This is a genomic window from Streptomyces sp. JLYT201 (genome assembly GCF_059448825.1).
Genome location: NZ_CM182551.1, coordinates 399,007 through 455,010 on the forward strand (window position 1 = coordinate 399,007; position 56,004 = coordinate 455,010).

The 56,004-nt window shown below is 72.9% G+C and carries 48 protein-coding genes and 1 pseudogene; 21 read left to right on the top strand and 28 right to left on the bottom strand.

The features are described from left to right. Positions 1 to 41 precede the first annotated feature (41 nt). The gene (locus AC5WAM_RS01555; RefSeq protein ID WP_495521242.1) at positions 42 to 1,070 is read left to right on the top strand and encodes a hypothetical protein; all 1,029 of its coding nucleotides are present in this window, start codon (positions 42 to 44) and stop codon (positions 1,068 to 1,070) included. A 130-nt stretch (positions 1,071 to 1,200) separates the two neighbouring features. Beyond that, positions 1,201 to 1,773: a dihydrofolate reductase family protein gene (locus AC5WAM_RS01560; RefSeq protein ID WP_495521243.1), complete on the top strand. Its 573-nt coding sequence runs from the start codon at positions 1,201 to 1,203 to the stop codon at positions 1,771 to 1,773. Positions 1,774 to 1,808: 35 nt separating this feature from the next. Here the strand turns inward: AC5WAM_RS01560 and AC5WAM_RS01565 are convergent, their stop codons facing one another. Further along, positions 1,809 to 2,663, bottom strand: coding sequence for a dienelactone hydrolase family protein (locus tag AC5WAM_RS01565; RefSeq protein ID WP_495521244.1), 855 nt, complete (start codon positions 2,661 to 2,663; stop codon positions 1,809 to 1,811). A gap of 98 nt (positions 2,664 to 2,761) precedes the next feature. On the opposite strand from AC5WAM_RS01565, the gene AC5WAM_RS01570 reads away from it, so the two are divergent. After that, a complete protein-coding gene (locus AC5WAM_RS01570) occupies positions 2,762 to 3,766 on the top strand; it encodes a GlxA family transcriptional regulator (protein WP_495521245.1) in 1,005 nt (334 codons plus the stop codon). A 37-nt stretch (positions 3,767 to 3,803) separates the two neighbouring features. Here AC5WAM_RS01570 and AC5WAM_RS01575 read toward each other — a convergent pair whose 3' ends face one another. The 5 genes from AC5WAM_RS01575 to AC5WAM_RS01595 form a co-directional block, all read right to left on the bottom strand. Then, the gene (locus AC5WAM_RS01575) at positions 3,804 to 4,793 is read right to left on the bottom strand and encodes a BtrH N-terminal domain-containing protein (protein WP_495521246.1); all 990 of its coding nucleotides are present in this window, start codon (positions 4,791 to 4,793) and stop codon (positions 3,804 to 3,806) included. Then, a complete protein-coding gene (locus AC5WAM_RS01580) occupies positions 4,790 to 5,593 on the bottom strand; it encodes a MerR family transcriptional regulator (protein WP_366795107.1) in 804 nt (267 codons plus the stop codon). The genes AC5WAM_RS01575 and AC5WAM_RS01580 overlap by 4 nt, the downstream gene beginning before the upstream one ends. Positions 5,594 to 5,719: 126 nt before the next feature. Further along, a complete protein-coding gene (locus tag AC5WAM_RS01585; RefSeq protein ID WP_366795108.1) occupies positions 5,720 to 6,625 on the bottom strand; it encodes a geranyl diphosphate 2-C-methyltransferase in 906 nt (301 codons plus the stop codon). Positions 6,626 to 6,639: 14 nt separating this feature from the next. Next, entirely contained in the window at positions 6,640 to 7,821 is a 1,182-nt protein-coding gene (locus tag AC5WAM_RS01590; protein WP_495521247.1) for a family 2 encapsulin nanocompartment cargo protein terpene cyclase, read from the bottom strand. Positions 7,822 to 7,862: 41 nt separating this feature from the next. After that, entirely contained in the window at positions 7,863 to 9,272 is a 1,410-nt protein-coding gene (locus tag AC5WAM_RS01595) for a family 2B encapsulin nanocompartment shell protein (RefSeq protein ID WP_495521248.1), read from the bottom strand. A 485-nt stretch (positions 9,273 to 9,757) separates the two neighbouring features. Between AC5WAM_RS01595 and AC5WAM_RS01600 the strand changes: the two genes are divergently transcribed. The 4 genes from AC5WAM_RS01600 to AC5WAM_RS01615 all read left to right on the top strand — a co-directional run bounded on the left by AC5WAM_RS01600 (position 9,758) and on the right by AC5WAM_RS01615 (position 13,414). Beyond that, positions 9,758 to 9,895 carry a hypothetical protein gene (locus AC5WAM_RS01600; RefSeq protein WP_366795111.1) on the top strand — a complete coding sequence of 46 codons (138 nt, stop codon included), beginning with the start codon at positions 9,758 to 9,760 and terminating at the stop codon, positions 9,893 to 9,895. A gap of 203 nt (positions 9,896 to 10,098) precedes the next feature. Further along, positions 10,099 to 10,701 (top strand): sigma-70 family RNA polymerase sigma factor, encoded by a 603-nt coding sequence (locus AC5WAM_RS01605; RefSeq protein ID WP_366795112.1) that lies wholly within the window; start codon positions 10,099 to 10,101, stop codon positions 10,699 to 10,701. Continuing rightward, positions 10,698 to 11,816, top strand: a complete 1,119-nt coding sequence (locus tag AC5WAM_RS01610; protein WP_495521249.1) for a maleylpyruvate isomerase family mycothiol-dependent enzyme — start codon at positions 10,698 to 10,700, stop codon at positions 11,814 to 11,816. The genes AC5WAM_RS01605 and AC5WAM_RS01610 overlap by 4 nt, the downstream gene beginning before the upstream one ends. 32 nt (positions 11,817 to 11,848) lie before the next feature. Next, the gene (locus AC5WAM_RS01615; protein ID WP_495521250.1) at positions 11,849 to 13,414 is read left to right on the top strand and encodes a long-chain-fatty-acid--CoA ligase; all 1,566 of its coding nucleotides are present in this window, start codon (positions 11,849 to 11,851) and stop codon (positions 13,412 to 13,414) included. 21 nt (positions 13,415 to 13,435) lie between these two features. Here AC5WAM_RS01615 and AC5WAM_RS01620 read toward each other — a convergent pair whose 3' ends face one another. The 4 genes from AC5WAM_RS01620 to AC5WAM_RS01635 all read right to left on the bottom strand — a co-directional run bounded on the left by AC5WAM_RS01620 (position 13,436) and on the right by AC5WAM_RS01635 (position 16,921). Next, entirely contained in the window at positions 13,436 to 14,044 is a 609-nt protein-coding gene (locus AC5WAM_RS01620) for a hypothetical protein (protein ID WP_495521251.1), read from the bottom strand. After that, on the bottom strand, positions 14,028 to 15,413 hold the full coding sequence (locus AC5WAM_RS01625; protein ID WP_495521252.1) for a HAMP domain-containing sensor histidine kinase: 1,386 nt from the start codon (positions 15,411 to 15,413) through the stop codon (positions 14,028 to 14,030). Before AC5WAM_RS01625 ends, AC5WAM_RS01620 begins: the two co-directional genes overlap by 17 nt. Further along, entirely contained in the window at positions 15,413 to 16,114 is a 702-nt protein-coding gene (locus tag AC5WAM_RS01630; RefSeq protein WP_366795117.1) for a response regulator transcription factor, read from the bottom strand. The genes AC5WAM_RS01625 and AC5WAM_RS01630 overlap by 1 nt, the downstream gene beginning before the upstream one ends. Positions 16,115 to 16,231: 117 nt before the next feature. Then, positions 16,232 to 16,921, bottom strand: coding sequence for a M15 family metallopeptidase (locus AC5WAM_RS01635; RefSeq protein ID WP_366795118.1), 690 nt, complete (start codon positions 16,919 to 16,921; stop codon positions 16,232 to 16,234). A gap of 377 nt (positions 16,922 to 17,298) precedes the next feature. Here AC5WAM_RS01635 and AC5WAM_RS01640 point away from each other — a divergent pair, with 377 nt between their 5' ends. Both AC5WAM_RS01640 and AC5WAM_RS01645 read left to right on the top strand, forming a co-directional pair. Then, on the top strand, positions 17,299 to 17,922 hold the full coding sequence (locus AC5WAM_RS01640; RefSeq protein ID WP_366795119.1) for a hypothetical protein: 624 nt from the start codon (positions 17,299 to 17,301) through the stop codon (positions 17,920 to 17,922). Between the two features lie 151 nt (positions 17,923 to 18,073). Then, a complete protein-coding gene (locus AC5WAM_RS01645) occupies positions 18,074 to 18,484 on the top strand; it encodes a RidA family protein (protein ID WP_366795120.1) in 411 nt (136 codons plus the stop codon). 45 nt (positions 18,485 to 18,529) lie between these two features. Here AC5WAM_RS01645 and AC5WAM_RS01650 read toward each other — a convergent pair whose 3' ends face one another. After that, complete coding sequence (locus AC5WAM_RS01650; RefSeq protein ID WP_366795121.1) at positions 18,530 to 19,225, bottom strand: class I SAM-dependent methyltransferase; 696 nt, start codon at positions 19,223 to 19,225, stop codon at positions 18,530 to 18,532. Between the two features lie 157 nt (positions 19,226 to 19,382). On the opposite strand from AC5WAM_RS01650, the gene AC5WAM_RS01655 reads away from it, so the two are divergent. Then, positions 19,383 to 20,075 carry a hypothetical protein gene (locus AC5WAM_RS01655; protein ID WP_495521253.1) on the top strand — a complete coding sequence of 231 codons (693 nt, stop codon included), beginning with the start codon at positions 19,383 to 19,385 and terminating at the stop codon, positions 20,073 to 20,075. 15 nt (positions 20,076 to 20,090) lie between these two features. Here the strand turns inward: AC5WAM_RS01655 and AC5WAM_RS01660 are convergent, their stop codons facing one another. Continuing rightward, entirely contained in the window at positions 20,091 to 21,197 is a 1,107-nt protein-coding gene (locus AC5WAM_RS01660) for a serine hydrolase domain-containing protein (RefSeq protein ID WP_495521254.1), read from the bottom strand. Positions 21,198 to 21,416: 219 nt separating this feature from the next. Between AC5WAM_RS01660 and AC5WAM_RS01665 the strand changes: the two genes are divergently transcribed. Both AC5WAM_RS01665 and AC5WAM_RS01670 read left to right on the top strand, forming a co-directional pair. Next, positions 21,417 to 22,403: a RimK family alpha-L-glutamate ligase gene (locus AC5WAM_RS01665; RefSeq protein ID WP_495521255.1), complete on the top strand. Its 987-nt coding sequence runs from the start codon at positions 21,417 to 21,419 to the stop codon at positions 22,401 to 22,403. A gap of 7 nt (positions 22,404 to 22,410) precedes the next feature. Continuing rightward, complete coding sequence (locus AC5WAM_RS01670; protein WP_495521256.1) at positions 22,411 to 23,646, top strand: GNAT family N-acetyltransferase; 1,236 nt, start codon at positions 22,411 to 22,413, stop codon at positions 23,644 to 23,646. On the opposite strand, the gene AC5WAM_RS01675 is transcribed toward AC5WAM_RS01670, so the two are convergent. Beyond that, on the bottom strand, positions 23,631 to 24,764 hold the full coding sequence (locus AC5WAM_RS01675; protein ID WP_495521257.1) for a protein TolB: 1,134 nt from the start codon (positions 24,762 to 24,764) through the stop codon (positions 23,631 to 23,633). The genes AC5WAM_RS01670 and AC5WAM_RS01675 overlap by 16 nt on opposite strands. Before the next feature lie 161 nt (positions 24,765 to 24,925). Next, positions 24,926 to 25,663, bottom strand: a complete 738-nt coding sequence (locus AC5WAM_RS01680; protein ID WP_495521258.1) for a helix-turn-helix domain-containing protein — start codon at positions 25,661 to 25,663, stop codon at positions 24,926 to 24,928. A 147-nt stretch (positions 25,664 to 25,810) separates the two neighbouring features. On the opposite strand from AC5WAM_RS01680, the gene AC5WAM_RS01685 reads away from it, so the two are divergent. Next, positions 25,811 to 26,368 (top strand): MarR family winged helix-turn-helix transcriptional regulator, encoded by a 558-nt coding sequence (locus AC5WAM_RS01685; protein WP_495521259.1) that lies wholly within the window; start codon positions 25,811 to 25,813, stop codon positions 26,366 to 26,368. A 51-nt stretch (positions 26,369 to 26,419) separates the two neighbouring features. On the opposite strand, the gene AC5WAM_RS01690 is transcribed toward AC5WAM_RS01685, so the two are convergent. The 5 genes from AC5WAM_RS01690 to AC5WAM_RS01710 all read right to left on the bottom strand — a co-directional run bounded on the left by AC5WAM_RS01690 (position 26,420) and on the right by AC5WAM_RS01710 (position 34,065). Further along, on the bottom strand, positions 26,420 to 27,346 hold the full coding sequence (locus tag AC5WAM_RS01690; protein WP_495521260.1) for a tellurite resistance/C4-dicarboxylate transporter family protein: 927 nt from the start codon (positions 27,344 to 27,346) through the stop codon (positions 26,420 to 26,422). A 62-nt stretch (positions 27,347 to 27,408) separates the two neighbouring features. Beyond that, entirely contained in the window at positions 27,409 to 28,140 is a 732-nt protein-coding gene (gene narI, locus AC5WAM_RS01695; protein ID WP_495521261.1) for a respiratory nitrate reductase subunit gamma, read from the bottom strand. Further along, positions 28,137 to 28,766: a nitrate reductase molybdenum cofactor assembly chaperone gene (narJ, locus tag AC5WAM_RS01700; protein WP_366794491.1), complete on the bottom strand. Its 630-nt coding sequence runs from the start codon at positions 28,764 to 28,766 to the stop codon at positions 28,137 to 28,139. The genes narI and narJ overlap by 4 nt, the downstream gene beginning before the upstream one ends. Continuing rightward, positions 28,763 to 30,397 (bottom strand): nitrate reductase subunit beta, encoded by a 1,635-nt coding sequence (gene narH, locus AC5WAM_RS01705; protein WP_495521262.1) that lies wholly within the window; start codon positions 30,395 to 30,397, stop codon positions 28,763 to 28,765. The genes narJ and narH overlap by 4 nt, the downstream gene beginning before the upstream one ends. Continuing rightward, on the bottom strand, positions 30,397 to 34,065 hold the full coding sequence (locus AC5WAM_RS01710) for a nitrate reductase subunit alpha (protein ID WP_495523781.1): 3,669 nt from the start codon (positions 34,063 to 34,065) through the stop codon (positions 30,397 to 30,399). Before AC5WAM_RS01710 ends, narH begins: the two co-directional genes overlap by 1 nt. Before the next feature lie 329 nt (positions 34,066 to 34,394). Here AC5WAM_RS01710 and AC5WAM_RS01715 point away from each other — a divergent pair, with 329 nt between their 5' ends. Beyond that, a complete protein-coding gene (locus tag AC5WAM_RS01715) occupies positions 34,395 to 35,312 on the top strand; it encodes a glutaminase (protein WP_366794493.1) in 918 nt (305 codons plus the stop codon). Positions 35,313 to 35,333: 21 nt separating this feature from the next. On the opposite strand, the gene AC5WAM_RS01720 is transcribed toward AC5WAM_RS01715, so the two are convergent. Both AC5WAM_RS01720 and AC5WAM_RS01725 read right to left on the bottom strand, forming a co-directional pair. Further along, a complete protein-coding gene (locus tag AC5WAM_RS01720; RefSeq protein ID WP_495521263.1) occupies positions 35,334 to 35,744 on the bottom strand; it encodes a hypothetical protein in 411 nt (136 codons plus the stop codon). A gap of 38 nt (positions 35,745 to 35,782) precedes the next feature. Continuing rightward, the gene (locus tag AC5WAM_RS01725) at positions 35,783 to 36,748 is read right to left on the bottom strand and encodes an LLM class F420-dependent oxidoreductase (RefSeq protein ID WP_495521264.1); all 966 of its coding nucleotides are present in this window, start codon (positions 36,746 to 36,748) and stop codon (positions 35,783 to 35,785) included. Positions 36,749 to 36,892: 144 nt separating this feature from the next. Here AC5WAM_RS01725 and AC5WAM_RS01730 point away from each other — a divergent pair, with 144 nt between their 5' ends. The 4 genes and pseudogenes from AC5WAM_RS01730 (at position 36,893) to AC5WAM_RS01745 (ending at position 40,105) form a co-directional block, all read left to right on the top strand. Continuing rightward, the gene (locus AC5WAM_RS01730; RefSeq protein WP_495521265.1) at positions 36,893 to 38,110 is read left to right on the top strand and encodes a glutamate--cysteine ligase 2; all 1,218 of its coding nucleotides are present in this window, start codon (positions 36,893 to 36,895) and stop codon (positions 38,108 to 38,110) included. A 135-nt stretch (positions 38,111 to 38,245) separates the two neighbouring features. Then, entirely contained in the window at positions 38,246 to 39,211 is a 966-nt protein-coding gene (gene sph, locus AC5WAM_RS01735) for a sphingomyelin phosphodiesterase (protein ID WP_495521266.1), read from the top strand. Between the two features lie 151 nt (positions 39,212 to 39,362). Next, positions 39,363 to 39,569 (top strand): annotated as a pseudogene (locus AC5WAM_RS01740) (LysR family transcriptional regulator); the annotation flags it as partial. A gap of 95 nt (positions 39,570 to 39,664) precedes the next feature. Beyond that, positions 39,665 to 40,105, top strand: a complete 441-nt coding sequence (locus AC5WAM_RS01745; RefSeq protein WP_495521267.1) for an SRPBCC family protein — start codon at positions 39,665 to 39,667, stop codon at positions 40,103 to 40,105. Between the two features lie 11 nt (positions 40,106 to 40,116). Here the strand turns inward: AC5WAM_RS01745 and AC5WAM_RS01750 are convergent, their stop codons facing one another. Then, positions 40,117 to 40,863 (bottom strand): methyltransferase domain-containing protein, encoded by a 747-nt coding sequence (locus tag AC5WAM_RS01750; protein ID WP_495521268.1) that lies wholly within the window; start codon positions 40,861 to 40,863, stop codon positions 40,117 to 40,119. Positions 40,864 to 41,001: 138 nt separating this feature from the next. Between AC5WAM_RS01750 and AC5WAM_RS01755 the strand changes: the two genes are divergently transcribed. Continuing rightward, positions 41,002 to 41,196, top strand: a complete 195-nt coding sequence (locus AC5WAM_RS01755; RefSeq protein WP_138965465.1) for an antitoxin — start codon at positions 41,002 to 41,004, stop codon at positions 41,194 to 41,196. A gap of 52 nt (positions 41,197 to 41,248) precedes the next feature. Here the strand turns inward: AC5WAM_RS01755 and AC5WAM_RS01760 are convergent, their stop codons facing one another. The 3 genes from AC5WAM_RS01760 to AC5WAM_RS01770 all read right to left on the bottom strand — a co-directional run bounded on the left by AC5WAM_RS01760 (position 41,249) and on the right by AC5WAM_RS01770 (position 50,442). Further along, positions 41,249 to 42,478, bottom strand: coding sequence for an FAD-dependent monooxygenase (locus tag AC5WAM_RS01760; protein WP_495521269.1), 1,230 nt, complete (start codon positions 42,476 to 42,478; stop codon positions 41,249 to 41,251). 129 nt (positions 42,479 to 42,607) lie between these two features. Beyond that, positions 42,608 to 46,747, bottom strand: a complete 4,140-nt coding sequence (locus AC5WAM_RS01765; RefSeq protein WP_495521270.1) for a hypothetical protein — start codon at positions 46,745 to 46,747, stop codon at positions 42,608 to 42,610. 2 nt (positions 46,748 to 46,749) lie between these two features. Next, complete coding sequence (locus tag AC5WAM_RS01770; protein ID WP_495521271.1) at positions 46,750 to 50,442, bottom strand: hypothetical protein; 3,693 nt, start codon at positions 50,440 to 50,442, stop codon at positions 46,750 to 46,752. Between the two features lie 480 nt (positions 50,443 to 50,922). Here AC5WAM_RS01770 and AC5WAM_RS01775 point away from each other — a divergent pair, with 480 nt between their 5' ends. Further along, positions 50,923 to 51,648: an SIR2 family NAD-dependent protein deacylase gene (locus AC5WAM_RS01775; RefSeq protein WP_366794503.1), complete on the top strand. Its 726-nt coding sequence runs from the start codon at positions 50,923 to 50,925 to the stop codon at positions 51,646 to 51,648. 74 nt (positions 51,649 to 51,722) lie between these two features. Here the strand turns inward: AC5WAM_RS01775 and AC5WAM_RS01780 are convergent, their stop codons facing one another. Further along, positions 51,723 to 52,061 (bottom strand): hypothetical protein, encoded by a 339-nt coding sequence (locus AC5WAM_RS01780; RefSeq protein ID WP_495521272.1) that lies wholly within the window; start codon positions 52,059 to 52,061, stop codon positions 51,723 to 51,725. A gap of 260 nt (positions 52,062 to 52,321) precedes the next feature. Here AC5WAM_RS01780 and AC5WAM_RS01785 point away from each other — a divergent pair, with 260 nt between their 5' ends. Beyond that, positions 52,322 to 52,669, top strand: coding sequence for a hypothetical protein (locus tag AC5WAM_RS01785; RefSeq protein WP_495521273.1), 348 nt, complete (start codon positions 52,322 to 52,324; stop codon positions 52,667 to 52,669). Positions 52,670 to 52,676: 7 nt separating this feature from the next. Here the strand turns inward: AC5WAM_RS01785 and AC5WAM_RS01790 are convergent, their stop codons facing one another. Next, entirely contained in the window at positions 52,677 to 54,152 is a 1,476-nt protein-coding gene (locus AC5WAM_RS01790; protein WP_495521274.1) for a cellulase family glycosylhydrolase, read from the bottom strand. Positions 54,153 to 54,321: 169 nt separating this feature from the next. Next, positions 54,322 to 55,707, bottom strand: coding sequence for a S41 family peptidase (locus AC5WAM_RS01795; protein WP_495521275.1), 1,386 nt, complete (start codon positions 55,705 to 55,707; stop codon positions 54,322 to 54,324). Positions 55,708 to 56,004: the final 297 nt, after the last annotated feature.

Here is a 56,004-nt window from a genome sequence, read left to right on the forward strand (position 1 = left end):
CTAAATGATCATGAACGGGTCACCGCATGTATACCTTTGCCGTGACTTTGCGCTCTTTCTTCACCCGTTCCTGTGCCGTGGCCGTCCTCGCCACGGCCGCCGTCTCCGCACCGGCCGCCGCGGCCGAGCCGTCGGCGCCCGCCCCCCGGTCCGCCGCACCGGCCGACAACACGCTGTGCGTCTACAGCACCGAGATCACCGACAGGACCACCGGCGGCTACGTCTGGGACGTGGGGACCCGTGCCTACGCGCTCTGGAAGTCCGATGACTTCCAGAACAAGTACGGAAAGCTCTCCTACGGCGAGCAGACGAACAAGCTCCTGTACGAACTCAACGTCAGCCAGCACGTCTTCGGCCACAGCTGGCTGGTGCACTTCAACTCGCACGGCGCCTTCGAGCGCAAGCTCGCCGGAGGCGCCACCGCGCGCTACGACACGTACTCGTTCCAGCCGCAGGACCCCGACGGCCGCAACGGCGACGGCAGCGCGGTGGACGGCATGTCCATCAACTACACCGGCTACGACGTCAACACGCCCGGCAAGCCGCTGATCGAATGGGACCGGCCGAGCCGCAAGCAGGACCGCAACGGCGCGTACGCGCCCCGCGCGGCCCGCTGCAAGGCGCTCACCCCCGCCCAGCAGACCGCCTTCGAGAAGGAGATCGACCGGCGCAAGCAGGCCGACGAGAAGTACACCCTGCTGCCCACCTGGAAGTACCTCCTCACCGGCGGCTGGGCCGGGACCCCGGCCCGCAACTGCACGACGTTCGCCCTCCAGGTGTGGGACGCCGCGATGGTGAACGCCCCCGCTGAACGCATCGACCCGACGCTGCGGCTGCCCGCCGCCGACCTCAACCGGCTCGGCGCCAAGGTGCCCGCGGACCTCACCCAGAGCGAGTTCTCCGCCTGGATCCCGGCCCTCGCGGGCAAGTGGATCCACGAGAAGAACGGCAACCGGGACGAGAACGACGAGGTGCCGCGCTTCGCGACCGACGACCCCACCCCGGCGCCCGCGCCGGTCGGGCAGCTCGCGCACCAGCGCCCGGCGGCATCGGAGACGGGCGACCGATGAGTTCCTCCGTGCCCGGCAGTCATAGATGATGTTGGTGCGAACGACGCCGCGCGTGCGGCCGAAGGGCGCACCGACCCCACTTGCCGAGGACCGGGCGCACGCGCCGGGCACAAGAGACCGAGGAACCCAGATGCGTACCTTGATCAGCACCGCCTTCATCTCGCTCGACGGCGTCGTGGAGGCTCCCGGCGGTGAGCCCGGTTACCGGAACTCGGGATGGACCTTCAAGGACGTGGAGTTCCTCCCCGAGGCGTTCGAGATCAAGGGCAGGGAGCAGCAGGAGGCCACTGCGGTCCTGCTGGGCCGCGTCAGCTACGAGGCGTTCAGCCCGGTGTGGCCCGACATGGCGGAGTTCGCGGACTACAAGGCGATGCCGAAGTACGTCGTCTCCACCACCCTCGCGGAGGGCGACCTGGTGTCGAACTGGGGCGAGACCACGATCCTGCGCTCGCTCGACGACGTCGCCGCGCTCAAGGAGACCGACGGCGGCCCGATCATCGTCCACGGAAGCGCCGACCTGAACCGGAGCCTTTCGGACGCCGGGCTGATCGACCGCTACCACCTGCTCGTCTTCCCGCTGCTGCTCGGTGCGGGCAAGCGCCTGTTCAGCGACACCGACAAGGACACCCAGAAGCTGAAGCTGGTCGAGCACGAGGCGTACGCCAACGGCCTGCAGAAGAACGTCTTCGACGTCGTCCGCTGACATCACGGCTCGGTCTTTCGGCACCCACCACCGCCTCACGCGGACGGGGTGGCCGAAAGACCGAGCCGTTCCGCGAGGAAGGCGATGATCTCGTCGCGGGCCCGCACGGTCGGGTGGCCCTCCTGGTCGACGAGGTGTGCCGTGACGACGCTGTGGGCACAGCCGACGACGTCGCGGAAGAAGGGCGGCGGGTCCGTGTGCGCGGCCCCTCCGGGCAGCACACGGCCGTCGAACGCGTCACCGAGCAGCGCGCGGTAGGCCGCGAAGCGCCGGCCCGTGCACCACGTGTCGTTGTCGAAGCGGTAGCCGAGCACCCGAAGCCCGTCCCGCTGCACCCGCCGCGCCACGGCGGCCGCGTCCTCGGCACTCAGCTCCAGCCCGCCGGGGTCGTCCAGCGGCAGCGACGGATGGTTGACCACGGGAGCGATCACCGCGGGTTCGAGCGTCATGCTCAAGGCGAAGTTGCCCGTGAAACACAGCCCGACGGCACCGACGCCCCGTCCCCCGCACTCGGCGTGCGCCACGCGGGCGAGTCCGCGCAGCCACTCCACGACCGGGCTGGTACCGCCGCCGGCGAAGGCACGGAAATCGGCGCTGACGCAGGCGGGCCGGACAACGGTCTCGACCGCGTCGGCGCGCGGATAGGCGCCGTCGACGCCGAAGAGCGAAGGCAAGTAGACGCAGAACCCGGCATCGCGTGTCCACCGGGCGAAGCGCACCACGTCGGGGCTGATGCCCGGCATCTCGGGCATCAGGACGACCGCCGGCCCCGACCCGGCGACGTACACGGTCTTGCTGACGCCCTCGACCTCGACGGTTCTGCGGGACCAGTCGTCCAACGGGTCGGCCCGGGTGTGCAATTGGTCGCTCTGCGCTCGCTCGGTTGTCATGAACCACAGGATGGCGAGAGGCTGCCCTTCCAGAGAAGCGGCGGTATCGCCAGGTGTCACGGTGATGTCGCCACCCCGTCGGGCGCCGGAGGTGCCGCATGAGTCCGCTGCGCGTGAGCGTCCTGGCCTACCCGGGCTGTTTCGCGTCGGAGGTGTACGGCGTCCTCGACCTGTTGACCATGGCCACGCACGTCGCCGCGGCGCACGGGGCGGCCGGGCCGTCCTACGAGGCGACGGTCGTCTCGCCCTGCCGCCGCGTGACCGCCTCCGGCGGCGCGCGCCTCGACGTCAGCGCACCGCGCCCCGCGGACGTCGTCATCGTGCCGGGCTTCGAGCTCTCCCCCGCGCTCGACCTCACGGCGACGCTCGCCGGCCTGGAGCCGGAAACCGCCTCGATCCGCTCGCAGGCCGCCGCGGGGGCCGCCGTCGTGTCGGTCTGCGTCGGCGCCTTCCTGATCGCCGAGGCCGGGCTGCTGCGCGGGCGCGAGGCGACGACGTCCTGGCTGTTCGCGGACCGCTTCGCACGCCGGTACGCCGATGTGCGGGTCCGCCCCGAGCAGTTGGTCGTCACCGACCGGGGCGTGACGACCACCGCCGCCTTCAGCGCCATGTACGACTTCGCGCTGCGGCTCGTCCGCGAGCACGACGGCCCCCGCGTCGCCCGCGGCACGGCGCGCGTCGCGCTCCTCGACGACGCGCGTTCCACCCAGGCCGCGTACGTCGACCCGGAGCTGTTGCCCACCGGGGGCACGGGCTTCGCGCAGCGGGTGAAGCGCTGGCTCGACCAGCGCCTGGGCGTCCGCTACGACCTGACCGCCCTCGCCCGCGCGTTCGGCGTGAGCACCAGGACGATGCTCCGGCGCTTCGGTGAGGAAGCGGGCGAGACGCCCCTCGCCTATCTGCAGGGCGCCCGGGTCCGCCGCGCCAGACACCTCCTCGAGACGACCGACAGGACCGTCGCGAGCATCGCCGCCGACGTCGGCTACCGCGACCCCGGGACGTTCAGCGGGGTCTTCGCCCGGCACACCGGCCGACAGCCCAGCGCGTACCGCTCGACGTTCCGGCGGCACGAGCCCTCGGAGAACCTCGTGCCGCGCCCATGAACCGCACACAGCCCCCGGCGCCCGTGGAGCGTGCGCCTCAGTCCCACAGGAGGCTCAGTTCCCGCATGGCCTCCCTCTCGACGCGGGCGATGTCGCCGAGCACCGCGCTCGCCTGCACGAGGCACCGCTCGTCGTTCGACTCACCGGCCTTCTCGACGAGGGCCGCCACCTCGGTCCACAGCGTCGCGGCCTCGGCGTACAGCGTGTGCCCGGTGCGCAGCCGGTCGCTGTCGACGAGCTCGGCGCACTCGGCGAGGAAGTCGCGGTAGAGGTTGCGGAACAAGGCGCCCCCGGTGCCCCCGCGCTCCATCAGGAGGGCGGCGAGCGGCAGATCCCGCTGCGGGTCGTTGCTGCGCCGGAGCCAGGTGCGCACGAGCTTCCCGGCCTTCTCGATGCCCCGGTGCCCCAGGTTGGCGATGGGCGGGTTCAGGAAGGCCTCGGCGCAGGCGGTGACGGCCGGGACGATCCGGTCGCGCGGAGCCGCCGCCCCGGCCGGAGCGGTGAGGGTGAAGGAGCGGTGCCGGGCGGACATCGGCCCGCGCGCGGCCCTGGCCTCGGCGAGGGAGGCCAGGCTGGTGGCCACCGCGCCCCCTTGCTGGGCGGTGTCCACCAGATGGGCCTCGTCCTCGTCGTAGCCGTACATCGCGACGACGTGCCCGGCGAAGTGGACCTTCGAGGTGAAGTAGTCCAGGTAGTAGCTGTCGAGCTGGAGCCCGACGGGCCGGCCGTCGTCGAGCGGGGCCCGCACGTTCTCCCAGGCCTTGCGGGCGGACGTGGTCTCCCGGACCTGGAGGTCGAGGCCGAGCCGCGCGGCCAGGTTCCTCGTGAGCTCGAAGGGTTTGACGCGCCCCCCGAGGAAGGGGAAGTCCTGCTTCTTGCTGTCCCAGTAGATGAACGTCAGCCCGGAGCCGAGGCCGAAGAGCATCGGCTCGGACAACTCGATTCCTTCGTGCTTCAACAGTACGTCGAGCGCTGTGGTCTCGCAGTGCCGCATACCGCGGGCATCGACGTCGTTCACGCGCGTCATGCGTTCTCCTCGACAGGGATGACCAGCCTGGTCATCAGCTCTTCCGGTGGTGCTTCGGCGGGGCCGACCAGATAGGCCTCCCGTACGGGGCCGTGCGGGCGCAGCCCGCGCTCGTGGATGGCGGCGAAGAGGGCGTTGTAGGCCAGGGGCAGCTGGGCGTAGGGCCCGATGTGCACGGTGTGGGCCGCGGGCCCGGCGGGCAGCACCTCACGCGTCAGACCGGGGACGCGCGCGCCTTCCGGCGTCTGGGCTCCCACGGCGATCCGCGTCCGTTCCTCCAGGTCCAAGGGGTAGAGGCCCCACAGCGGCGGTTCCCAGCCGACCGCCGCCCCGCCGAGCAGGGGCAGCAGCCGGCCCACGCACTCGCCGACCTTGTCCCCGATCTCGGTGGCGGCGCAGGTGGCCCGCGTCACCGCCAGGTGCCGCGCGGGCTCCGCGGCGACCGTCACCTCATAGCCGGGCAGGCCGCCCGCTTCGAGCCGCTCCAGCATGCCGAGGCGCGCCTGGTCCCGGCTGATCCGCTCGGCGAGCCGGTCCCGCTCCGCGCGCAGCAGCTCCGCCCTGCGTCCGGGCTCGGCGGCCAGGGCCTCGGCGATGACGGCGAGGGGCAGGTCCATCTCCCGCAGCAGGGCGATGGTCAGCGCGTCGCGGGCCTGTCCGGGCGCGTAGTAGCGGTAGCCGGAGCTGGCGTCGACGCGTATCGGCGCGAGCAGCCCCGTCTCGTCGTAGTGCCGCAGCTGCTTCACGCTGAGGCGGCACAGCCGGGCGAAGCGCCCGATGGTCAGAAGTTCGTCTCGCACGTCACCATCGTGGACTCTCCCCCCGTGGGAGAGTCCACCTGGGCCGGTCGCGTGTCCCGGCGGCGGGCGTGCGGCGGGGGCCGGACCCGTCGGACGACGGGCCCCGCCCCGTGGTCGGCCGGCGGGTCAGACGCGGTCGGCGGCGATCAGGACGTACTGGAACGAGCCGTCCTTGTACGAGTTGATGAACGCCTCCTCGATGCCCGTGACCAGGGACGACGTGGCCCGCAGCTCCCAGTACGGCAGGGTCGCGGGGGTCAGGTCGACGACGGCCTGCGGGACGAGGCGGTTGTCCGCCATGGCGCGCAGGTACTCCCGCCGCGAGTGGATGTTGCACTCGAAGTGCGCGTTGATCTGCGAGACCCACTTCGAGGGCTGGCCGTAGCGGGGGTTCCAGCAGCCGGTGATCGTCACATAGCGGCCGCCCACGGACAGGATGCGGGAGTGCTCGGCCATGAGGTCCTCGAGGTCGACGTACATGCTCGACTCGTTGTTCCACGAGCCCGCCGCCTGCCCCGTCTCGAAGGGCATGGCGAGCATGTTGCAGACCCGGGAATGGACGGAGTCCTCGATGCCCAGCTCCAGGGCGCGCTGATTGCCGAACTCGGCCTGCTTGGCCGAGAGCGTCACCCCCTCCACCGTGCAGCCGAAGCGCTGGTGGGCCATGACCATCGAACCCCCGCGGCCGCAGCCCGCGTCGACGAGCGTGTCGTCGCGGCCGATGGGGCCGAGGTGGTCCAGGAGCATCTCGGCCTGCGCCGACTCCAGGCGGTGCAGCTCGGCGATCAGCCTCTTCTCGTATCCCTCGCCCCCGATGTCCCCGAGCGCGGAGCGGTCGACGTCACCGATGCCGTAGTGGTGGTGGTAGAGGCCGTCGACGTCGCCGAGGCGCAGATTGACGGGGCGGGCCTCGTGGTCCCAGTAGCGGGCGATGTCGCCCTGGTAGGGCGTGGCCGGGGCGGGGATGAAGACGGAGGCGTCCGCGGAGCCGTTGACAGAGGTGACATCGGTGGTGAGATCGGTGCTGGACATGGATAAGTCTCCCTTTACCAGAAATCGGGAAGGCTGTAGCGGTAGGTGTTGGTCATGTGCCAGTAGTGGTTGCCGTCGACCCAGACGGCCACGCCCTTGAGGAAGCGCAGCACGCGCGGGTCGGGGCAGGAGGCGGCCAGCTGTGCGGCCGTGGCCTCGAACTCGTGCATGAGCTCGTTGTGGACCTCGACGGCCTTCAGATAGGCCTCCCGCTCGGAGAGGTCCTCCCGTTCGGCGATCACCACGGGCAGGTTGAGGTGCTTGCCGGGGCTGGCGAGCTCCTTGGTGTACGAGTACAGGTCGTTGACGATGGTGGTGGCGTTGCCTGCGAGGGCGATGACCCGCTGCATGGCGGGCTGCGCGTGCAGGTCCGCCGGGAGTTCGTAGCCGCCGACGGTGTCGGTGATGGTGGGGCACGGGCGGAAGTTGTTGAACTGGCGCATCGCCAGGTACTCCCAGACCTGCGGTACGTAGTCGGTCTCGGCCCAGGCCGCCTCGGCGAGGTATCCCAGGTGCAGGCGGGCCATGTCGTGGCGGAACCGGTCGGCCTGGGCGGGGGTGGCCAGCTGGACGAAGTACTCCATGGCGGAGGCGTAGGCGCGCCGCGGGGCGTCGGACTGGAGGGACGCGGCCCAGTCCGGCGCGTACTCCTTCGTCGTGTGGAGCGGGTCGAGCGCGGTGTGCGCGAGCAGCAGCCTGCCGCCGAGGCCCACCGGCGAGCCGCCGTGGTCCTCGCAGTAGCAGTCGTCGACCGCGTTCTCGGCGACCATGAGCCGGGCGGCGGCCATCACGTGCTCGACGGTGGGCGCGTCCGGGTGGCAGGCGACCATGTACCGGCCGGTGGAGAAGCCGTCGAACTGGTCCTCCCACTCCGGCGGGTACGCCTCGACCTCGTCCACCGCCCAGCGCTTGATCCGGCGGCCGACCTCCTCCACGCGGACCGGGTCGGGCTCCGGCACGGGGTGGAAGTAGAGGCCGGGGATCGGCGTGCCCTCGGCCGCGGCCGGCTGCTCCGGCGGTTCGGGCTCCAGCGGCTCCGGGTCCGGCGCGACCGGTGGGACCGGCAGCTCCTCGCGCCGGGCCAGGCTGAGGGCCGCCGTGCCCAGGCCGGTGGGGCCGCGCAGCACCCGGGCGAGCGCGGGGTTGGGTTCGATCGCGACGCTCGACGGCAGGGGGGAGGGCCCGGGATCGGACATCCGTGACTCCTAGGTGACGTGGGGTGGGCGGGCCTCGGCGGCTAGTCGGGCCTGCGGGCGATCTGCACGTTCTCCAGCACGCCCAGCGCGTCGGGCACCAGGACGGCGGCGGAGAAGTACGTGGTCACCAGGTAGGACGTGATGGCCTGCTCGTTGAGCCCCATGAAGCGGACCGAGAGGCCCGGCTCGTACTCGTCCGGCAGGCCGGTCTGGTGCAGGCCGATGACGCCCTGGTTGTCCTCGCCGACGCGCATGGCGAGGATCGAGCTGGTGCTCTCCTTCGTGATCGGGATCTTGTTGCAGGGCAGGATCGGGACGCCGCGCCAGGCGGGGACCTGCTGCCCGCCGAGGCCCACGTTGTCCGGGTAGAGCCCGTGGGCGCTGAAGCCTCGCCCGATCGCCGCGATCGTCCGGGGGTGGGCGAGGAAGAACTTGGTGCCGCGGCGGCGGCAGAGGAGCGCGTCCATGTCGTCGGGGCTCGGCGTTCCCGCGTGGGGCTGGATCCGCTGCTTGAGGTCGGCGTTGTGCAGGAGGCCGAACTCGCGGTTGTTGATCAGCTCGTACTCCTGGCGCTCGCGCAGCGCCTCGATGGTGAGCCTGAGCTGTTCCTCGGTCTGGTTCATCGGGCCGTTGTAGAGGTCGGCGACCCTGGTGTGGACCCGCAGGACGGTCTGGGCGACGGAGAGTTCGTACTCGCGCGGGTGGAGTTCGTAGTCCACGAAGGTGCCGGGGAGCACCGGCTCGCCCGTGTGCCCGGCGGAGAGCGCGATCTCGGCCTCTCCCTGCCGGTTCTGCCGCTGCTGGGGCAGCGCGCTCAACCGCTCGACGTGGGCCCGCAGGCTCGGTGCCGAGGACATCAGGGCGGCGAAGTCGTCCCGGGAGAGTGTGACGAGGGTGCCGTCGGTCTCGGCGGTGGCGGTGAAGTCCCAGGTGGCGTCGGAGTCGAGCAGGGCGTCGTCGCCGAACCGGTCGCCGTCGCTGAGCACCGCGACGGCGACTTCCTCCCCGTACTGGCCCACGGAGGTCTGGTTGATCCGGCCGTGGGCGATGAGGTGGAGCTGCTCGGCGGCGGCGCCGCGCTCCACGAGGACCTCACCGGCGCGGAAGTCGCGCTGCACGCACCGGTCGGCGATGGCGGTCAGCACGTCGTCCTCGTCGAAGTCCCGCAGCAGGGCCAGTTCACCGAGCTCTCGGGGGATCACGCGGACGCGTGCGCCGTCCTGGATGAAGTCGATGCGTCCGTCGCCGACGGTGTACGTCAGTCGACGGTTCACCCGGTAAGTGCCGCCCTTGGTCTCCACCCAGGGCAGCATCCGCAGCAGCCAGCGGGAGGTGATCTCCTGCATCTGCGGGGCGGACTTGGTGGTGGTGGCGAGGTTGCGGGCGGCCGCCGTGCCCAGGCTGGTGCGCGGCGGCTCCGGCGGTGCCTCCCGGCTGGCGTCAACGGTCATGAGGCAAGGGCTCCTTCATAAGGCATTTCCAGGCACTGAGTGGTGTACCTGTGCATAACTGTTGAAAGTTGACAACTCGCAGCTAACATCGGTGAACCGGTCCAGAACTCAGGGAACAGTAGCGGCGGGTATGCCCCGTCCACCCACGGAATCCCAGGGCATTACCTCGATGCGGTGAGCTTGACCGGCAGGGTGTTTGCCGTGGCCACCAGTGGTTTTCAGACAGCAGTCACCCCGGCCCACGGGCATGGCACGGTCGCCCGCCCCTCTCCCCTCCCTGACGCCTCACCCTCATCCCGCGCGCCCCGGGTGTCGCTCCGCTGGTCGACGTACCGTCAGGCGTCCATGCGCGCGCAGCACTTGACGTAGCTCTGTCCCTTCCTGTCCGCACGCGCAATCCGCCCGCCCGGCTCAAACGAATCGCTCGCGCAGACATGAGGCACCCCGCCTCACGAGCCGGTGACACGAGAGACCTGGGAGGGCCCATGACCCCACGCGAGAAACGCATCCGTACCCGGCGGCTCACCCTGCCGGTGGACCGCCTGGGCGAGCAGGCGACGGCCGTCGGGACCGACGGCACCGACGTCTGTGACGCGGGGACCGAGACGGCCCGCGAGGGGTGAGCGCACACGAGTGCGGGGGGTGCGGGGAGTGCCCGTCCACTCCCCCGTACGCCTGCGCGTCCAGTCCCGCTCCTGCCTCTGCGGCACGGCGCCCGCCCGGTCCGTCACGGGGGTACGGACCGTTGCGACCACCGGCACCGGCCAGACGGCAACGATTCGCGCCCGAAGTCCCGGGAACCGCGCGTTCGCGGGACACTTCGGCCATGGCCTCCTCCCATCAGGCGCGGCCGCGCAGCGGGCTCGACGAGGCGACCCGGGCGGTCCCCGAGGACCGCCTGGAGGTCCAGGCCCTCCTGCTGGCCGCTGACGAAGACGCCTTCCGCGAGATCTACGAGCGGTACTCCCCGCTGGTACGCGCCCTCGCGGTGCGCGTCACCCGCGACCACAGCGCCGCCGACGACGTCGTCCAGGAGGTCTTCGTGCGGCTGTGGGAGAGCCCGCTGTCCTACGACCCGGCCCGTGGGCCGCTGCGCGCCTGGCTCGGCGTGGTCGCCCACCGGCGTTCCGTCGACTGGGTCCGCCGCGAGGAGCGCCACCGCAGGACCGCCGAGCCGCCGGCGCCGTCCGGCCACGACGAGACCGCCGAGGCGGTGACCGCACGCCTGGAGGCGCTCGGTGTGCGCTCCGCCGCGGCCCGGCTGCCGGACACCTTGCGCACTCCGCTGCTCCTCGCCTACTACGGAAGCCGTACGTACCGTCAGGTGGCCGGTGACCTCGGCATCCCGGAAGGGACCGCCAAGACTCGCCTGCGGGCCGCCCTGCGCGCACTGGCCGCGGCACTCGCGGAGGAAGGGATCACACCATGAGCGGTGCCGCCCGCCCCGCACCCGGCGAACACGCCCAGGTGCGTTCCTTGTTGGGCGCATGGCTCCTCGACGCCTGCTCGGACCGGGAGAGCTCCGCCGTGGTGGCGCACCTGGAGCGGTGCGCCGCGTGCGCGGCCGAGGTGCGGCATTTGCACCCGGCGGCCGTCGCGCTTGCCGAGCCGCCGCCGCACGACGACGCCGCCCTGCCCGGAGCCGCCAGGAACCCGCCCGGTCCCCCGCACTCCACGAACGACCGGGTCACCGCCCTCGCCTTCGCCCGTCGGCCGCCCGCTCCCCGTGCCGTTCCGCCGCACCTGCGCCCGTACACCGACCAGGTGGCCACCCTGGACGCCGTCCTGCGCGACCTGACCGCCGCGGAGTGGGGCGCCCTCACCGTGGAGGGCTGGACGGTGGCTCAGCTGGTGGCCCACCTCGCCGCGACCGACGGCCTCCTGGCCGAGGGGCTCGACGCCGGGACCCGCGGCCCGCTGGGCCTGGCGGGTGACACCGTCCCCGACCGCACCCGGGCCGGTACGGCCTGGGCGGCCGAGCAGTCCCCCGCGGCGGTGCACCGGGCCTGGCGCGCCCAGGCCGACGTCCTGCGCGCCGCGCTGCTCGGCGACGCCACCCGCGACGCAGCAGGCGCCGCGGCCGACCCCGAGCGCCTCGTCTCCCTCGGAGGTGCCCCCGCGCTCACCGTGGCCCACCACGCCGCCGCCCGTGCCTTCGAGACCTGGATCCACACCCGGGACATCGCCCTGCGCACGGGCCGTCGGCTGCCGCCGCCCACGTCCCGCTCCCTGTCCCTGATGTGTGCCTTCGGCGTACGCCTGCTGCCGCTCGCCATGCGGCTGCGGGGCACGCCTCTGGGGGACCGCGTCCTGCACCTCGAACTCACCGGCCGGAGCGGTGACACGTGGCTGCTCACCGACCCGGGCCGCACCGCGCCGCCGGGTCCGCCCGACGCCCGTCTCGTTCTCGACGCCATGGAGTTCTGCCTGCTCACCGGGGACCGCCGGACCCCGGCCGAAGCCGCCGCGCTCGCCCGCGCCAGCGGGGACACCACACTGATCGACGAGGCCCTGGCCGCCGCGCCCGCCTTCGCCGGTCCCTGAACCCCGCCCCCCACCGGACACCGAGGACGCCGATGCACACCCCCCTCACCCCCCTGGCCTTCCTGCGCCGCGCCACCGAGGTCCACCCCGACAAGACCGCCGTCGTGCACGGTGAACTACGGCTGAGCTATGCCGAGTTCGCCGCGCGGGCGACGCGGCTCGCGCACGCGCTGCGGACCTCCGGAGTGGCGCCCGGTGACCGGGTCGCCTATCTCGCCCCGAACATCCCCGAACTGCTCGTCGCACACTTCGGCGTGCCGCTGGCCGGTGCCGTGCTCGTCGCGGTGAACACCCGCCTCGCCCCGGCGGAGGTCCGGCACATCTGCGACCACTCCGGGGCCCGCCTCCTGGTGGGCGACGCGGAGCTGCTCGCCGGGGCCCGGCTGGACCCCGGCGGCCTGGCGTCGGTCCAGGAGACCGTCGTCGTCGGCGCGGACGCCGGGGCGGCACTCGGCACGCCGTACGAGACGTTCCTCGCCCGGGGCGAGGACCGTCCGCTCTCCTGGGACGTGCCGGACGAGAACGCGGTCATCGCCCTCAACTACACCTCCGGCACGACCGGTCGGCCCAAGGGCGTCATGTACACCCACCGCGGGGCGTACCTCAACGCCCTCGGTGAGGTGCTCCACTCGCGGCACACGCCGGAGAGCGTGTACCTGTGGACCCTGCCGATGTTCCACTGCAACGGCTGGTGCACCGCCTGGGCCGTCACCGCGATCGGCGGCACCCACGTGTGCCTGCGCGCGGTGGTCGCCGAGGACGTCTGGCGCCTCCTCGGCACCGAGGGCGTGACGCATCTGAACGGCGCCCCGACCGTCCTGCTCACCCTCGCGACCGCCCCGCAGGCCCACCGGCTGCGGCGCCCGCTCACGGTGACGGTCGCGGGCGCGCCGCCCAGCCCCACCCTGATCCGCCGGGTCGAGGACCTCGGCGCCGACGTCGTCCACGTCTACGGACTCACCGAGACCTACGGGCCGTACGCCGTCTGCGAACCGCAGCCCTCCTGGGGCGCCCTGGACGGCCCGGCACGCCACGCACTGCGGGCCCGCCAGGGGGTCGGCATGATCCAGACGGACGGGCTGCGCGTCGTCGACGAGGACCTGCGCGACGTCCCGGCCGACGGCACCACGCTCGGTGAGGTCGTCATGCGCGGCAACAACGTCATGGCGGGCTACTTCGAGGACGCCGAGGCCACCGCCGAGGCGTTCCGCGGCGGCTGGTTCCACTCCGGGGACCTCGGCGTGCGGCACCCCGACGGCTACGTCGAACTCCGGGACCGGGCCAAGGACATCATCATCTCCGGCGGCGAGAACATCTCCACCGTGGAGGTCGAGCGCGCCATCGACTCGCACCCCGCGGTCCACGAGGTGGCGGTCGTGGGCGTGCCCGACGAGAAGTGGGGCGAACGCCCCAAGGCCTTCGTGGTCCTGGGCCCCGTCGCAGACGACGTCGAGGTGACCGCCCAGGACCTCATCGACCACGTGCGCTCCCGCCTGGCCCGCTTCAAGGCACCGGACCGGGTCGAGTTCGTCACCAGCCTGCCGAAGACGTCGACCGGCAAGATCCAGAAGTACGTGCTGCGGGAGCGGTCCGGGTAGGCCCGGGGCTGATCCGGGGCGTCAGCTCAGCGCGTGCGCGCCGACGGCCCGGCCGACGCGGTGGGGCAGGTCGCTCCAGGGCCGCGGGGCCACGACCGGAACGCCCAGGGTCCGGGCCCGGTCGGCGAGCCACCTGCCGTACAGCACACTGACGCGCGCCCGGTGCTCCTGCGGTCCGGCCTCCGGCTCGCGTGCCAGGTAGTTGGCCGTCACCTGGGCCTCGTCGTCCTCGTGGACGAGGACGGCCCGCACCCCGTCCATCGAGCGCACCAGGTCGGGGAGCAGGTAGTCGCCTTCGACGATGACGGGAGTGTCGGTGTCCACGTGGTTGGCGACCACCGCTTCGACGGCCGGGGCGAGCGCCCGGGCGATCGCGATCTGCCGCTCGACGACCGACTCGGGCGCCTGGAGCGCCGCCTCGGGGTGGGTGCGCCAGATGTGCACCTCGGGCAGGTGCTCGGGCCGGGTCACGGCGAGGAGCGCCTCCACGATGTCGTCGACCTCCACGACGGGGACGGCGAACCGTCGCGCGAGCGCGCGGCTGACCGTGGTCTTGCCCGTTCCCGAGGCGCCGCCGACGGCGAGGACGCGCCAGTCCGGCGGCGGGGGCTGCTCATGGGTGTCGTTCACGGGGGAACTGTAGCGAGCGCCGGCCGGGCCCCGGTGAGTCGGCCGGGAGCTGGAAGCCGACTTGCGCACCGCCGCCCGGGGCGCCGGTGGCGAAGACGGTGCCGTCGTCGGCCGTGATGATGTCGTGGACGATGGCGAGGCCCAGGCCGGAGCCGGGGATGGACTGGGCGCGGGGGCCGCGGTAGAAACGGTCGAAGACGGCGTCCAGGTCGTCCGGCGCGATGCCGGGTCCGTGGTCGCGTACCGTCAGGCGGTTCCCTTCGACGTGGAGGGCGATGGGCGCGGGGGCCTCGCTGAACTTCACCGCGTTGCTCAGGAGGTTGTCCACGCAGCGTTGCAGCGCCCGGGGCCTGGCCCGCACCGGGACGGGGCCCTCGGCCGTGACGGTGATGGCTCGGCCGGTGCGCTGGCGGTAGCGCTGCGCGCTCTCCTCCGCCACGGCGGGCAGGTCGACGCTCGCCGGGTCCTCCCCGGTGTACCGGTCGGTGGCCAGCTCGACGAGTTCGCGGACGAGTTCGTCGAGTGCCGCGGTCTCCGTGACGAGGGTGGTCAGGATCTGCTCCTCGTCCTTCGGGTCGAGTCGGCCGCGGGCCCGCTGGAGCAGCTCGGCGCTGCCGCGTACGGAGGTCAGGGGGGTGCGCAGTTCGTGGCTCGCGTCCTGCACCAGTTGCTGCTGCTGGGCGCGCGAGCGGCGCAGGGCGCCCAGCATCGCCTCGAAGCTGCGGGTCAGCTGGCCGATCTCGTCCGCTCCCGCGGGCGGCAGGGGCGTGGACAGGTCCTGGGTGGTGGTGATGCGCCCGGTGGCGCGGGCGAGGCGGCTGACCGGGCGCAGGATGCGGCCCAGGACGATCCAGCTCAGCACCGCCGAGAGGCCGGTGGCGGCCACGGTGGTCCAGGGGATGCGCCACAGGAAGGCGTTCTCGACGCGGGCCACGCCCTGGTAGTGCTGCCCGACCATCACCGCTCCCCCGTCGGGCAGCGCCTTGGTGAGCACCCCGTACTCGCGGCCGGAGACGAACACGTCCTGGCGGCTGGTCCCGGTGCCGGTGCGGGCCACCTCGCGGTCGGCGTCCGAGACCGGGAGGCGGTCACGGCCGGGGCTGAGGGGGCGCACGGTGCCGTCGGCGAGCAGCACCTGCTCGGTGACGTCGGGGCGCGCCGGGGGCTTGCGGGAGGCGCCGAGCAGGATGGTGACCGTGTCGGCGCGGTCTTCGAGGCCGCGTTCCAGTTCGTCTGCGACGAGGTCGCTGACGCCGCGGTACGACGCGACGACGGTGACGCCGATGGCGAGCACGGCCGCGGCCACGACCACCAGGGTGATCTTCGTGCGCAGCGTCAGGCGGGCCAGCCGGGCCAGGGGGCGTGCCATCACGCCGACCTGACGGTGAAGCCGACGTTGCGCACGGTGTGGATCACCCGTGGGGCGCCGTCGTGTTCGGTCTTGCGGCGCAGATAGCCGATGTAGACGTCCAGGGAGCGCGATGTGGTGTCGAAGTCGTAGCCCCATATGCGCTCGTAGATCTGGGCGCGGGTGAGCACGACGCCCGGGTTGTCCAACAGCAGTTCCAGGACGTCGAACTCGGTCTTGGTCAGATCGAGCGGGTGGGGTCCCCGGTGGGCCTGCCGGGTGGCGGGGTCCAGGGTGAGGTCGCCGAAGGACAGCAGCCCGGCGGCGGCCTCGGGGGCCTCGGTGCGGCGCAGCAACGCGCGGATGCGCGCGAGGAGTTCCTCGGTGGCGAACGGCTTGGCCAGGTAGTCGTCGGCGCCCGCGTCGAGTCCGGCGACGCGGTCACCGATCTGGTCCCGGGCGGTGAGCACGAGCACGGGAAGCCGGTCGCCGCGTCTGCGCAGCATCCGGCACAGGGCCAGGCCGTCCAGGCCCGGCATGACCACGTCCACCACCGCCAGGTCCGGGCCCTCCTCCTCGATCAGGGCGAGCCCGCGCAGCCCGTCGGGGGCCAGCAGGACGCGGTAGCCCTCGAAGCGCAGCAGGTGGTCCAGGGTGCTGCGCACACCCGGGTCGTCCTCGACGACCAGGACGGTACGGCGGTGCTCGTTTGCCTCAGTCATGAGCACATCTTCGCTGGTGGAGGCGGTGGGCCCGGTGGGCGGCCCCGTCTGTGGCCGCCTCACGGGCGCCCCTCGTGCCGGGGGGCGGCCGCTTCCGTCCCGCCGGGCCCGCGGCGTTCAGGCCGAAGGGGTGTGTTCCGTCGGGCCGTAGAGGGCCGCGTCCGCGCCGGTGTGCAGGGCCCAGTAGCGGTCGCCGTAGGACCAGTGCCACCACTCGGTGGGGTAGTTCACCAGGCCCGCGGCGGTGAGTACGGAGCCGAGCAGCTCCCGGTGGGCGCGGGCCCGGGCGCTGATGTTGGCGGCGTCGGTGTAGCAGGCGCCCTCGCTCTCCTCGGGGTCCGCGTTCATGCGGGTGCCCAGGTCCAGTTCGCGTCCGTCGGCGTCGGCCAGGGTGAGGTCGACGGCCGCGCCCGCGCTGTGCGGGGCGATCTCGGGCGGTGACACGTACCGGCTCGTCGCCGCGTGGAGCTGCGCCGCGGACCAGTCGGCGTGCTGGGCCCGCAGTTCGTCGGCGTACTCCTCGAAGTACGCGCGCTGGAGCGCCAGCGACCGGTACCCCTCGACGAACAGCAGCCGCACGTCGGCCGGGAGCAGCGACTGGGCCTTCAGCAGGCGCTCCAGGACGCCCGCGCGCAGCTGGGCGAAGGTGTCCGCCGACCGCAGGTGCGCGAAGCCGTCCGCCGGGTCCTGCTCGCGGTCGTCGACGCGCAGGCCGCCGTCGCGCCGTACGTCCACGAGACGTTCGCCGCACTCGGCGACGGGTATCGCGGCGACCCTCGGGTCCGACATCAGAATGATCTCGCTCATCACGCGATCATCCCCCAGGAGGGCCGTGCCCGGAAGGGCCTCGTTCGTCACCGCGGGCCCGTCGCCCGGGTGTCCGCCGAGGCCGCTCGACGACGAAGTCAACCGCGCGGGCGCTCCTGCCTTCCCCGGGGCAAGACGGTTCAACGCGGACTGCGACGGGCCGGGTTGGGTACACGGCCGACCCCTGGGTAGAGAAGCAGCCATGTCCTGCCTGCCTCGCCCGGTGGACGGTGTCGTGGTGGGCCATGAGGTGTCACGCTCATGGACCCCGCGCAGCCGCCGCCGGACGAACTCTCGCCGACCGAGCAGGATCATGGCGAGAAACATGCGGGTAGGATCCGCCGACACCCCGTTCGCACTCAGGAGAGGTGGACGTCATGTCCGATGCCCTCGCCACACCGACCGGACTCGAGAGTCACTACGCCGCGCAGCTCGCGGCCGACCTCGAGCGCAACGCCACCGAGCAGGAACGTATCGGTACCGAAGTGCAGTCCCTGCAGGAGCAGTTGCGTGCCCTGCAGCGCGACCGTGAGCTGCTGCTGAAGATGCAGCAGCTGCTGGACGACGGGGCCGCGGCCTCCGTCCGGCAGGCGACGGCCCGCAAGGCGCGGGTCCCCGCACCCCGGGAGACCGCGCCCCGCACCAAGCGCACCGCGCCCAAGAAGGCCGCGGCCGCCAAGGCCAAGCCGCAGCCCAAGCCCAAGTCCAAGCCCGCCGAAGGTCCCACCCTCATCGAGCTGGTGCGCACCCACCTCGGTCAGCAGAGCGAACCGCGCTCGGCCGCCGAGGTGACGACCGCGCTCACCCAGGGCCACCCGGATCGCACCATCAAGACCACGGTCGTGCGCACCACCCTGGAGAAGCTGGTCGCCAAGGGCCAGGCCCAGCGGACCCGGCAGAAGAACTCCGTCTTCTACAGCACGCCCGACGCCCCCGAGCAGCCGAAGGGAGCCGACGACGGCGCGGCCACCGCCGCCGAGAAGCCGGACTCGAAGGACTGAACTCCTTTCAGGAGATGTTCTGTCCAGCGGAATGCGAGGACCGGCACGGGACGTTCACCAGAACGTTCGAGCAGTCGGGGCCCGATCGGCTCCCCACACGTGCCGCCCTCGCACCGCGCGGCGGCCGCCCATCACAGAGGATCGCCAGGACATGACGCGCGACGCACGCACCCTCACCAACCCCGCCACGCTCCACGACCCGACCCCCTTCGGTTACAGCCACGCCGCATCGGCGCCCGGCGAACTCGTCTTCATCGGCGGTCAGTACGCCTCCGACGCCACCGGTGCCCCGGTGCCCGGTGACTTCGCCGCCCAGGTCGACCTGGCCTTCGAGCGACTGCGGTCGGCCCTGGAAGGGGTGGGTCTCGGCTTCGAGCACGTCGTCCGTCTCGGCACGTACATCGTGGACCACGACGTCGACAAGCTCGGTGCCCTCGGCGAGGCGCTGCACGCCCGCTTCGGGGACCGCCTTCCGGCGCAGACCCTCAGCGGTGTCGCCTCGCTCGCCCTGCCGGGCATGCTCTTCGAGGTCGACGCGGTCGCCGTCCGTCCGGCCGCGTAGCGGTCGCGCCCTCCTGCCGCCGGGCAGCACGCCTGCCGCGGGGCGTCACGGACGACGCAGCCCGACGGTCAGGAACAGCGGCTGGTGGTGGGTCTTGTCGTACCGGCGCGGATCGACCCTCCGGGCCTCTTGGGTGGCTCTCGGCTCGACGAGCTTCTCCAGGACGAAGCCCGCGCCGAGCAGTTCGCCGAGGAAGACCTCGAGGGTCATCCGCCGGTAGGTGAGCGCGAACGTCCCGCCGAACGGCAGCCGCACCCGGTCGGTGGCGAAGTAGGACCCGCCGAAGTGCGTCCAGTCGCTGGTGGGGTGGGACGTGGAGACCAGCAGGGTGCCCCCCGGCCGCAGCACGCGCCGGATCTCGGCGAGCAGCTGTCCGCGCGCCTCGACGTGGTGGTAGACGAGCGCCATCACGGCCAGGTCGAACGTCTCGTCGCGCAGGAAGGTCAGCGGCTCCTCGAGGTCGTGCGGGTGCAAGGCGGCACGGTCCCCGAGCCGCTCGCGCGCGGCCGCCAGGAGGGACGCGCTGCCCTCGACTCCGGTGACGCCCTCGGCCCCCCGCTCCAGGAACTCGGCGGCGAGGTGCCCGGCTCCGCAGCCGAGGTCGAGGACCCGCAGTCCCCGCACCTCACCGGCCAGCTCCAGCATCGCGGGACGCTCGGTGTGCGCGTTGTACGCGCTGTCCGTGGCCTGCGCGGCGAACTGCTCGCCCATCTCACCGTGGTACGCGGTCTCGGCTGTCATGCCGGTGATCCTCGCAGGAGGTTCGTGGCTCACCGCCGGGCGGGGCCGGGGTGGCTCGACCGTGCCGTCGGGCCGTAGTGTCTGCCCGGCTCGGTCCGAGGCGATCAAGGGGGCAGTGGTGGTGCGGTGGGGGCAGCGGGGCGTTGTCGGTGCGGCGGTGGGGGTGGTGGTGGCCGTCGTCGCCGGGTGTTCGGCGCAGGAGGCGGGGGACGCCGGGCGGTCGAAGGACGCGGCGCCGGCGTCCGCCACCCCGTCGTCGGCCGCGCCGTCGTCAGCCGGGGCCCGGCCGCTCTCCGCGGGGAAGCTGAAGTCCCTCCTCCTGCGGGACGGAGACGTGCCGCAGGCCGAGAACACCTCGGTGCAGGGGCCCGTGCCCCGCTACGATCCGCCGGTGCGGGTGCCGGGCCCCGGCTGCCAGGACGTGTTCGACGCGCTCGTCGCCCACCACGCGTCCGCGTCCGTGATCCAGGACTTCTGGTGGCGCGGCAGGACCTGGGGCGGGCGCACCTGGCTGGCCTCGTACGCGGGTGCCGGGGCCGCCGAGCGGTTCCAGGAGCTGACGGACGGCCTCAGTACTTGTAGGACCCTGGTGGGACGGACCCCGGAGGGCAGGCTCAACTCCCGGATATCCCTGGTGAAGGCCGCGGAGTTCGGTGACGAGGCCGTCACCTTCGACCTGAGCTCGACCGGCCGGGACGGCGCCCCGCTGGTGGACCACCACACCTGGGTGCGCGTCGGCGCGCTCACCGTGGACGTGAGTGACCGCGGCGCCCGGGACGCGCCCCGCTTCCCCGTCGGCGTGGTGGTCGACAAGCAGCTCGACCGGCTCGCGCGGCAAGCGCGCAGGTGACGTGCCCCTGCGGGATCAGGCGCGCAGGGCCGTGAGCCCGTCGTAGGCGGCCATCACGACGTCCAGGCCCCGGTAGTCCTCTTCGGGCCGGCGCAGCTGGTTCGTCACGTACGCCACCGCCATGCGGGCGTCGGGCTCGACCATGACCAGCGAACCGCCCCAGCCGCCCCAGCCGTAGGTGGTGCCGAACAGGCCGTAGCCCATGCCGTAGCGCATCGGGGTGCCCAGGACGCGGTCCTCGCCGTGGAACTGCTCCTGCCACGCGCGGGCGCAGCCCGCCTCCGACAGGAGCCGCACGCCGCCCACCGCTCCCCCGCAGGCCAGGACCGACTGCACGAGCGCGACCGAGCGGGCGTTGCCGAAGCCGCTCGCGGCGGGGATCTCCGCGCGGCGCCAGGCGACGCTGTTGCCGTCGCGGACCCGGATCGCCCTCGCACCGGAAAGCGTGGCGTCACTGCCCGGCGCGCTCGCGGCGTAGTCCTCGCCCTGGGAGGGCGGCGGCACCGCGAGCGCGACCCGGCCGTCGTGCTCGGCCGCCAGGCCCAGGTGGAAGTCGGCGCCCAGCGGCCCGGCCACCTCCTCGGCGAAGAAGCGGCCCGGACTCCGGCCGGTGATCCGGCGGATGACCTCACCGACCAGGAATCCCTGGGTCAGCGAGTGGTATCCGGCCGCGGTACCCGGCTCCCAGCGCGGCGTCTGCGCGGCCAGGCGCGCCGTGGCGGCCGACCAGTCGTAGAGCTCCTCGACCGGCCCTTCCCAGTCGGGAAGCCCCGCGGTGTGCGCGAGCAGATGGCGCACCAGCACGCCCTGCTTGCCCGCGGCCGCGAACTCCGGCCAGTACCGGGCGACCGGCGCGTCCGGGTCGAGCGCGCCGCGGTCCGCGAGGATCAGGGCGCACAGCGCCGTCATCGTCTTGGTGACGGACCAGGTGTTGACGAGGGTGTCCCGCTGCCAGTCGGTCGTACGGTCCGCGTCGGCGAAGCCGCCCCAGACGTCGACCACCGGCTCGCCGTCCACGAAGACCGCTGCCGAGGCGCCCGTGTCACCCGAGTCGAGGAGCGCCGCGAGTGCCTGGGGTACGGCGGTGAACAGATCATCATATGTGCCCTGAACATCGGCCATGCGCGGAATCTAGCCCGTGTCGCCGCAGCCCGGTCAACCGGTTTTCCGGCGGCCCCGAGCCGCGCCGCGCGGGCCGTCCGGCCGGGCCCCGGGCCGCGCGGCCCGGGGCCGGGACCCGGCCATGCCGTCCGCGCCCGTCCGCCGCTGACCGGGCGGTCTGTGAGACTGGCCCCTTCCGGACCGCCCCCCACCAGGGCGGCGTCGAGACGAGGAGCCAGTGTGGAGCCACAGGACCGTACCCGCCCGGTGATCGCGGCACCCGCGCACGTATGGATGCTGGTGCGGCAGCACCCCACCGCGCTGCGCAGGTCCACGCGTGAGCTCGCCGACGCCCTCGCGGCCGCCCACGGCGACGGGTTCGCGGTCTGGCACACCGACGAGCTGATCTTCGGCGTCCAGGACGGCCGGTTGGTGCTGCACACCCTCGGCGGCGCGGAGCTGCCCGCTCCCGAAGTGGTGTGCGTGCGCCAGGTGGCGGGACCCATGCGCGACGACCGCGAGGTGACCCTGCTCCGGCATCTGGAGCGCATGGGCAGCACCCTCGTCAACAGCGTCGACGCCCATCTCACCAGCCGCAACAAGCTCTGGCAGCTCCAGGAACTCGCCCTGGCGGGACTGCCGGTGCCCGACACCCTCTCCTACGCCACCGCGCCGCTCGAAGGCGTGGTCCGCAGCCCTCGCCTTGACGGGCCGTGCGTGGTGAAGTCCGTCAGCGGCTGCAAGGGCACGCAGGTGTTCCTCGCTCCCGACGCCCAGCTGCTGCGCGCGCTGGCCGGCAGCCTCCAGCACGAGGTGCCGTTCCTGTTCCAGGAGCACGTGGCCCACTCCCACGGCCGCACCCTGCGCGTCATCGTCGTCGACGGCGAGCCGGTGGACGCCGTGCTGCACACCTCCGGCAACGGCGGCCTCACCGCCAACATCGCCAAGGGCGGCTCCGCCGCGCTGTGCCGGGGGCACTACCCGCGCGCGGAGGAGCTGGCGGTGGCCGCGGCCCGCGCCCTGGGCCTGGACATCGCCGGGGTGGACCTGCTGTTCGCCTCGGAGGACACCTACACCGTCTGCGAGGTCAACTCCGTCCCCGGCTGGCGCCCGGCGATGGAGGCGGTCGTCCCCGCCCTCACCGCCTGCGTCGGCCGTCGCCTGGCCGCCCGCGCCGAAGCCCGGGCAGAAAACCTGGTGGACGGCCCGAATCGGGCGGTGCGATAGTCCGGCTGTGACGACGACCTTCCCCTGTCCCGCCCCCGTTTCCCTGGCCGACGGCCTCGTGCTGCGCGAGGCCCGCCCTCAGGACCTCGACCGGATCGGCGCGCTGCTGACCGCGCGGGGGGAGCCCGCCGACGCCCTCGACCACCGCCTCGTGGCCGAGGACCCGGACGCCGGGTGGTCCTCCTGCGCCGTGGTCGTCGACGGCGACCGCGTGGTCTCCACCGCGACGCTCCTCGACGAGAACCTGCGCGTCGGCGGCGTCCGGCTGCCCGCGGGACAGGTCGAACTGGTCGCCACGGACAAGGAGTACGAAGGCCGCGGCCTGGTGCGGGCACTCATGGGCTGGGCGCACGAACGCTCCGCCGCGCGGGGCCACGTGGTCCAGGCGATGATCGGGATCCCGTACTTCTACCGCCTGTTCGGGTACGAGTACGCCATCGACATGCCGCAGACCCTGGCCGTGCGGACACCGCCGCCCGGTGCGGGAGCTCCCGCGCTGCGCGCCGCCGGGCCCGCCGACATCCCGGCGATGGCGGCCCTCCAGGACGCGGCGCAGGAACGGTTCGACGTGGCGATGCCGCACTCGGCCGCCTGCTGGCGGTGGCTGCTTGAGCACGAGGCGAGCGCGCTGTGGGTCCTGGAGCGGGCCGGAGCCGTCGTCGCCACCGGGCGCACCACGCCGGGGAACGACGGGGTGCTCCTCGCCGAGGCCGCCGCACGCGACGAGGCGGCGGCCCGGGAGCTGCTGCGCGGGGTCGCCGCCCTGGCCCCCGAGGGGCCGGTGCGCGTCGTCGACCGGCCGGGCACGGTGACGTCCGCCGCCTGGCGGGAGTTCCTGGAGCACGCGCCGCGCGAGCAGGCCGAGCAGTACTACGTCCGCGTCCCGGACACAGCTGCGCTCCTGGACCGGCTGCGGCCGCTGCTCTGGCAGCGCCTCACCGCGGCCGGCGCGGATCCCGGCGATCGCGACATCGTCGTGTCCACCTTCGGCGCCCACTACCGGTTGCCGGTGCGGGCCGACGGCCTCGGGCCCGTGGTCACCGGCGGGCCGATGCAGGGCCCCAGGGCCGTGGGCGGCGCCGGGGTGGCGCCCGACCAGCTGCCCGCCCTGCTGTTCGGCCCGCACGGCTTGGAGGGCCTGACACGCCTGCGACCCGACGTCTACGCCGCGCGGGAGGAGCTGTTCCGGGTGCTCTTCCCGCCGCTGACCGCGGACGTGCTCAGCTTCTACCTGCCGTTCTGAGGCGGGTGGGCCCGCCACAGGAAGATGTCGGCCTTGCCGTTGGTGTCGCCCGGGACGATGCCCGCGTCGGGGCTGTCGAAGACGAGGCGGTCCTCACCGGCGAGGGCTCCGGGAACGGCCCGCGCGTTGCCGTGGACGCCGGTCTCCCGGCCGCTCGGGACGTGGCGCAGGCGGAGCGCCGAGTACGCCACGGGGTCGTTGCTCTGGTAGAGCACCTGGTGGCCGTTCTCGCTGAGTGCGTCGATCCTCTTGCCGGGGAGCCGCGTGGTCGCGCCGTTGGGTACGTCACGGACGTAGGCGCCGTTCGTCGTGTTGATGGCGACGGTACGGCCGTTCCCGCTGAGCTGGACGAGTTCGCTCGACCCGCTGTCGTCGACGCGGACGCGGGCGTGCTGGTCGCGGTCGTAGCGCCAGACCTCGCCGGTGCCCGCGTCGCGGTAGGCGACGTAGCGGCCGTCGGCGCTGATGGACGGCTCCTGCATGTCGCGGGTGGAGACCGGCGGGCCCTCGCTCACGGTCTCGTAGGTGTCCTTGACGCGGTCGTAGACGTCGACGCGGGACGGGACCGAGGGGTGGTCGGGCAGTTGGGTGAAGGCGATGTAGCGGCCGTCGGCGCTCATGGTGGCGCTGTTGGAACCGGCCTTGGCCGGACCGCTGCTGACGGTCCTCGTCTGCCCGGTCTCCAGGTCGGCCAGTTTGACCTTGACCGTCTGGCTGCCCCAGCCGAGGTAGGTGACGTACCGTCCGTCGTCGCTGACGGCGGGGTCCTGCAAGGAGTCCCTGATCCGTTTGACCGCGCCGGTCGCGTTGTCACGGACGTGCACCGTGCCGGGCGGGCGGGGCGCGGGCTCCGACGTGAGGTTGGTGGCGGCGCTGTGGAAGACGGTGAAGGCGCCGTTCCGCGACAGGGAGGCGTGGGTCGAGTTGTTGTCGGCCTGGGTGCCGTCGGCGGCGACGGACACGCGCTCCACGCTCGGCGCGGGTGACCTGACGGGCCCGGCCGCCTGCGCTGTCGCGGGCAGCGCGGTGAGGGTGACGACTCCGACCGCGGTGACCGCGACGGCGGCCCTGCCGATCCGTAAGGCGCGTACGGCGGACGACTGCACGCTTCTAGCCAAGGACATGTTCCCCCCAGAGCGTGTTCCCCCCGGCCCGACGCCGAGGGCCTCCACGGATCCAAGCGCACCCTTGGGCACGGGTCAATCGGACGCCATGCGTACAACCTGGACGGGCCTCCAGGTGTCGGTGAGTCTCCCCCCACGGTGGTGCTCCGCCCGCTTCAGCCGCTGCGCGGGGCCCCGGCGCCGGGTGTCCGCCCCAGGCTCGTGCTCAGCATGCGGGCGGCGCGCTGGGCGGCTTCGACGGTGGTGGCCAGGCGGCGCGTGTCCACGACGGCCACGCCGACGGCGGCGACGACCTCGCCCGAGAGGGCGTGCACCGGCACCGCCAGGCAGTTGCGCTCGCCCTCCCACTCGTACTGGTGCATGTCGGCGCCCTGCTCGCGGGCCCTGCGCACCCGACGGGTCCACTGGACCGAGGTGTGCCCCTGGGGCGGCGGGGCGGCCGTCGGCCCCGCGGCGGCGAAGATCACGTCGGCGGCGCTGTCGGGCGGCAGCGTCTGGCCCGCCAGATGGGGGAAGAACTCCCGGGCGGCCGCGGGTATCCCGGTCACCACCGTCATCTGCCCGGCGTGCGGAACGGTCAGGCAGACCGTCGCCCGCGTCACCGAGACCAGGTGCCGCAACGGCAGCGCCGCGTTCCTCTCCAGGGCCCGATGGGCGTTCCAGGACCGCCCCAGACGGGCCACGGTCGCGCCGATGCGGTAGCCGCCGTCGTGCCGCTCCACCGCGCCGAGGGCGGTGAGCTGGTCGAGCAGCCGGTGCACGGTGCTCTTGGGCAGTCCGGTCGCGTGACTGAGCCCGGTCGGTCCGGCCTCGCCCACCCGGGCGAGCTCCTCCAGCAGGAGGAAGGCCCCCTCCAACACCCCGCGCCCGGACGGCGTGCGCGCGTGGTCCATGGCTCCCCCCTCACGGCCGCCGAGGCGTTCGGCGGCCTCTCGCTCCGGTCCGCCGGACACCCTAGGACGGTCCGCTGCCCCGCCGGTGAACAACCGGGCCGGAGCGATCACGATCCGGCCACCGGGCCTATGCCCTACGGTCTTGCCATGGTGTCGAGTGAGGGGCTCGCTGCCGACCGCCGTGACCGGAGCGGCGGGGGCGGGGCCGGGGGCGGAGGCGGAGCGGTGGTCGAGGAAGACGACGTGGTCGCTGTGGTGATGGCGGCGTCGCGCCTGGTGATGGGCATGTCGGCACGGGCGCTGGCCGAGGTGGACGAGACGCTCTCGCTGCCGCAGCTGCGGACGATGGTCGCCCTGGAGGGGTGCGGCCCGGTCAAACTCGCCGAACTGGCCGAGGTGTTGGGAGTGAACGCCTCGACGGCGCTGCGCGCGGTGGCGCGGCTCGAAGCGGGCGGGCTCGTGGACCGCCGGGCCAATCCCGACAGCAGGCGCGAGGTGATCCTCACGCTGACGCCGTCGGGCGCGACCCTGGTGGAGCGCGTCCTGCGGCACCGGCGCCGGGAGGTGGCCAGGCTCGTCGAAGGGGTGCCGCCCGAGGCACGGTCCGGACTGGTGGCGGGGCTGCGGGCGTTGCTGGAAGTGGCGGGCGACCGTTCCATCCATGTGCCCGAGGTCGCCGAGGAGTTCCGGCAGCCGGCTCTTTGATCGAGCCACGCGGCCCCCTTGCCCTCCGGCGCATAAGGGCGGCCTCCAGCGTCAGGGGCGAGCGGGACGCCGCGCCGCCACCGCGTGCCCCTGCACCGTCAGCCACACCGCCGCCGCGACCCACGCGAGCAGGTGGACGGCCACGCCCGGCGCGTGCGGCGTCAGCGTGGCGGTGACGCGCGCGGTGGCGGTGGCGTACATGCCGACGGGGAAGACGACGCACCACAGGGCGGGCTCGTACGCCAGCGGGACGCGGTGGTGGAAGTGCCGCCAGCAGCCCGTGGCGAGCAGCGGCGGGATGAGCGCGGTCGCCCAGCTCCAGAGGACGACCACGGCGAGGGCGAGCGTGCCGCGCACCGCGTGCGGCAAGAGAGCCTCGTGGTCGTGGAGTTGGGTGCCCGCGAGCGTGCTGATGGCCACGGCACCCATCGTGACCCAGTACGCCGGGGTGCAGCGCGCGGGGTCCGGCGGACGGCGCAGCAGCCTGCGGCCGAGGACGGTGGCGGTGCCCGCGTACAGCAGGACCCCGCACCACCACAGGGCGAACGCGAGCGGCACGAACACGGGGCGCGGCGGCAGGCTGGTGAGGCAGAGGACCAGCGACTGGAGGCCGACGGTCGCCAGGAACCAGGTGCCGTCGGCCTCCCGCGCGGCCGTGCGCGGCAGGCGCGCGAGGCCGACGGCGAGCACCGCCCAGGCCGCGCCCGCCGCGGCGAGCAGGACGTACGCCGTCCCGCGTGCGGGGCCGCGGCTGAGGCGGGTGGCGAGGACGCCGGAGGCCGCGACGAAGGTGAAGTGCCCGAACACCCGGGTGGGGTCGGCCAGTTCGGCTCGCAGGACCGCGGGGTGGAACAGGGCCTTGGCGCCGCTCGCCACCAGGAGGGCCGCGTAGAGCGCGCACGCGAAGGCGAAGAGCAGCGCGGAGGCGGTGCGGATCCCGGCTTCGTCGAGGGCCCGGGACACGATGCCGGTGGCCATGACGGGCGCGAAGCACGCCGGTGGCAGCGACCGGCACCGGTCACGGAGCCGGAGCCCGCGCCTCACCGGCGCGCGGCGGCGTCCCGTACCGGCGGGGCGGCCACCGGCGCGGGCCGCGCGCCGCGGGAGCGGTACACGATGTAGGGACGGACCAGATAGCCGACCGGGGCGGTGAAGGCGTGCACGAGGCGGCTGAACGGCCACAGCGCGAACAGCGCCAGGGCGAGCAGCGTGTGCGCCTGGTAGACGAACGGGGCGTGGGACATCGCCGACACGTCGGGGTCCAGGGCGAACAGGGAGCGGACCCACACGGAGACCCCGAGCCGGTAGTCGTAGTGGTGGGGCGGCGCGGTGGAGGCGGTCGCGGTGATCCCGGCCAGGATCACCGCGGCGAGGAGCGGGTAGACGGCGCGGTCGCTGCGGCTGGTGGCGCCGCGGACTGCCGGTACGCGCAGGCGGCGGTAGAGCAGGATCGCGAGCCCGGCCAGGGTGGCGAGGCCCGCGATGCCGCCGACGAGCAGCGCGTTGGCGTGGTAGAGCCACTCGTGGACGTGGACGCGGTCGGTGAAGGCCTCGGGGACGAGCAGGCCGATGAGGTGTCCGGCGACGACGAAGAGCAGACCGAAGTGGAAGAGGGGGCCGCCGACCCGCAGGAGCCGGCTCTCGTGCAGCTGGCTGGAGCGGGTGGTGAAGCCGAACCGGTCGTAGCGGTAGCGCCACACGGTGCCCGTGACCATGAAGGCCACGACGAGGTAGGGCAGCACGCCCCACAAGGTGGTGTGCAGGTGGTTCACGGGACGGTCTCCTCCTCGTGCGGGTGCGCAGCGGCTCGTCGGGGGAAGGGCAGGAGGCCGACCGTCTCGGTGGGCGGTCCCGTCCGGGCCAGGCGCAGTGCGGCCGCGCGGTCGGTGGGCGAGGCGCCGGGCAGGGTGCGGCAGACGGCTTCGAGGACGTCGGCGTAGGGGCTGTGGTGGTCGCGCAGGGCGAGCCTGAGGAGCTCGACGGCGGCGCGGTGCTCCCGCAGGGCGGTGCGCCCCGGTGCGGGGCAGCGGGCGGCGAACTCCAGGGCCAGGGGCAGGAAGTCGGGCAGTTCGTCGGCGGGCGGCTGCCACCCGTGCGCGCGGTACAGGTCCTGCCAGCGCAGCAGGGACCGGCCGCGGCGGCGCGTGTCGCCGTCGGTGTAGTACGTCAGGTGCAGGGTGCGCCTGCGGCTGCGGTCGAAGGTCGCCACATAGCGCGCGGACAGGTCGAGCACGGGGACGTCGGCGACGGCCGCGCAGAACCGGAGCAGCGGTTCCGCGCGGGGCCCGGGGGCGGCGGCGAGGGCGGTGGTGACCGCGTGGAGCCGGTGCGGCCAGTCCGCGTCGGGGTGGCGCAGGAGCAGGGAAGCGGCCTGGTGGACGAGGGGTGAGTCGCTCATGCCCGGTGTCCTTCGGGGCCGGGGAAGAGGCCATCGGGGCGGCCCTGCCCGTTCCAGTCGAGGAGGTTGACGCGGCCGCGCAGCGAGGTCCCGGCGTGTTCGGGCTCGGGCTCCTCGGTGCCGGGCAGCGGGGTGTGGAAGGCGTCGGCGTCGAACATGCCCGGGCCGTGGTCGTGGTCGAGGCTGCAGCCGTCGGGCTCGTCGCCGGTGGCGGTGGTGTGGTAGCCGGTGGGGATGACGTAGCGCTCGTCGTACTTGGCGAGGGCGAGCAGCCGGTACATGGCCTCGATCTCCGCGGCGTCCATGCCGACGGCGCGGGCGATGGCGGGGTCCTGCTCCTCGCCGAGGTTGACGCGCCGCATGTGGGAGCGCATCGCGGCGAGGCGGCACAGCGCGGCCTCGACGGGCGCGGGGTCGCCCGCGGTGAACAGGCCGGCCAGGTAGGAGACGGGGATGCGCAGGGTGTCGATGGCGGCGAACAGCTTGGCGGGGTCCTCGCCGTCGTGGCCGGTGGCGGTGAGGGACTCGACCACCGGGGAGAGCGGCGGCACGTACCAGACCATGGGCAGCGTGCGGTACTCGGGATGCAGGGGCAGGGCCACCTGGTACCGGCTGATCAGGTCGTACACCGGGGAGCGGCGGGCGGCGGTGATCCAGTCGTGGGGGATGCCGGACGCCTCGGCGGCGGCCGCGACCCGGGGGTCGAAGGGGTCGAGGAAGCAGTCCAGTTGGGCCTGGTACAGGTCCTTCTCGTCGGGGGTGGCGGCGGCCTCCCCCGCCTTGTCGGCGTCGTAGAGGATCACGCCGAGGTAGCGCAGCCGGCCGACGCAGGTCTCGGAGCAGACGGTGGGCTGCCCGGCCTCGATGCGCGGGTAGCACAGGGTGCACTTCTCGGCCTTGCCGGTGGTGTGGTTGAAGTAGACCTTCTTGTACGGGCAGCCGGTGACGCACATGCGCCAGCCGCGGCAGCGGTCCTGGTCGACGAGGACGATGCCGTCCTCGATGCGCTTGTAGAGCGCGCCGGAGGGGCACACGGCGACGCAGGACGGGTTGAGGCAGTGCTCGCAGATGCGGGGCAGATAGAACATGAACGCCTGCTCGTACTCCAGGCGCACCTGTTCGCCGATGTCCTTCAGGACGGGGTCGCCCGCGAGGTGCTGCGGCCCGCCGCCGAGGTCGTCGTCCCAGTTGGGGCCCCAGGTGACGGACGTCGGGCGGCCGTCGATCTGGGAGCGCGGCGCGGCCGTGGGGACGTCGTCGCCCAGGGGCGCGCTGATCAGGTTGTCGTAGTCGTAGGTCCACGGCTCGTAGTAGTCGTCGAGGGAGGGCAGTTCGGGGTTGGCGAAGAGCCGTGCCAGGCGGCGGGCGCGGCCGCCGCTGCGCGGCACGAGACAGCCGTGCTTGAGCCGCCAGCCGCCCTTCCACTTGTCCTGGTCCTCGTAGCCGCGGGGGTAGCCCTGGCCGGGGCGGGTCTCGACGTTGTTGAACCAGGCGTACTCGGTGCCCGAGCGGTTGGTCCACGTCTGCTTGCAGGTGACCGAGCAGGTGTGGCAGCCGATGCACTTGTCGAGGTTCATCACCATCGCCACCTGGGCCATGCAGCGTCCGATGGGGCCTTCGTCACGGGGCATCAGTACTGCACCTCCTGGGAGCGGCGGCGGATGACCGTGACCGCGTCGCGCTGGTTGCCGGTCGGGCCGTAGTAGTTGGGGGCGAAGGACAGCTGGGCGTGTCCGCCGATGAGGTGGGTCGGTTTGACGAGGAGCCGGGTGAGGGCGTTGTGGACGCCGCCGCGCCGCCCGGTGCGCTCCGACTTGGGGACGTTCACCAGGCGTTCCTGCACGTGGTACATGAACACCGTGCCGGGCGGCATCCGGTGCGAGACGACGGCGCGGGCGACGACCACGCCGTTGGCGTTGACCGCTTCGATCCAGTCGTTGTCCGCCACGCCGATCGCCGCGGCGTCGGTGACGCTGATCCAGATGACGGGCCCGCCGCGGGCGAGGGTCTGCATCAGGAGGTTCTCCTGGTACTCGGAGTGGATGGACCACTTCGAGTGCGGTGTCAGATAGCGCACGGTCACCGAGGTGCCGTCGGTGGCGGGCCGCTCGCCGAGGAGGGCCAGGTCGAGGGGCGGCCGGTAGACGGGTAGCTGTTCGCCGAACTCGGTGATCCAGGGGTGGTCGAGGTAGAAGTGCTGCCGTCCGGTGAGGGTGTGCCAGGGCTTGCGGTGTTCGGTGTTGATCGTGAAGGGCGCGTAGCGCCGGTCGGACGCCTCCTTGCCGGACCATTCGAAGCTGGCGCTGACCTGCACGGGGCGGGCCTGGGTGTCGGAGAAGACGACGCGTCGCTCGGCGACCGACGCGGCGAGTTCCTCGAGGCCGCTGTCGCCGCCGCAGCGTTCGGCCAGCCGGCGCAGGCCTTCGGCGGCGACGCGGCCGTTGGTGGTGCCGGAGAGGGCGAGGATCGCCTCGCACAGCTTGACGTCCGTGTCCAGCAGGGGCCTGCCCCGGGCCGGCCCTTGGGCGGCGGTGCCGCAGCGGGCCGTCAGCCAGCGGCTCTCGGGGGTGGTGCGCACGGTGACGCCCTTGACCTGGAGGCCCAGTTCGTCGGGCAGCGGGCCGAGCGCGGCGAGCTTGTCGGCGATGGCCCGGTAGTCGCGCTCGACGAGCGTGTACTGCGGCCGGGTGGGCCCCGGTGGCGGTGCCTCGCCGGGGGTGTCGTGCTGGAGGGCCGTGGCCACCAGGTCGTGGGCGACGTCCAGGCGCCCGTGGGCGAGGCGGGACACCTCGGCGGCGAGCCCGTGGAAGATCTCGAAGTCGGTGCGGGCCTGCCAGGGCGGGTTGATCGCCGGGGAGAAGGCGTGCACGTAGGGGTGCATGTCCGTGCTGGACAGGTCGTGCTTCTCGTACCAGGTGGCGGCGGGCAGCACGAGGTCGGCGAAGAGCGTGGTGGAGGTCATGCGGAAGTCGAGCGCGAGCAGCAGGTCGAGCTTGCCGCGCGGGGCCTGTTCGTGCCAGGCGACGTCCTGGGGCCGGTCGTCGGGCGGGACCTCGTCGGCGCTCGCGTTGTCGGTGGTGCCGAGCAGGTGCCGCTGGAAGAACTCGTTGCCCTTGGCCGAGGAGCCGATCAGGTTGGCCCGCCACACCGTCAGGACGCGGGGCCAGTTGGCGGGGTCGTCGGGGTCCTGGAAGGCGTGGGTGAGGCGGCCCGCAGCCTCCTCGGCGGCCACCCAGGGGCCGGGCTCCGCGCCCGCCTCGTGGATCCGCCGCCCCAGGGTCAGCGGGTTGGCCGAGAAGGTGGGGTAGGCGGGCATCCACCCCTGCCGGGTCGAGCGGGCGAGCAGGTCCGCGGTGTGCAGCCCGCTCAGCGCCCCCGCTCCGGTGGGCGAGGCGAGGGCGTCCGCGGTGGTCCTGTCGTAGCGCCACTGGTCGGTGTGCAGGTACCAGTAGGGCGTGCCGGCCATCTGCCGCGAGGGGCGGGCCCAGTCGGAGCCGGTGGCCAGCTGCTGCCAGCCGGCGTAGGGGCGGACCTTCTCCTGTCCCACGTAGTGCGCCCAGCCGCCGCCGTTGACGCCCTGGCAGCCGGTGAGCAGCAGCAGCGAGAGGAACGAGCGGTAGATCGTGTCGGAGTGGAACCAGTGGTTGGTCCCGGCCCCCATCACGATCATGCAGCGGCCCCGGGTCTGCTCCGCGGTGCGGGCGAACTCGCGGGCGGCGCGCACCACGGCCCCCGCGGACACCGAGGTGACGGCTTCCTGCCAGGCGGGGGTGCAGGGGGCCGAGGCGTCCTCGTACGGGACGGGCCGCTGTCCGTCGAGGGCCTCGCGTGCCACGCCGTACTGGGCCAGCATCAGGTCGAACACCGTGGTGACCAGGCGGCCGCCGACGCGGGTGGTCGGCACGGTGCGGCGGACCGTCGCGCCCGCCCCCTCCTGGTCGACGGCTCCGTCGAAGCGGGGAAGCACCACCGTCGCGGTCCCGGCGCCCGGGTGTCCGAGGAGGCTCAGCACGGGGTCGAGGTCACCCAGGTCGAGGTTCCAGCGGCCCTCGCCGCCCTTGCTCCAGCGGTCGCCGAGGGTGCCGCCCGGCACCACGGTCTCGCCCGTGACCGCGTCGAGGAACACCGGCATCCAGCGCCGCGCGTCCGCGTGCGCCTCCTGTGCCAGGTCCGCGTCCACGGCGGTGGCGAAGGGCCCCGGGGCGTACGTTCCCTGCTCCCGCTCGTCCAGGGCGATCAGGAACGGCAGGTCGGTGAACCGTTTGACGTAGTCGGTGAAGTACGGCACCTGTCGGTCGACGAAGCACTCGCGCAGGATCACATGGCCCATCGCCATGGCGAGCGCGCCGTCGGTCCCGGGGTGCGGGTGCAGCCATTCGTCGGCGAACTTCGTCGCGTCGGCGTAGTCCGGCGACACGACCACGACCTTCTGGCCCCGGTAGCGGGCCTCGGCCATCCAGTGGGCGTCCGGGGTGCGGGTCACCGGCACGTTCGAGCCCCACAGCATCAGATACGCGGCGTCCCACCAGTCGCCGGACTCGGGCACGTCGGTCTGGTCGCCGAAGACCTGGGGCGAGGCGACGGGCAGGTCGGCGTACCAGTCGTAGAAGGACAGCATGGGCGCGCCGATCAGGGCGTGGAAGCGGGCGCCGACGGCGTGCGAGGCCATCGACATCGCCGGGATCGGTGAGAAGCCCGCGATCCGGTCGGGGCCGTACGCGTCGAGGGTGTGCACGTACGCGGCCGCCGCGATCTCCAGGGCCTCCTGCCAGCTGACGCGCACCAGGCCGCCGTGGCCGCGCGCCGCCTGGTAGCGGCGCCGCCGCTCCGGGTCCTGGGTGATCTCCGCCCAGGCCGCGACGGGGTCGCCGAGCCTCCGCTTGGCGGACCGGAACATCTCCACCAGAACGCCGCGAGCCAGCGGGTACCGCACGCGTGTGGGCGAGTAGGTGTACCAGGAGAAGGACGCGCCGCGCGGGCAGCCCCGCGGTTCGTAGTCGGGCCGGTCGGGTCCGGTGGAGGGGTAGTCGGTGGCCTGCGTCTCCCAGGTGATCAGGCCGTCCTTGACGTACACCTGCCACGAACACGAGCCGGTGCAGTTAACGCCGTGGGTGGAGCGCACCACCTTGTCGTGGGCCCACCGCTCCCGGTAGGGCTGGTCGTTGACCTTCTGACCTGGGCGGAAGACCGCTCGGCCCTCCGGTGTCGTGGGTGCCTTGTGAAGTAATCGGCCGATTTCGAGCAGTCGCTCGGCGGCGTCCGCGGCGGCGCGCTCCGCCTTCGCCCTGCTGCGTCCCATGCCCATGTCGCGGGCCCTCCTCGGGCATCGCGGTGCCGCCGTGCGGTGGTGGTCACGTCGGCACACACCTCATCGATCGAGGGCCAGAGTGCTCCTGGCCGGGCTCTGGTGTGGACCACTTTTCGGCCAGTTGGTTGTACTTAGAACTTATTTTTCTTGCTCTTTGCAATGGTTCAATATGCGATCGCTCATGCGTTCCCCGCGTGCCCGAACAGGCCAGGTGGACGCGCCCTCCGAGGCCCGGGTCCGGCTCTGATCGTTTCCGCCCGCGGGCTGCCGTAAGGTACTGACGCCCCACCGCAAGAAGCACGAACACGGAGCAAGTACGCGTGTCACCCTCCCTCCAGCCGGTCCTCGACCGCATCGCTGACGAGATCCAGCGCCTGCCGGGCCGCGGCCGCCCGGCCGACTACATCCCGGCGCTCGCCTCGGCGGACCCGCGGCGGTTCGGGATGGCGGTCGCCGAGCTCGACGGCACGGTCTACGGCGTCGGGGACTGGCAGCAGCCCTTCTCCACCCAGTCCATCACCAAGGTCTTCACGCTCGCCCTCGATCTGAGCCTGGAGGGCGAGCTGCTGTGGGAGCACGTGGGCCGGGAGCCGTCGGGCAACCCGTTCAACTCGCTGGTGCAGCTGGAGTACGAGCACGGCATCCCGCGCAACCCCTTCATCAACGCCGGCGCCCTCGTCGTCACCGACCGGCTGCAGAGCCTGACCGGAGACGCCGCCGGAGTGCTGCGCGACTTCCTGCGCGCCGAGTCCGGAAACGACCGCCTCACCTTCGACGAGCACGTCGCCGACAGCGAGACCGAGCACGGCGACCGCAACGCCGCCCTCGCGCACTTCATGGCGTCGTACGGCAACATCGCCAACGCCGTCCCCGAACTCCTCGCCCAGTACTTCCGCCAGTGCTCCATCGAGGCGTCCTGCGCCGACCTCGCCCTGGCCGCCGGGTTCCTCGCCCGCCACGGCATACGGGCCGACGGCTCCACGCTGCTCACCCGCAGCCAGGCCAAGCAGATCAACGCGGTCATGCTGACCTGCGGCACGTACGACGCCGCCGGTGACTTCGCCCACCGCGTGGGCCTGCCCGGCAAGAGCGGCGTGGGCGGCGGCATCATCGCCGTCGTGCCCGGGCGCTGCACCCTGTGCGTGTGGAGCCCCGGCCTGGACCAGCGCGGGAACTCCGTGGCGGGCGTCGCCGCGCTCGACCGCTTCACCACGCTCACCGGGCTCTCCGTCTTCTGAGCGCGCCGTCGGCGCCGCCGCTCAGGCCCCGGCGGGTGGGGCCCCGCGGTCTGCGCCCGTCAGGCGCAGCTGGACCTGCACCTCCTGGTCGCCCGACACCGTGCCCTCGGCCGCGGCGCTGAAGGCCCCTTCGAGCACCGCGCGCAGCCGGTCGACCGCAGCCGGGCCGCCCTGAAGGTCGGCGGTCACGGAGCCCGAGAGGAGCACTCCCGGCACCGGGCCCGGGGCCCGGGAGGCCTCGAAGGAGCCGGTCCAGACGGCGGGCCGCGTCGCCTCGGTCTGGCGTGGCGCGTCGTCGCCGCGGTCGCCGCGGAAGTGCGTGCACAGGGCCTCGAAGACCGCGTCCGCGTCGGCGGCCGAGCAGTCGCTGAGCACCACGTGCACGAGGTCGGGGGACGAGGGCGGCGGCTGCGGGCTCGGTGTGTCGTTCATGCTGTTCTCCCGTCGGGTCGTGGGTGGCTGGTGCGGCGTCACAGGTCGCGCAGCACGGGCAGCAGTTCCTTCTCGGCCCAGGCGATGAACGGCAGCTGGTGGTCGCCGCCCACCTGGACGAGGGCGATCTCGGTGAAGCCGGCCTCCGCGTACGGGCGCACCGCCTCGACGAACGCGTCGACGTCGGCCCCGCACGGGATCTGCCGTGCGACGTCCTGCTGCGTGACGTGCTGGGTGGCTGCGGCGAAGCCGGACGGGCCGGGCAGTTCGGCGTTGACCGGCCAGCCGCCCACGCTCCAGCGGAACTGCTCGTGGGCGCGGGCGATCGCCGCGCCCTCGTCGGGGTCGTAGCAGACGGGCAGCTGGCCGACGCGGGGCTTGCCGCTGCCGCCGTGCCGGTCGAAGGCGTCGAGCAGCTCGGGCTTCGCCTCGGTGGCGATGACCAGGTCGGCGTGGCGGCCGGCCAGGGCGCACGACAGCTCGCCGGAGACGGCCACGCCGAGGGGCGGCGGCTCGTCCGGCAGGTCCCACAGGCGGGCGTTCGCCACGTCGAAGTGGGTGCCCTGGTGGTGGACGGTGTCCCCCGAGAAGAGCGCCCGGATGATCCCCACGGCCTCTTCGAGCATCTCCAGCCGGACCTCGGGGGCGGGCCAGCCGCCACCGACCACGTGCTCGTTGAGGTTCTCGCCGCTGCCGAGCCCGAGCCGGAAGCGGCCCTCGCAGAGCAGCTGCATCGTGGCGGCCTTCTGGGCCACCACGGCGGGGTGGTAGCGGAACGTCGGGCAGGTCACGTACGTCATGAGCGGGATCCGCGAGGTCGCCTGCGCGGCGGCGCCGAGCACGCTCCACACGTACGGCGCGTGGCCCTGCTCCGCCAGCCACGGGAAGTAGTGGTCCGAGGCCACGGAGAAGTCGAAACCGGCGCTCTCCGCGGCGACCACATGCTCGACGAGGGAGCGCGGTCCCGTTTGCTCGGTCATCATCGTGTAGCCGATTTTCACCATGATCTACGCTTTTGCCTCACTGGCTCGCCTGAAACCCACGAACCCTGATGGCGGACAGCACACGGCTGCGCCCCCGCCGTCGGGGTACTGGGTACCGAGTGGCCCCCACAGTCCGAAGTAGGCGGGCCGGAGAGGCGGAGTCCGGTGCGTACCGTGGGTGTGGAGGAGGAGCTCCTCCTGTTCGACCGTGACAGTGGGGAGCCGCGGGCCCTGTCGACGGCTGTCCTGGCCCGCGCGGCCAGGGACTCCGACGGGCACGGCGGTGCTGAGGAGAGCGGGAACGGGGACTCCAAGCAATCCGAGGGCTCCGAGGAATCCGAGGGGGCCAAGGCGTCCGAGGGTTCCGAGGTGTCCAAGGGATCCGAGGACTCCGAGGACTCCGCCTTCGAGAAGGAGCTGCACGGCCACCAGATCGAATTCGCCACGCGGCCGCAGTCGGACATGGACAGCCTCTCCGCCGAGATCGTCCGGTGGCGGGCGGAGGCGGCCCGGCACGCCGGGGACGTCGGCGCCTCGGTGGCCGCCCTGGCCACCTCTCCCCTGCCCGCGAGCCCCTCCGTCAACGTGGGCAGCCGCTTCCAGTGGATGGAGGAGCAGTTCGGCCTCACCACCCAGGAGCAGCTGACCTGCGGCTGCCACGTGCACGTCGCGGTGGAGTCGGACGAGGAGGGCGTGGCCGTCGTCGACAGGATCCGGCCGTGGCTGGCGGTCCTCGTCGCGCTGAGCTCCAACTCCCCGTTCTGGCAGGGCAAGGACAGCCAGTACGCCAGCTACCGCAGCAGGGTGTGGGGGCGCTGGCCGATGGCGGGCCCCACCGAGCTCTTCGGCTCGGCCGAGCGGTACGAGCGGCAGGTCAGCGACATGGTGACCACCGGGGTGCTGCGCGACCGTGGCATGGTCTACTTCGACGCCCGGCTCTCCCACCGCTACCCCACCGTCGAGATCCGGGTGGCGGACGTGTGCCTCGACGCGGGCACCACCGTCCTGATCGCCGCGCTCTGCCGGGCCCTCGTCGAGACGGCCGCGCGGGAGTGGCGCGCGGGCACGCCGCCGCTGGGGCACGGCGTCAGCCTGCTGCGGCTCGCCGCGTGGCGCGCCGCGCGCTCCGGCCTGGACGGCCCGCTCCTGCACCCGCTGTCGATGCGGCCGGTGCCCGCCGCCGAGGCGGTACGCACCCTGCTCGACCACGTGCGCGACGCCCTCCACGACACCGGGGACCTCGCCCTGGCCCGCGAACGCACGGCACGCCTCCTCGCCCACGGCGCCGGGGCCCACATCCAGCGCGACCTCCTCCGGCGCACCGACAGCCTGCGCTCCGTGATCACGGAATGCGTCCGACACACCCAGGCGCCGCCGACGTGACTGCGGCTCAGCCGCAGGTCATGATCCTCCCCACGCTCACCCGCACGTCAACCCGCCGTAACCCACGCCGCCTTGGATGACCGACGCCGGTGCTTCCAGCCGGCGCCCGTCCCCACCCCCACAGGGAGAGACTCCGTGCCCCACCCCACCCCCCGCACCTGCCTCGTGGCCCTCGCCACGGCGGCGACGCTGGCCGCGACGGCCCCGAACGCGTCGGCCGCCGAGGCGCCGCCCCGCCTGAAGGTGCTCACGTACAACGCCTTCCTGTTCAGCAAGACGCTGTACCCGAACTGGGGGCAGGACCACCGGGCCAAGGAGATACCGGCCGCCGGGTTCTTCCGGGGGAACGACGTCGTCGTGTTGCAGGAGGCGTTCGACAACTCCGCCTCCGACGCGCTCCAGAAGAACGCCTCGGCGCTCTACCCGCACCAGACGCCGGTGGTGGGCCGGAGCAAGTCCGGGTGGGACGCCACCGGGGGCGCGTACTCCGCGCTGACCCCGGAGGACGGCGGCGTGACGGTCCTCAGCAAGTGGCCGATCGTGCGCAAGGAGCAGTACGTCTACAAGGACGCCTGCGGCGCGGACTACCACTCCAACAAGGGGTTCGCCTACGTCGTCCTGGACGTGAACGGCACGAAGGTGCACGTGGTCGGCACCCACGCCCAGTCCACCGACCCCGGCTGCTCGGCGGGCGAGGCGGCCACGACGCGCGCCAAGCAGTTCAAGGAGCTGGACGCGTTCCTGGACGCCAAGGGCATCCCGGCGAACGAACAGGTCATGGTCGCGGGCGACTTCAACGTGGACTCGCACAGCCCGGAGTACGCCTCGATGCTCGCCGACGCGGGCCTCGCGCCCGCCGACGAGCGGACCGGGCACCCGTACTCCTTCGACACGCGGGACAACTCGATCGCCGCCGAGCGCTACCCGAGCGACCCCCGCGAAGACCTCGACCACGTCCTGCACCGCCAGGGCCACGCCCGTCCTTCGGGGTGGAAGAACGACGTGGTCAAGGAGCGGAGCGCGCCCTGGACGGTGTCGAGCTGGGGCAAGCAGTACACGTACACCAACCTCTCCGACCACTATCCGGTGGTGGGCGGCTGACGGACCGCCCCCCCTCGGGCTCATGTGGCGCCCGTCCACGCGTCGGCCCCGAAGGTGCCCTTGACGTCGGAGGCGAGGGTGGCGGCGTTCACCCTCGCCTCCCAGGCGTGGACGGTGGTCTTGCGGGGGCCTGCCGCCGTGCTCGGCGGCAGGCGTGCGCCTCTTCGCCCGCACCCCGCGCGGGGCCCGGCTCACCATCGACGGGCAGGCGTTCCTGCCGCACGCCCGGGCGCTGCTCCTGGCCGAGGAGCGGGCGGCGGCGTCCGTGCGCCCGGGGCGGCGCGCCCTGCGCGTGGACGTGGTCGGCCGCCGGGTCGCCACGGCGGGCCTGGTGCGCGACTTCCACCGCGCACTCCCCTCGTCCGGCCGAGCCGGACACCGGCGTCTGGAAGCCGCACCGGGCCCGCTGAGGCCGGGGCCGCGGGGCCCGGTGGCGCTGTCTACGATCGGCGTATGGCCCTCTTCCAGCTCGTACGCACCACGCCGCTCAGCCCCGACGAGGCGTGGCGGCGGCTGACGGACTGGGAGCGGCACGGCCAGGTGATGCCCCTGACCAGGGTCACGGTCTCGGGAGCGGAGTCCGGGGGTGCGGGTGCCCTGCTGACGGCGCGGTCCGGGGTCGGGTTGCTGGCGTTCGACGACGTGATGGAGGTCGTGCTCTGGCAGCCGCCGCGGGGGCGGCGCGGGACCTGCCGCCTGGTCAAGCGCGGCTCGTTCGTCACCGGGTGGGCCGAGATAGAGGTGGGCCCCGAGGAGGCGGGCGCGGGTGCGCGGGTGGTCTGGCGCGAGGAGCTGGGGGTGCGGTGGCTGCCCGGGGCGGTGGATCCCGTGGTGGCGCGGGCGGCTTCGTGGCTGTTCGGCCGGGCGGTCGACGCGCTGCTCGCCGGGCGCTGACCGGGGCGCGGTCAGTCGAGGGGCTTCTCCCACACCGAGACGTGCTGGGTGCTCTCGCTGGTGAAGGGCCGCCGGTGCCAGTCCTCCCAGCGGTCGCGGAGGCGGAGTCCGGCGAGCCGCGCCATCAGGTCGAGCTCGGCGGGCCACACGTACCGGAACGGGATGGCGCGGTGCTCGGCGCGGCCGTCGACGATCGTGACGTAGTGCGAGCTCAGCGCCTGGGTGGCCACGTCATAGGTGTCGAACGCCCACCGGGTGGGGCTGATGTGGAACGGCACGGCGGTCTGCCCGGGCGGCAGGAGGCGCAGATCGGGCACGCCGACCTCGATGACGAAGCGGCCGCCGGGGCGCAGATGGGCGGCGGCGTTGTGGAAACAGGCCACCTGGGCGTCCTGCGTGGTGAGGTTGTTGATCGTGTTGAAGACGAGGTAGACCACCGAGGCGGACCGCGCGTCCTCGACGTCGGTGGCGGCGAAGTCGCCGATGGTCACGGGCACCGCGTCGCCGCCGGGTTTGTCCCGCAGCCGGGACGCCATGGCGCGGGACATCTCGATGCCGCGCACCGGGACGCCGCGCCGGGAGAGCGGCAGGGCGATGCGGCCCGTGCCGATGCCGAACTCCAGTGCCTCGCCGTCGCCCGCGAGGTCGGCGAGGAGGTCGACGACGGGGTCCACCGCCTCCGGGCGGAACATGTCGGCCGACGACTCGTCGTAGGTGGCGGCTACGTCCTCAGCGAAGTGTCCGTCCTCAGGGAGCATGCCGGGACGGTAGCGCCCGGGGCTGAGGTGACGCACGGGGTTTTCCCCCGCACGGGATGCGTTTCCCCCGCACGGGATGCGGATCGGTCGGTGCGCGGTGAACCTGGAACCAGGGGCGACACCGCAAGGAGACATCCCATGTCTGTGCTGGACAAGCTCAAGCAGATGCTGAAGGGCCACGAGGACAAGGCGGGCCAGGGCATCGACAAGGCGGGAGACTTCGTCGACGACAAGACGCAGGGCAAGTACAGCAGTCAGGTCGACACCGCCCAGGAGAAGCTCAAGGAGCAGCTGGGCGGCGACCAGGGGCAGCAGAACCCGCCGCAGTCCTGATCGAGGAACCGAGTGGTCCGGGCCACGGCCCGGACCACGGGGTCTTCGTGCGCTACGGGCGCCGGTCGCCGCCCGGCGAGGTCCGCGCGTGCGCGGTGCGGGCGAGCTTCGGCCCCAGCCAGCGCTTGAACCGGCGCAGCGCCTCGACCTGCCCGGCGGCCTTGTCGAGGCCGTAGTAGAGCTGGGGCGGCACGTACGGCAGCAGCGGTGAGTGGCGCTGGCCGAGCAGGGCGAACATGCGGTGCGGCGGCAGGTGGATGTACCGCGGCAGGCTCTCGTACCACCGGGCGCTGTAGCGGGCGGCGCTCTGGACGGGCAGGAGGGCGGCCTCGCGCTCCTGCTGGTAGGCGGCGAGCGCTTCCGGGAGCGTGGGGTGGCCGCGCAGGGCGGTGGCCAGCGCGACGGCGTCCTCCAGGGCGAGGGTGGTGCCCGCGCCGATGGAGTAGTGGGTGGTGTGGGCGGCGTCGCCGAGGAGGACGACGTTGTCGCGGTACCAGCGCTTGTTGGTGAGGGTCTGGAAGGTCAGCCACTGGGCCCGGCCGTCGCTGGAGGAGCGGCCGATCAGGGGGTGCCCGTCCAGGAGGTGGTCGAAGAGCTTGCCCAGGAGGGTCAGGCCTTCGGCCTCGTCGGCGCGGTCGAGGCCGAGCCCGGTCCAGGTCTCCGGGGCGCACTCGACGACGACGGTGCTGCCCTCCGCGCCGTAGCCGTACGCGTAGGCCCAGATCCAGCCGTGGTCGCTCTCCACGAAGGCGAAGGTGAAGGCGTCGAAGACCTTGGTGGTGCCGAGCCAGATGTACTGGTTGCGTCCGGCCGTGACGTGCGTGCCGTGGTGCTCGGGGTGCTCGCCGCGCAGCGTGCTGTGCAGGCCGTCTCCGGCGACGATCAGGTCGGCGTCGTGGGGCAGTGCGTCGGCCGTCATCTCCTGGCCGAACTCCAGGCGTACGCCGAGGGACCGGGCCCGGGCGGCGAGCAGGTCGAGGAGGCGGTGGCGGCCGATGCCGAAGCCCTCGTCACCGCGGTGGCGCGTGACGGCGTCCCCCACGTGGGCGACGCCGTCGCGCCAGCGGACGGAGGCCTCCTCGACGGCGCGCGCGGACTCGGGGTCGTGCTCGTGGAGCTTGTCGAGGAGCCCGCGCCAGTACGTGACGCCCCAGCCGTAGGTGGAGCCCTCGGGGTTGCGCTCGTGGACGGTGATCTCGGCGGCCGGGTCCTGCCGCTTCAGGAGGATGGACAGATAGAGACCGGCGGGGCCGCCACCGACGCAGGTGACCTTCACGTACACCTCTGCAAGTTGCTCATGATGACCATGCGACGACAGAGAGTAGCAGCAGGGGTGGCTGTTTCCCGACGTGCTGCGAGGGGCCCGGGCCGCGTTCCCCCGCGGCCCGGGCCCCTCGCGGCGACCGGCTCGCTACAGCTTGAAGTCGATCCGGCCCAGGAGGCCGACCGTCAGCTCGAAGTAGTCGGCGTGCACCAGGCGCCGGGCGGCCGGTACCGGGGTGCCGTTGACGGTGACCGTGTCGGTCGCCGTGTCCTTGTCGGTGCGGTACAGCTCGTGCTCCTGGACCAGCAGCCGGTACAGGGTGAGGGGTTGACCGGTGGGGGCCGGGATGCCGCCGGACCAGGCGAAGCCCGTGCCGTCGGCGCGGCAGACCAGGTCCGCCGGGGTGCCCAGCTCCTTCCAGTCCATGTCGTCCTCCCCCGCGAGCGCCCGGCTCTGGAGGGTGAGGGTGACCCGGCGGCAGGCGGCCGCTGCGGTGACGCCGGTGCCGCTCATCTCACCCAGTTCGTTGTACGTGGCCGGGCCGGTGAGGGTGGCGGTGAGCTGGTCGCCCTCGCGCCGCCCGGTGAGCGTGCGCGGCGGCAGGAGCTGGGCGAACTCCGCCCGTTCCACCTTCGACAGGTGCAGCGGGTCGATCGCGTACGGCTGGTAGCGGGCGAGGGCGAGGCGCAGATAGGGGAAGTAGGCGGTGGCCGCGCCGCTGCCGAAGTCCACGTCGATGTCGACGTACCAGAGCCTGCGTGCCGTGTCGTACGCGGGGGTGAAGGCCGCCGCGTCGACCAGGACCGGCTCCGTGTCGGGTGAGCCGGGCAGGCGCAGACCGGTGGGGCGCTTCTCCGCGTTCGGGAAGTGCGTGGCCTGCGGGCGCGGCAGGACGGTGGTGTCGGACCAGACGGGGTCGACGCCCCAGCGGGTGGCGACGGTGTCGGGCAGGGCGGTGCCGGTGTCGAGCACCACGGCGAGCATCTCGTCGTCGCCGGAGGAGTACCAGGGGCGGTTCAGATAGACGCGCAGGCCCGCGGGGCGGCGGCGCTGGGTGACCGCGGCCCGCTGCTGGTCGACGCTGCGGTCGTGGCGCAGGGTGGGCACGGCGTAGGCGACGGCGGGCGGCTCGGGCCTGCGGGAGCTGGGCACCGGCAGGGGGGCCGCGGTCGGGCCGAGGCGGGTGACGTTGGCGCGGTCCTCGGTGATGGTGGGGTGGAAGTACTCGCGGAAGCGGGTGACTGCGGTCGGCGTGTACCGGACGTTGCGGTGCCGGGTGTCGCCGAACTCGTGGGTGCGGGTGACCCGGTCCTCGTCGTCGGCGTAGGCGAGGGTGATGTCCTCCAGCTGCTTGTGGCCGTCGACGCGGGTGGGCGCGGGCTGGGTGACGTCGTCGCGCCACTCGCTCCAGCGGGCGTCCACCTCGACGTGGCCGGTGCTCTCGGCGTGGCTGGTGACCTGGATGGCGATGTGGGCGGCGGTCTGGTCGGCCGTCCGGAAGGCGCTGAGTTCGGCGAGGCGGGGCGGCTGGACGGGCTTCTCCACCGCGTGCACCAGGGTGACCTCGGTCCAGGGCGTGAGCATCCAGTTCTCGCCGTCGGCGGTGGCCCGGGTGAGGAACGCCCTGTCCTGCTCGCGCAGGTCCTTCCAGAAGGAGGACTCGGTGAGCAGCCCCCACTGGCGCAGCAGGGGGAGCTTCTCCGGGTCCAGATAGCAGCTCAGGCGGACCGTGGCGATCTCGCCCTTGGGCAGGTACACCTCCAGGACGCGCTGGGTGAGGCCGTCCCAGTGCGGTTCGCCGCTGCCCTCCCGGATGCGGATCTTGAACGGCTGGGCCTGTGGCCAGGGGCCGGGGAAGGGGATCTTGCGGTTCTCCCGGTCGCCGGGCAGGCCGCGCAGCATGACGCCCTCGGCGAGGACGTCCGGGAGGTACGGCAGGCGCAGTTGGTGGGTGTCGTGCACGACGAACTCGCCCCGCTTGAGCCCCGCGCCGCGGCGCGCGAGCGGCAGCGGGGTGACGGCCACCGGGTCGTGCACGTCGTGCTTGGCGATGTGGATGGAGCCTTCGAGCAGCAGGTCGTGCGGGAGGTGCGGCCACTGCGGGTCGCGGACGACGGTGTCCAGGAACGACCCGGATTCGCGGGAGGCGGCCGCGAAGTACTCCTCGCGCACCCGGTCGGGCTTGGTGGCGCCGAAGGCGGCGTCGAACACGCCGTGTTCCTCGGCCATTTGCAGGGCCGTCTTCGGCGGTGCCACGTGTCGTTCCGCGATCGGCTTGTACTGGCGGTCGAGGCCGTCGACGTCGGAGTGCGCCTTGTGGTCGGGGACGTCGGAGCGCCACAGGACGTACTCGTCGGGCGAGATCTGGCGGCCGTCGTCGGTGACGGTGCTGCGGATGACCAGGCGCTCGGTGGACTCGCCCTCGTTGAACGGCAGCAGCGGCACCACCACGGGCTGCGGCACGGGTTCCCAGCGGCCGTAGGTGATCGCGTCGGAGCGGACGGCGTCGGGTGTGCTCGCGGTGTGGTCGAGGCCGTTGCCCGCGAGGTCGACGACGCGGGCGCGCATGCGGTATGTGCGGCCGAAGCGCAGGGCGGGCAGCGAGCCGGGCTCCGCCGTGAACCGGGTCTCCAGGGGCACGTCCGGCGACACGGGCGGGGCGGGTGCCTCCGGTTCGTTGTCGAGCCCGATGGTGCGGCCCGGCCGGGGTGCGGCGAGGCTCCAGCCGTTCCAGCCGCAGACGGCCTGGTGACCGTAGAGCACCTTGGAGGTGGCGGAGACGGCCGTCACCGCGCTGGCGCGCACCAGGCCCTCGTCGGGGCGGACCTGGAGGGTGACGGGCTGCTGGCCGGGCCAGCGGATCGTGTAGCGGCCGCGGCGGCGCAGCAGCGACTGCCACTGGCGGACGGCGCCGGTGGCCGGGTCTACGGTGCCGATGTCCACGCGGTAGCCGCGGACCAGGTTCTCCGCGGTCAGTTCGGCCACTTCGCCGTTGGTGCGGCGCTTGAGGTCGGTGCCGATCTGCCCGGCGAGGTAGTGGTCGCGGACGGTGTGCATCAGGGTGATGCCGCCGCCGCGGGCGGCCGGGGTGGCCGTGCCCGCGACCTGGTGGGCGACGGAGCCGGGGCTCGACGGCACGTCACGGTCGTGCAGGGCCGCGATGGTGCGGGCGTAGTCGAGGTGTTTGAGCGCCGCCCCGTCCACGTCCAGTTCGGTGAGGTGCCAGGTGTCGGGGGCACCGAGGTTCAGCATCCTGCCGGTGATCAGGCCGCCGGTGGCGGCGGCCGCTTCGAAGACGCTGCCCCGGACCAGCCGGAGGGCCGTCCAGGGGCGGAGCGGCTCGGCGTTGAGGTCGTCGGCGTGGGGCACGTCGCCTGCGAAGCGCACCCGGACGCGGGCGCCGTCGGGGATGCTCGCGGGCAGCGTGAACCGGCGGTCGACGACGAGGCCGAACCTGCGCTGGAGCTCCGGGTAGTCGCCGAGCAGACCGCACGCCTCGTGGAAGTCGACGCGGTGCTCTTCCTCCTCCTCGGCGGCCAGGGCCTCGGCGGACGGCCTGGGCCGGTCGTAGAACAGGGCGGTCTCGGCCAGGGGCAGCACGTGCTTGTAGTCCTCGCTGGTGTACAGCGGGGTCGTACGGTCCATGACCCGGGGAGTGAGGTCGTCCGCGGCGGCGCGCGGGACGTCGCTGTGCTGGTTGAACGCCCGCTTCACCGCCTCGTAGCCCGTGGCCAGGTTGCGGCCCATGTCCAGGACCTCACGGGTGATGATGTCGGGCATCAGATACAGGGCGGGCGCCTCCCAGCCGCGGTGGTCCGTCGGCGGCTCCTCGCACAGGACGCTCTCCTGGCGGGCCCATTCCCCGCCGAGGCGGCTGCGCGTCGTGGTCACGGCGACGGCCCGGTACACGTCGGTGATCTCGTCGTGCACCATCTTGCCGGGGAAGGAGCGCAGGGTGTCCGGCGCCTCGGCGGCCAGCGCGGTCGCCTGCTCCGGCGGGGACACCGGGGTGGTGTCCTTGAACAGGGCCTTCCACGTGTCGAGGTCGGCCGGGGGGTAGTGGCCCGTCGGCTCGTGCCGCGTGACGTAGGTGTGTTCGGGCTTGTCGAACTCGAACCAGAGCCCGGCCAGCAGGGTGGCGAGCCGCTCGGGCCAGCGGATGAACGCCTCGGACTGGCCGAGTCGGCTGATGCCGGTCAGGTTCGGGGTGACGAGGACGGACACGCGTACGGTGTCGCCCTCGATGACGCCGTCGGGGAGGACGGTCCATCGGATGCTGTCCACCATGGTCAGTTCACCTCCGCGAAGGCCGTGCAGTAGTCGAGGACGGGGTCGACGCGGGCGCCCGTGACCGGGTCGGTGTACGGCGACATGAGGTCGACGAAGGACGGCGGTGTGAGTTCGGGTTCGGCCGCGGCGCCCGCGAACGCGGTGAGTCTGCCGCTGCCCGCGAACTTCTTCTCGCAGCGGATCGTCACGGACTTCGAGAAGAAGCCGATCTCGATGCTGATGGTGAGCCGGGCGCGGCCGACGGCGTAGCCGCCTTCGTAGCCGAGTTCGAGGTAGAGCTCGATGGAGGCGGAGACGATGCCCAGGACGTCGACCTCGCCGCGGGCGCGGAGGTAGCCGACGAGCTTGACGTTGGGGCGGGTCTCCTTCAGGTCGGGCCTGCCCGGGTCGGGCGTGACCTCGACGAGTTCGAGCCGGAAGTAGACGCCCGCCATCACGGACAGGCTGCCGCTGGCCACGCCGAAGTTCATGGACACCGCGGCGCCGAATTCGACGGCGGCGTCCAGGACGGCGATTTCCTTGGGGTTCAGGACGATGCCGAAGTAGCCGCCACCGCCGAGCATCGACACGGTGAGGCGGAAGGGCGCCTCGCGCCGGCAGAAGGAGAAGCCCGCCTGGAGCGGGGTGTTCCCGATGAACGGCACCGAGAGCATCGCGTTCAGGGAGAGGTTCTCCAGGCTGAACACGCCCACGGCCGCGTTGGGCAGCTGCATCGAGTAGTTGGCGTGGATGCCGGAGGTGTCGACGGTGAGGGCGGGCGGGTCACTGAAGCCGTCGAGCGGGATGAGGTTGCGCAGGGTCTGGATGAACTCCAGGTGCCCGATGAAGTCGACGCCGCCGAACTTCACCTCGACATCGGGCTTCTGGCCCGCGCGCATGGTGAAGCGGATCCGTTCGAAGTCCAGGGCGATCGCTTCGAATCCGGGGACCATGCGCAGCTTGAAGCGGCCCAGCGTGCAGGTGACGTCGGCGGCCTGGGGCACGTCGGGCCGCAGTGAGCCGCGCAGGTCCGCGACGAGGCTCAGTTTGCCGATGGGCCAGAAGACGGCGTCCTTCTCCTGTTGCGGGGGGTCCGTCCTGCCCGGCGTCCACGCCGTGATGTCCGGCTGCCACTGGATGCGGGAGTTGACGACGTCCGGCAGCTTGGCGCCGAGCGCCGCCATCTTGATGGCGTCCCGCAGCGCGATGACCTGGCCCGCCCCGTTCTCGTACGTGGCGGTCGCCTCGGCGATGCGGGTGAGCAGCTGCCGCACGCCGGTCTCGACCCCGGCGGGCAGGCCCACGCGCAGTTCCCTGAGGGCGTCGGCGAAGGCACGGAAGGCGGTGTCGACGTCCTCGATGCGGGTGGGGTTGGGGGCGTGCTCCAGATTGCTGGTGATGTAGGCGAGGAGCACCTCGACGAAGCGCGTCGCGGTGTCGACGACGCGGATGACGCGGTCGGCGGTCTGCGGGAACTGCTCCTGGACGGCGGCCAGGGTGTCGCGCAGACCGCGCAGGTCGTTGAGGAATCCGGTGACGGCGTTGACGGTCGCCGTGAGGAAGTTCGGCGCCTTGAGCCGGTCGAGTCCGGCCTCCTTGAGGATCGCCGACAGCGGGAACATGCCGAAGAGCTTGGCGTCGTTGATCTGCTTGAAGTAGTCGAGGGGGTTGAACCGGCCCTGGAGGAGGTTGGCCCATTTGTCGGCCGGGTCGGCGGCGGGCCCGAGGGCGGTGGTGGGGACGGCGGCCACCGGGCCGGTCAGCCGGGACAGGCCCGCGACGGAGAAGTTCGGCTGGGCGAGGGCTCCGGCGCTCTGACCTGCGGAGCTGAAGGTCAGCGGGAAGGGCTCGACGAGCTCGATGAACAGCTGGCCCTTGTTGGCGTCGGTGAAGGCGTCGCGCACGTACGGCTCGGGGTGGAACACCGACTTCGGCTGGTCGCCGCCGACGCCGGTGCCGAAGCGGCTGAGGGCGGGCACGACGGCCCGCGCCCAGCGCACGGTGGGCAGGAACAGGGGCTCTTCGGCGGCGACCGGGTCCGGGGCGAGCGCGGCGCCCCAGATCAGCCGGCCGGTGGAGAGCGTCGTGTCGTCGGGCTTGTTGCTCGGCGCGTAGGCGACGGCCTGGCCGCGCACGTCGGCGAGGGCCCGTGTGACCGCGCCCTGGGTCAGGTCGGGCTCGGTGGGGCTCGGTTTGGTCTCGTCCGGCGTGTAGTAGGTGATGATCGTGCCTACGTCGTCCCGGTTGCCGTACAGGTTCTTGCCGACGAAGGCCATGGGCGTGCGGAACTCGACGAGGCGGCCGTCCAGGTCGGTCATGCTCACCTGGAACTGGAAGGGCACCTCTCCGTCGGTCTCCGGGAAGAAGGCGAGCTTCTCGTTGGGGTGCTGGGGGTCGGTGGCCAGGCCCGGGATGGGGCGGGGCTCGTGCAGGTCGGGGGTGACGAGGGTGAGCAGGCGGACGCTGGTGAACGGGAAGCGGCGGCGCAGGCGCTTCAGTTCCTCGGTGTCCTCCGGCGCTCCGTAGCGGCGGACCGGCTCGCGCACCATGATGAAGAAGCGCTGGTTGAGGTAGGCCGCGTTGTCGGGCCGCTTGTGGTCGAACTTGCGCTCGGTGACCTTGACGAGGTCCGCGAGGTGACCGAAGGGGAAGAGCCGCCCCCGGTACATGACGCGTACGTAGTGGTCGCGGCCCAGGGAGGCGCGGTGGCGCCACTGGGTGACCTGGAATCCCTCGGGCGGGCGGTCCCAGCGGCCGAGGGAGTCGAGCCAGCCTCCCATGGCGGACAGCATGAGGTTGTCGCCGGTGAGCGGCGTCGGCCGGAAGCCGCCCGGAAGGCCGGTGTTGGAGGTCAGGTGCACCACGGACGACCGGTCCTCGGGGGTCATCGCCATGGTGAACTCGTTGCCGTCGGGGGGCAGCGGGTGCGGGTTTGCGGGGTCGAAGCCGGGGTCGCGGGTCCAGAGGGCACGGGCGCCGGTGGCGGGCAGCCGGGTGTGCCACAGCTCGACGCGGCCCGTGGGGTCGGCGAGTTCGCTGGTGTGCGACCAGGTGGCGCCCTGGGGCGGTGACAGCAGGAGCCGGTAGGGCAGTTCGATGCCGGTCTTCGGGTCGTCCGGGTTCGCGAGCGGGTTCTCCGGCCGGGCTCCGGCGGCGAGGTCCGCTGCCGGGGCGGCGAGCAGCCCCGCGTCGACGGGCGCGTCGGTGCCGTGCCGGGCCGCGAGCTCCGCCACCGTGCGGGCCAGGCGCAGGGCGTGGAAGACGTTGTCGGGAGCCTCGGTCACGGTGTGGTGCAGGCCGGCCGCGGCGGCCGGTTCCCTGGCGGCGTCCACGACGCGCAGGGGGAGTTCCCGCATCGCGTCCAGGAGGCCCTTCTCGGTGTAGGTGACGGAGCTCTGGGCTCCCACGCCGAACACCAGGACGCTGCGGCCGCCGATGCGCGAGGCCACGGGCGGCGGCTTGTGCGGCTCGTCCCCCGCGAGCCCGGCGGTTTCCGGCAGGCCGGGACTGATCTCGAAGAAGGCCCGCTCGACGACGTGCTGGGGGCCGAAGGTGACGACGAGGTAGCCCGGCTGGTCCGGCTTCTGGCGGACCAGCCGGCGGGGTTCGAGCAGGGGCTTCTCCAGGCGCAGGCCCAGGAAGCGGAAGTGGAGGTCGAGCAGGTCGGTGGCGCGCAGCAGACGGTAGGGCTGCGGAGGCGGTGGCACGGACATGGGTTCCCCCGTTGCCGGGTCCGAGGACCCCGTAGGGCGGCATGGTGTGTCGCGGAAGTGGCGGGAAGGGCTGAAGGGATCGAGGGAGGTGCGTCAGGACGTCGGCGTCACGGCCGACCCGCCTGGCGTGTGGTGGGAGGGGGTGGCGTGCCCGCGCCGTCGGCGGAGCGAGGCGTGGCTGAGCCGCCACTGAAGCGAAGTGAGATGCGCCCTGGGATATGTGATCCATGGTTCTATCGCACGCCGCAGGTTGTCGTCGCTGTCAATTTCGGCCTTCATGCCGGCTCCTGCCCGCACGCCGCTTCCGCCCCGGGATCCCCGCTCGGCGGGGGCGTACGGCGCTGCGTACGCGCAGCTCACCCCCTGGGGCGAGCTGGGGGTGGTGCCGGGCGCGGCACCGGACCGGTGCGCGGGCGCGACGCGGTGCGCCCGGCGAAATCCGTTCGCCGGTGCGCGCACGCGCGCCCTACGCTCGGCGGCATGAGCAAGCCCCTCGTCGCCCTTCTCAGCGGAGCCGGCATCTCCACGGACTCCGGCATCCCCGACTACCGCGGGCCGAACGGCCTGTGGCGGCGCGATCCCGAGGCCGAGAAGCTCGTGACGTACGAGTACTACATGGGCGATCCGGAGGTCCGGCGCAGGGCGTGGCGGATGCGGCGGGAGAACCGCACCCTGCTGGCCCGTCCGAACGCGGCGCACCACGCGGTGGTCGAACTGGAGCGCTCCGGCGTCCCGGTGCGGGTGATCACGCAGAACGTGGACGGGCTGCACCAGCTGGCCGGGATGCCGGACCGCAAGGTGCTCGAACTGCACGGCTCGGCACGGTCGGTGGTGTGCACCGGGTGCGGTGCGCGCGGGCCGATGGAGGAGGCGCTCGCCCGTGTCGAGGCGGGCGAGCCGGATCCGGCGTGCGAGGCATGCGGTGGTGTCCTCAAGTCGGCGACGGTGATGTTCGGCGAGCGGCTCGATCCGGAGGTGCTCGGCGAGGCCGTGGCGATCACGAAGGCCTGCGAGGTGTTCATCGCGGTGGGCACGAGCCTCCAGGTGCAGCCCGCGGCGGGCCTCGCGGGTCTCGCCGCCGACTTCGGGGCGCGCCTCGTCATCGTGAACGCCGAGCCGACCCCCTACGACGACCGGGCCGCTGAGGTGGTGCGCGAGCCGATCGGCACGGCGCTGCCGGAGCTGCTGCGGGAGCTCGCCGCCTAGACCGCTCCCGCCGCGCGAGGGGTGGACGGCGGGGCCAAGGAGGGGCGGCCCCGCCGTCCTGGGGGGAGTGGCTCTCAGCCGAACGTCACGCTGCGCGCGAGGGGATCGGTGAAGGTGCGGCCGTCCCCGGGAACCACGGTGTCCGCGAGTTCCTCGCAGCCCTGGTCGTAGTACACCCGGGCGACGGCGTCCGTGCGGTTCCGCACGCTGGTCGCGCCTTGGAGCAGGAGGTAGCACTCCCCGTTGTCCGGGTCGTTGATCTCCAGGTCGCCGGACTGGGACGAGTGGTAGAAGAAGGTCCCGTCGGCCGCGTGGGCGGTACTGGCGGGCAGGGCGGTGAAGACGGCGAGGGCGGCAGCGGCGGCCAGGGCCGCGCGCGTGCTGCGTGCCGACGTCATGCGTGTGGCGGTCATGGGTGCCACGGTTCCGCACGGGGGTGGAGTCACCCAGGGGACACGCTCCCAGAGAGCCGGGAAGTCGGAGCGGGCAGCTGGTTCGCACGCCCGGGGCGCACGCCCGGGGCGCACGCCCCGGGCGCCTCTCGTCCGTCGCTCGCGGACCGCGCGCCGAGCGGCTCCCCCGTCCGGGTGAATGGCGATAGGACCGGCATATGTGGACATGTGCGTGGGAAGCGAAGGCCCGTTGTACTCACCACTGTGAAAGGACCGCGCGCATGCGCTTCCGCACCGCCCTGGCCGCCGCCGCGGGCGCTCTCGCCCTGATCGTCACCCTGCCCGCTTCGGCCACCGCGGCCGACGGCCAGTTCCAGTACACCTACAGCGGGCTCGACGGCAGGCCGCAGGTCACCGTCATCGAGGACCCGCAGAGCTGGGAGTGCGTCGCGCTGCCGGAGGTGTTGGACCCGGATTCCAGCTCCCCGGCCCACTCGCCGCGCAACCGGACCGACGTGTACGCCGAGGTCTTCACGGAGCCGGACTGCACGGGTGACTCGTTCACCTTGCGCCCGCGCACCGGATACGGCACCGAGCGCCTCAAGCTCCGTTCCGTGATGTTCTTCTGACGGCTATTCAGTGATGTGTGCCGCCCGGACCCGGCGTGACCCGCACCTCCACCGCCGCGTCGCGGGCGGCCCACACCTTCACGTGGCCCGCCCGTCCCGCGGGCACGCCGTCGGTGCTGGTGTGCGCCCCGCGCCCCGTGACCTCGACGCGCCATCCGGTGGGGCTCGGCGGCAGGGACAGCTCGGTGGTACCGGGGCGGCGCACGGCCCGGTAGGCGAGGCGGTAGGTGCCGGTGCCCGGGTCGTGGACGTCCTCGCGTACGGTTCCGGCGACCGCGGGGGCGTACGGCGTGGCGGTGCGCTCCTTGTTCGTTCGGAAGCGGCCGTCGGGGTCGAGCGCGCAGTAGCCGCCGCCGTAGCACCACACGTAGCCCGCCCAGCCGGAGGAGTAGCGGTTCAGCGAGGCGAGGGCGTCGTCGTAGAAGCGGCGCATGTGCGGCAGGCCGCTGTTGAGGGGGCCCCACTCCCCCACCACGACCGGCAGGGAGTGCTCGCGCGGGTAGGCGGTGACGGCCCGCTCGTACGCCTCGATCCAGCCTGCTGACGGGTCGTAGTCGGCGCCCGCCTCCATCGCGGTGTTGTAGAAGTGCGGCGCGTACACGACCCGGTCGTCGTCCACGCGGCCGAGGCCGGTGGGGACGCCTTCGCCGACGATCGGGGTCGGCTCGACGAACAGCCAGGCCGAGCGGTCCCGGGTGCGGATGGCGGCCGCGAGGCGGTTGTACAGGGGGGTGAGCTGGGTCGTCTCGATGCGGCGGGCGGCGCTCGCCAGGTCCTCGCCGGGGCGCGGTTCACCCATCGGTTCGTTGATGAGGTCGTAGCCGAGCAGCGCCGGATGGCCGCCGAAGCGGGCGGCGAGGAGGCGCCACATGCGGGCCTGGGCGGTGCGCAGGTCCGCGTCCTCGTAGAGGTGGGTGAAGGCGCGCTGGACGGCGGGCTCGAAGTACTCGGCGAACCAGTCGTCGGGGTGCGGGGTGAACGGCAGCCCGTCGGTGCGCGTCGCCCAGCGGGGGATCCCCCGGTGGCCGAAAGCGGGTCCGAACACGTCCTGGTGGGCGTCCAGCACGACCTGGATCCGGTGCTTGTGGGCCCAGCCGAGGATCCGCTGGATCTTGCGCAGATAGCCCCTGCTGTAGTGGCCGCGGCGCGGCTCCAGGTCGTCCCAGAAGACGAGGAGCCGAGCGACGTTGAAGCCGCGGGCGCGCAAATCGCCGAAGTGGCGTTCCGTGATGGCGCTGAGGGCCTCGGCGCCGTGGTGGGTCTTGTCCTCGACGTTCCAGCCGCGCAGGGTGAGGGTGCGGCCCCGTCGGTCGGTCAGGCGCGGGATGCCGGTCGGTTCCGCCGGGGGTGACGCGCCGACGGCTCCGCCGCGCGGGCCGTCCGCCTCGGCGGCGGCAGGTCGGGCCTGGACCGTGGGGGCCAGCGCCCCGCCCAGGAGGGCGACGGCGAGGAGCGCGGCCGGAGCCATGCGGCGCGGGGCCATGGCGGACCTCCGGTGGTGGACGGGAACACCCTGGGTGTCAAGGTGTTCGCGCCATCCAACCTGTTGACTGACGGCCCATCAAGATGTGTGCGTGAGAGTTTGGTTGGAGTTCCCGTCGCACGTGGTGGACCCGTCCGTCCGCCGCCCCGCGGCGCGCCGGTCGCGAGCCTTAGTGCGCCTTCAGGACACGCAGGGCGCGGTCGAAGGCCGAGTCGCGGTTCTTGGCGAACTCCTCCTTGGTGAAGACGGGTTCGGTCAGGTGCGGCGGAACGCCGGTGCCGTCGAAGGTGCGGCCGGTGCGGGTCAGGAACTCCTCGTTCGGCAGCCAGGCGACCATGCCGTTGGGGAGGTTGCGCGCCAGGACGTCCGAGAACACGCCCTGGGTGGCCTGACCGACGCGGACGACCTTGCCGGGCCGGTCCATCAGTGCCTGGGTGAAGGTCTCCCCCGCGCTCACGGTCGAGCCACCGGTCAGCACGGCGATCGGTCCGGTGTAGCGGGGAGCGTCGGCCGGGCGGACCCGGACGGGCTCGGGGCGGGTGTGCCTGCCCGGGTCGGCGGGGTCGTTTCGGGCCCGCTTGGCGTAGGCGACGTAGGGCGTGTCGGTGAGGCGCTCGGCGATGCGGATGCCGAGCACGTCGGAGCCGCCGCCGTTGACGCGCAGGTCGATCATGAGGCCCTTCAACCGCCGGGTGCGGTCCTTGCTGAGGATCGCGTCGAGCGCCCGGTCGAGCTCTGCCGCGTGGGCGGAGAAGGGAGCACCCGCGGGCACGTACCCGGCGAAGCCGGAGATCCGCAGATAGCCCTGGCCGCCCGGCAGATCGGCGTAGGTGATCCGGCCGCCCGCGAAGTCCTTGCGGTACGTGGCGTGCTTCAGGTCGCGCTTCTCGATGAACTTCTTGACCTTGGCGTCCAGTTCCTTCGTGGGGTCGACCGTGCCGGGGCGGACCTCGGCGTAGACGCGGTCGCCGTCCATGACCGCGACGTGGGCGTCGTACAGCGGCTTCACCATCCTGCTGAAGATCGAGAACAGTTCCTTGCGCGTGGTGTCCGCGTGCACCTGGGGCCGGTACCGGTCGCGTACGGCGTCCCAGTCGATGCCCCGGGCCGCGAAGAACGGGTAGTTCTCCGCGAACGACTGCCAGAACACGTCGAAGGACGCCCGGGGGCCCTTCGGGCCCTGCCGCGTGCAGTCGTCCGGCAGCGCCTGGACGCGCCGCAGGGCGCGGTGGCCCACGGAGCTGTCGAAGCTCAGGGTCGCGCGCCGCCCGTCGGGCCCGGTGCGGACGGTGACGACGGTGCCGTCCTGCGTGGTGTAGCGCCCGGCGCCCGTGCGCCGGGCCGACTCGCCCTTGAGGCAGCTCACGGCGGTCGTCTGGTACTCCTGGAAGGTTCCGTTCCGGAGCGCGAGGACGGTGCCGTAGCCGTCCATGCGCCAGTAGCCGTCGACGGTCGGCCGCTCCTCGCCGGTGGCGGGACGGTCCTTCGCGACGGCACTCGGCGCGGCGCCCGCGGCAAGGGCCAGGACGACGGCGGTGGCGGTGGCGATGCGCACGGTGGAGCCTTCCGGGTAGGGGGCGGATGACGTGAAGGGGTGCGGTGACGCGGGCGCGTGACGCGATCCGCGTCGGCATCACGGTCCCGCACACGGCCCGGCACGGCCATCCGGCTGGCCGGTGCGGCGGGGGTGGGGACAACCCCCGCCGATCGGCACGGACCGACGCGCGCCCCGCGCGCCGCCCGGCCCGTCCCAGGCCTCGCACGCGTCACCCGAAGCGACTGCGGCCTCGCACCGCGTGACGTGACTCAGGTCTCAAAGTGATCTGCGCGGTTTCTGTTATCCCCCCGCGCC

Coding starts and splice junctions, on each gene's coding strand:
- AC5WAM_RS01560 (WP_495521243.1), top strand. CDS start 1,201: ATGCGTACCTTGATCAGCACCGCCTTCATCTCGCTCGACGGCGTCGTG.
- AC5WAM_RS01565 (WP_495521244.1), bottom strand. CDS start 2,663: ATGACAACCGAGCGAGCGCAGAGCGACCAATTGCACACCCGGGCCGAC.
- AC5WAM_RS01570 (WP_495521245.1), top strand. CDS start 2,762: ATGAGTCCGCTGCGCGTGAGCGTCCTGGCCTACCCGGGCTGTTTCGCG.
- AC5WAM_RS01575 (WP_495521246.1), bottom strand. CDS start 4,793: ATGACGCGCGTGAACGACGTCGATGCCCGCGGTATGCGGCACTGCGAG.
- AC5WAM_RS01585 (WP_366795108.1), bottom strand. CDS start 6,625: ATGTCCAGCACCGATCTCACCACCGATGTCACCTCTGTCAACGGCTCC.
- AC5WAM_RS01590 (WP_495521247.1), bottom strand. CDS start 7,821: ATGTCCGATCCCGGGCCCTCCCCCCTGCCGTCGAGCGTCGCGATCGAA.
- AC5WAM_RS01595 (WP_495521248.1), bottom strand. CDS start 9,272: ATGACCGTTGACGCCAGCCGGGAGGCACCGCCGGAGCCGCCGCGCACC.
- AC5WAM_RS01600 (WP_366795111.1), top strand. CDS start 9,758: ATGACCCCACGCGAGAAACGCATCCGTACCCGGCGGCTCACCCTGCCG.
- AC5WAM_RS01605 (WP_366795112.1), top strand. CDS start 10,099: ATGGCCTCCTCCCATCAGGCGCGGCCGCGCAGCGGGCTCGACGAGGCG.
- AC5WAM_RS01610 (WP_495521249.1), top strand. CDS start 10,698: ATGAGCGGTGCCGCCCGCCCCGCACCCGGCGAACACGCCCAGGTGCGT.
- AC5WAM_RS01615 (WP_495521250.1), top strand. CDS start 11,849: ATGCACACCCCCCTCACCCCCCTGGCCTTCCTGCGCCGCGCCACCGAG.
- AC5WAM_RS01625 (WP_495521252.1), bottom strand. CDS start 15,413: ATGGCACGCCCCCTGGCCCGGCTGGCCCGCCTGACGCTGCGCACGAAG.
- AC5WAM_RS01630 (WP_366795117.1), bottom strand. CDS start 16,114: ATGACTGAGGCAAACGAGCACCGCCGTACCGTCCTGGTCGTCGAGGAC.
- AC5WAM_RS01635 (WP_366795118.1), bottom strand. CDS start 16,921: ATGAGCGAGATCATTCTGATGTCGGACCCGAGGGTCGCCGCGATACCC.
- AC5WAM_RS01640 (WP_366795119.1), top strand. CDS start 17,299: ATGTCCGATGCCCTCGCCACACCGACCGGACTCGAGAGTCACTACGCC.
- AC5WAM_RS01645 (WP_366795120.1), top strand. CDS start 18,074: ATGACGCGCGACGCACGCACCCTCACCAACCCCGCCACGCTCCACGAC.
- AC5WAM_RS01650 (WP_366795121.1), bottom strand. CDS start 19,225: ATGACAGCCGAGACCGCGTACCACGGTGAGATGGGCGAGCAGTTCGCC.
- AC5WAM_RS01660 (WP_495521254.1), bottom strand. CDS start 21,197: ATGGCCGATGTTCAGGGCACATATGATGATCTGTTCACCGCCGTACCC.
- AC5WAM_RS01680 (WP_495521258.1), bottom strand. CDS start 25,663: ATGGACCACGCGCGCACGCCGTCCGGGCGCGGGGTGTTGGAGGGGGCC.
- AC5WAM_RS01685 (WP_495521259.1), top strand. CDS start 25,811: ATGGTGTCGAGTGAGGGGCTCGCTGCCGACCGCCGTGACCGGAGCGGC.
- AC5WAM_RS01690 (WP_495521260.1), bottom strand. CDS start 27,346: ATGGCCACCGGCATCGTGTCCCGGGCCCTCGACGAAGCCGGGATCCGC.
- narJ (WP_366794491.1), bottom strand. CDS start 28,766: ATGAGCGACTCACCCCTCGTCCACCAGGCCGCTTCCCTGCTCCTGCGC.
- narH (WP_495521262.1), bottom strand. CDS start 30,397: ATGCCCCGTGACGAAGGCCCCATCGGACGCTGCATGGCCCAGGTGGCG.
- AC5WAM_RS01710 (WP_495523781.1), bottom strand. CDS start 34,065: ATGGGACGCAGCAGGGCGAAGGCGGAGCGCGCCGCCGCGGACGCCGCC.
- AC5WAM_RS01720 (WP_495521263.1), bottom strand. CDS start 35,744: ATGAACGACACACCGAGCCCGCAGCCGCCGCCCTCGTCCCCCGACCTC.
- AC5WAM_RS01725 (WP_495521264.1), bottom strand. CDS start 36,748: ATGGTGAAAATCGGCTACACGATGATGACCGAGCAAACGGGACCGCGC.
- AC5WAM_RS01745 (WP_495521267.1), top strand. CDS start 39,665: ATGGCCCTCTTCCAGCTCGTACGCACCACGCCGCTCAGCCCCGACGAG.
- AC5WAM_RS01750 (WP_495521268.1), bottom strand. CDS start 40,863: ATGCTCCCTGAGGACGGACACTTCGCTGAGGACGTAGCCGCCACCTAC.
- AC5WAM_RS01755 (WP_138965465.1), top strand. CDS start 41,002: ATGTCTGTGCTGGACAAGCTCAAGCAGATGCTGAAGGGCCACGAGGAC.
- AC5WAM_RS01765 (WP_495521270.1), bottom strand. CDS start 46,747: ATGGTGGACAGCATCCGATGGACCGTCCTCCCCGACGGCGTCATCGAG.
- AC5WAM_RS01770 (WP_495521271.1), bottom strand. CDS start 50,442: ATGTCCGTGCCACCGCCTCCGCAGCCCTACCGTCTGCTGCGCGCCACC.
- AC5WAM_RS01775 (WP_366794503.1), top strand. CDS start 50,923: ATGAGCAAGCCCCTCGTCGCCCTTCTCAGCGGAGCCGGCATCTCCACG.
- AC5WAM_RS01780 (WP_495521272.1), bottom strand. CDS start 52,061: ATGACCGCCACACGCATGACGTCGGCACGCAGCACGCGCGCGGCCCTG.
- AC5WAM_RS01785 (WP_495521273.1), top strand. CDS start 52,322: ATGCGCTTCCGCACCGCCCTGGCCGCCGCCGCGGGCGCTCTCGCCCTG.
- AC5WAM_RS01790 (WP_495521274.1), bottom strand. CDS start 54,152: ATGGCCCCGCGCCGCATGGCTCCGGCCGCGCTCCTCGCCGTCGCCCTC.